Here is a 56,356-nt window from a genome sequence, read left to right on the forward strand (position 1 = left end):
AACGAGTCTAGCTTGTTTTTGGCCATATGGCCGTTAAAACTTGCACGTTCGTTGTTCAGTTTTCAAGGAACAATCTTGCTGTCTTCCGGTGAGAACCTTCCGAACAGCGACTTTATTAAGGTACCACATTTGCCTATTCCATTGCAACTACTTTTTTCAAAGTATCCTTTAAGTATCAGCAGTTGAGCGGACAAGCTTTTTTGTGGCGAAGACTAATTTATCATATCTATGCATAAGAAGTCAAGCATTACTAATAAATTCTTTTTTATCGACATTTAAACACACATTTATTGTGTTCTGGCATTACGGCCCCGCACGTATTTGGACAATTCCTTTGGGGATGCAAGCCTTGCATACATTCTGAAAATAACTTTGTATCTCTGCTCGATCGCGCTCTTCACTTCTTGATCAATACGTGTATCTTTCAGATCGAAGAGCATCTCATCCAACTCTTTACGAAGCACGTAATCCAGCTCTTTGCATTCTCTTTGATTAAATAAAAATCCTAACATCCGGCTAACAAGCCCCCTTGGCCGGCAGTGAATGACTTGCTCGAATCTGCCGCTTTACTGTTATGCACAGAAAATGGCAATTTTATGAATCCGACGTTCACTTTTTTTCAAAGTCCCATAACCCAAGGGGTAATCGTACTTTCAATAATGGCAGCGACCAACAGACTTACAACAAGCCCCAAACATAACGCAGGCGTTATGCGCATAAATTGCAACACTTCAGCTTTGCTTGCAGCACGCCCCCTCGGACTTAGAATGCTTAACAGTCCTTTGAATAAGATGGCCCCAAAGCGAATTCCGAATGCGGATGCGATGACAATGGCGGGAATTTCTATGATGCCGTGAGGCAATATACCCTTCAACATCAATCCAAGCTGCTCGCTTTGAACTTGATTCTCAGCCAAATACCCTAGAATCATCCCATTAATAACAAGAAAGAACACAGGTATAAAGGCGAAAAGCGCTCCTGCGAATACCATCAGAATGCTTTTGAAGGTATTGTTCAGAAAGATCACCCCAAACAAATAGAGCTTCGTATTAGGCTTGTCCTCAATCATACGCGCGAGCTCCCTTAATCCGTCAATCTGACTTTGAATAAAAGCATCGAAGCTCTCTGAATAACCGTAGCCAAGCACGATCCCAACTAGGAATATCAATGAAGAAGCAATCCAATACTTATTCATGACGATCGTCATATATCGATACAACAATTGAAATTTAAACATCTGCATAACCTCCTTCTGTCCAATTAAACAAGCATGAAGTTTGTGGTACGAGCATATAAATGCTTTAAATCAGCATAAACAAGCTGTGTGCTCAGATGCATTCTGAGGCTCAAGCGGTGAAGGAGGATATAAAAATCGTGAACTTCTTTTATGTTATTAACGGCAGAAAGATCAAGCAGGTATTCATTATGTGTATTGCCGTATTGTTCGCGGCCGGGGTGCTATACTCCGAGAAGGACAATATCACAGTGTTCTCGCAGGGCGAACCTTCCGCTATTTATAGCGTCGAGACAGACAAGAAGGTGCTCGCTCTGACGTTCGACATCAGTTGGGGAGACAAACGCACAGAACCGATTCTGAAAATTTTGCAAGAACAAGGCGTCAAAAATGCTACCTTTTTCTTATCCTCTCCATGGAGCCAGACCCACCAAGAGATTGTAAAGAAAATTATAGACGCTGGCTATGAAATTGGAAGCCACGGGCACAAACATGTGAATTACAGCGGGTTGAATGATGAGGAAATCCGGACACAGATCGAGACCGCTCATCAGATTCTAAGCGATATTACCGGTAAAGCACCAAACCTGATTCGTCTACCCAACGGAGATTTTGACAAACGTGTCCTTCAGATCGCAAATGAGATGAACTACAAAGTTATTCAATGGGATACGGATTCGCTGGATTGGATGAATAAGGGAACAGACAACATCATTAATCGAGTTGTGACCAAAGCTCACCCTGGTGATATCGTACTCTTGCACGCGAGCGATTCAGTCAAACAAACACATGAAGCATTACCCGCCATTATCAGCGACCTCCGCAGCAAAGGCTTTGAATTTGTTAATGTAAGTCAATTGATTCAACAGACTAGTGTTACTCAAAAAGAAGCCGAGAAATCGACGATGCAGCATTCCAAATAGATCCATCTGAACAAAAAGAGCTAATGCGTTAGCTCTTTTTTTGTTTCTAGAATTTTATGAAGCTGCATAATTTGCCATGCATTACACACCAAGAGCGGGACAATCATAAAGATAGCGTAAGAACTCCCTGTCTCATCCAAGCTGAATGCCGGAACAGCCTCAAGAATCGTAACTGCACTCATGAAGAATAATGTCGGGATAAAAGCAGAATTATTCGTTTGTTTCACTTTCCAGTAGGCTACCCCTACAGATACAATCAGAATGAAAAGCGGCATGATGCAAAAGGAAAGCAAGGTACGATCGGTGCCTTCATAATTGCTGTATCTGATATAAGCCAAATCGACAATTGCAATTAGTACAAATAAGCCCTGCAAAATAGTCCAGTAAATCATTTTACGTCGAAAAAATCCAAGTGCTATAAAACGAACGGTCAAATAAGCGAAAAAGCCCATCTGACTTAATACACTAATCATACTTGCTCCAAAAATCATAAAAATCCACTCGTAGGCGCCAACAGACACGCCAAGAAATACAAAATTCTCATCATAACCTTTTAACAAGGCTCCTGTTAACATTCCTGCTACCGTTCCAATTAATAATGTAGTCCAGAACAAATAGCCCCATTTCCTAAGCGTCAATTTGGTCCCCTCCGTACTTTCTGCAAATATCCAAGTGCCTAATCTCGATTGTACCAAGCCATCCAACAAAAAGCCAATACCCGGCGGGATATTTGATCACGCTAAACAAATACTAAAGGAAAATGATCTGTGAAGGGAGCAATCTGAATCATGAATGCAAAATGCATACGTTGGATTCCCGTCCTTCTTCTTCCTTTGTTAGCTTCTTGCGGAAGCGGATCGGGTCAAGCCAGCTCACAAAACAGCGCCGGGGGCTACAAGGAAACCAAATCCATGGTGCTTGATATCCTAAAAACTGAGGAAGGTAAGAAGGCTATTATGGAGGCTTCATTAAGTGAATCGAATTCGCAAATGAAGCTGCTCTCTACGGACACTGGGCAACAAGTCCAATTGGCAGTAAAGGATATATTGACCGCTCAAGATACGGACGTAGTCATTCGCAAAATAATGGCGGATCCGAAATTTGCGGGGGATTTCGCTAAAGCGATCCAAAAACAGAACAAACAGCTGCAAAAAGACCTGATGAAGGATCCGGAATATCAGAAGCAAATGATGGATTTGATGAAGAACCAGGAATTCGAAAAGCTCGTGATGGAGATCATGAAATCAACGCCTTATCGCGCTCAGACCATGACAGTCATGCAAGATGCGTTCCAGAGCCCGCTTGTCAAAGCACAGATGCTCGAATTGTTGCAGAAAGTTGTACAAGAACAAGCTAACCCGACTGAAAAAAAGGAAAAGGACGGTAAAGAGCAGGGCAAGAAAGATGAACAAGGTAAGGAAAAGGATAAAGAAGCAAGTAAGTGACAGGGAGAAGAAAAGGATTGGATCTGTGCCCTTACAGGCAGTATCCAATCCTTTTATTGTCCTCTTACACTCGATTGATTAGCTCTTCAGCTACACTGAGGTATATCTGACCAGCAGCCGAATCCGCTTTATATACAGAAGGAGAATAATCCGGTTCCGAAGGATGGTTATCTGGCGCACCCAGTGGAATTTGTGCCAGCAGCTTGGTGTGCAGCTCTTCAGCTAACTTCCCGCCGCCGCCGCGTCCGAACACGTAGTCCTTCTCGCCGCATTTGCTGCATTCATAATAGGCCATATTCTCCACTACACCAAGAATTTCATGATTGGTATGAACAGCCATAGCTCCTGCTCGCGCTGCAACAAATGCTGCTGTAGCATGTGGGGTAGTTACGATGATTTCTTTACTCTGCGGGATCATCTGATGCACATCAAGAGCAATATCTCCTGTACCAGGAGGAAGATCCAACAACAAATAGTCTAGATCCCCCCAATTGACTTCGTTGAAGAAATTTTTGAGCATTTTGCCTAACATAGGACCGCGCCATATAATCGGAGCATTATCTTCGACGAAGAATCCCATCGATATGACTTTTACCCCATGTCGTTCTACTGGTATGATCAGGTCATTCACTAGCTGCGGCCGATCCTCTATCCCCATCATATCCGGAATGCTGAAGCCATATATATCTGCATCCATGATTCCTACTCTTTTGCCCAGCCTTGCAAGAGCAACTGCCAAGTTCACAGTTACTGTGGACTTACCCACTCCACCCTTGCCGCTTGCGATTGCTATAAAGTTAACGTTGGACTCGGGCCCTAACAAACCTTTACTCGTTGAAGGTGCATGAGGATGCTGAACCTGTGGCGGAGCCGGGTTGTCGGATGAGGCAGCATTGCGCTTAGCTACTTCATTCCGCTCGAAATCACTTATCGCTCGAATTCTGACATGTACTTCATGGACACCCTTCGATTGAAGTGCCTGAACCGCTTGCTCCTTCAACGTTGCCGCATAGTCCTCGCCTTCCTTGGAGGCAATGAGGCTAACGGAGACATTGTTCTCTTTGATCATAATATCCCGCACGAACTGTAAGGAAACTAAAGACTGTTTGTATTCCACATCCTGCAAGAAGCTTAATGCCTCTAATACTTGCTCTCTCGAAATCATGGCGTCCCCCGGTATGATAAAGATAGTATATTTGTACTCATCTCTGTATTATATCATACGTTCTGCCTTCTCCAAATTACTTTCCTTCGGAGCCCTCTGCGGAGAATTTCAGCACACCCCTATAGATGGAATCCGCCACTTTTCGTTGATACTGATCATTACCCATTTGCTTGGCCTCTCCGGGGTTCGATAAGAATCCAACTTCTACAAGGGCGGCTGGAATCGTTAATGCTTTCAAAAGGTATACGGTATCTGCAGGCTTCGGCACACGATCCGTGTTGTTCAAATTTCGCTTGAGTTCTTCTTGAATGGATTTCGCCAGTTTAAGATTTTTCTCGTTTGTTGCGGAATAAAAGGTTTGTGCTCCTGACCATTTAGCGGACGGAAAGCTGTTCAAGTGAATGCTCACTAGTAAATCAGCTTTTTGCTTCTCAATGAGTTCGGCTCGTTTCAGAAGATCCTCTGTCTTGCGCTTACTGTAGCCTCTCGTTCCCTCCTCTGCCAAATCTTTGTCCTCTTCCCGCGTCATGATGACAATAGCGCCGGATTGCTGCAGATAGTCCCTTAAATACAGTGCAATGGACAGGGTTACTTCTTTCTCGATGAGCCCCTCTTTACTTACCGCTCCTCCATCCGGGCCGCCGTGTCCTGCATCAATGGCAATGACTTTACCGGATAAAGGCAACGTCCAATGAGACCAGGTTCTTGTGGCTGGCAGTTCATAAGTAAATAGGAAAATCATAAGCATCACCATTGCGGCCATCATTGCAAGCTTAAACCATCCATGACCATTCACCCAAAATACAATTCTTGCTCTCGGTCGTCTCATAACAAAAATCCACCCCAGTTCCCCTAGACTGATACTCCAATCTATATGGGACAGGGTGGACAAATATGCTATTGATTCGAGCTGCTTGGGACCAAGCTTTCGTTCATTCCGTCAATTAATACTTTCGCAACCTCTGGACGAGTGAACTCGGCGGGAGGGCAAATTCCATCACGGAGCAGTGCACGTACCTTTGTACCAGATAAATGCAAATGATGGCTCTTGTCGTGCGGGCAAGTCTTAGATGTGGCCATATTCCCGCATTTGGTGCAGAAGAAGCTGTGCTCGAAGAATAAAGGAGTTATTCCTAGCTCGTCAGGGGTAAAGTTCTTGAAAATTTCCTGCGCCTCATAAGTTCCGTAATAATCGCCAACACCAGCGTGATCCCGTCCCACGATAAAATGAGTGCAACCGTAGTTTTTGCGTACCATAGCGTGAAAAATAGCTTCTCTTGGTCCTGCATAACGCATCGCCGCTGGGAATACACCCAAGAAAACACGTTGTTTAGGATAGTAGTGCTCTAGAAGAACCAGATAGCTCTCCATTCTGACATCTGCTGATATATCATCAGACTTGGTTTCACCTACAAGCGGATTAAGGAATAAAGCATCTACGATTTCTAACGCAGTTTTCTGAATATATTCATGTGCGCGATGAACAGGGTTACGGGTCTGAAATCCAACGACCGTCTTCCAGCCATTCTGGGAAAATCGTTTACGTGTCTCTGCTGGATCAAAATAATATTCTTGAAATTTGCTCGGCTGTGGACGATTCAAAACTTGCACAGGTCCGCCCAACTGGTAAGGAGAGCGTTCAAATAGCTTCTGGACCCCAGGATGCTCGGGATCGTCGGTCTTGAATACTTTTACTGCTTCCTCCCGTTGATCTACCTTATAGATGCTTCTAACGTCCTGAATGGCATACACAACGCCGTCTTCCCCAACAAGGGCAACTTGCTCCCCTACTGTTAGCTGACCAGCAAGTTCTTCTTCAATAGGCAGTGTGATCGGAATACTCCATACTGTTCCATCCGCCAATCTCATACGACTCACAACGGAGCGGTAATCAGCCTCTTCCAGAAATCCGATTAACGGAGAAAATGCTCCAATTGCAATAAGGTCAAGATCGGAGATCGTCCATGTATTGATTTTGATTTGACGTAATGAGCTTGCTTGTTCTAATAACGCTTGACGCCGATCCTCACTGACTAGTCTATTTATCAAAGTTCCGCCGTGCGGTTTAATGGTTTCAGACATTTGAATTAACCCTCCTTATTTATGAAGTCCGCATTCTGTTTTGTCATTGCCTGCCCATCGTCCTGCTCTTGGATCTTCACCAGGAAGTACCTGACGCGTGCATTTCTCACAACCAATACTCGGGTAATAATTGTCATGTAAAGGATTATAAGTGACATTATGTTGGCGAATATAATTCCATACATCTTCAGAGGTCCAACTAGCCAACGGATTAAATTTCACTAGTCCGAACTTCGTATCGTACTCAACTTTTTTGGCATTTGCCCGGGTCGGGGCCTGGTCTCTGCGAATTCCTGTTATCCAAGCCTCGAATTGGCTAAGAATATCAGTGAGCGGTTCAACCTTTCTAATATTGCAGCAGCCGTTCGGATTCGACTTCCACATTTCCTCTCCATGCAAGCCCGACTGCTCCTCTAAGGTTAGTTTTGGTTTAACCTGAATAAAATCGATGTTGTATTCTTCGGCAAGTTTGTCACGGGTATCATAGGTTTCTTGGAAATGCAGATCGGTATCTAAGTAAAATATCTTTGTCCCGGGTCTCGTCTTGTGAATCATATCAATAATAACTACGTCTTCAGCTCCGAAGCTGCAGGCGAATGTAATATTAGGAAAGGTATCTACCGCCCATGCGATAAGAGCTTCTGGGGAGTCGTTTTCATACTGCTCGGCAGCTTGCTGGATCAATTGTTCTTTTTCAAATAAATTCATGGTAATTAATATCCTCCTTATAATCATTTCCGTTTAATCCCCAGTATACAGATGGGGTTTGTGAACTATATTCCTAGTATAAGTCATTTTGATATAAAGTCAATCCTTTCCTTATATGTTTTCCCATTTCTGAACTAGTTTACGGGCAGTTAATTATGAGTGTGTATGAGTCCATATAAATAATAAAAACCTCTTCCCGTCGAATTGACGAAAAGAGGTCTTCTTGTTTGTTGAAATTAACGTTTGGAGAATTGAGGCGCACGACGAGCTGCTTTCAAGCCGTACTTCTTACGTTCCTTCATACGTGGATCACGAGTCAGGAAGCCTGCTTTTTTGAGCGATGGACGGTATTCTGGATCTACCTTAAGTAAAGCACGAGAAATACCGTGACGGATTGCTCCTGCTTGTCCAGTTGTTCCACCACCGTTAGCTAATACGAGGATATCGTATTTGCCAAGTGTTTCAGTCAGGTTCAACGGTTGTTTAACGATTAACTTCAAAGTTTCCAAACCGAAGTATTCATCCAGGTTACGATTATTGATAATAATCCGGCCTTCACCAGGTATTAGGCGAACGCGCGCAACAGAATGCTTACGACGGCCGGTTCCATAGTATTGAACTTGTGCCATGAATCGGTCCTCCCTCTAATTATCCGCGAAGTTCCCAGACTTGCGGTTGTTGTGCTGCATGTGGATGCTCAGAACCGGCATACACGTTAAGTTTACCTTTCAACTTATCGCCAAGGCGATTCTTCGGAAGCATGCCATACACCGCAAGCTCGATCATACGATCAGGACGTTTGTTAAGCATCTCTTGTGCAGAGGTAACTTTCAAACCACCCGGATGTTGGGAGTGACGATAGTACATTTTCTTCTGAAGCTTCTTACCAGTCAAAACAACTTGCTCTGCATTGATTACAATTACGAAATCTCCGGTGTCTACATGTGGTGTAAATTCCGGCTTGTTCTTACCGCGCAGAATCGAAGCAACTTCACTTGCCATACGGCCAAGTGTTTGGCCAGCTGCATCGACGATGTACCATTTGCGCTCAACTTGCTCAGGTTTCGCCATATATGTGGTACGCATTCGCATGATCCTCCTAAAATTATATCCATACTTACATGTCATTATCGTTGTGTTAATCTTGTTGGTGGCTATCATCGAAACTCGGGGCAGTGGGTTTGCCAATTTCGAAAAGCCAACTTATATATTACATGAAATCAAGAGCGGAATCAAGGATTATTTCTGGGTATCTGCATAAAAAACTTCCCATAACATTAACCCATGCGCCATAGCAGTAGGACCTGCATGACTCCGGTCGCGAGCTTGCAAAATCCCTTTCATCTCAGCGCTTGTGCGTTTTCCTTCTCCGATCTCGATCAATGTTCCAACCAAGATACGCACCATGTGCTGCAGGAAGCCGCTGCCGCTGAAAAAGATATGAAGCAGGCCTTCCTGCTCTTTATAATCCACATACGCCTCAAACAGTGTACGAACGTGAGAACGCTTGGTCGATCGAGTAGAGCAAAAGGATGTAAAATCATGCTCTCCAATCAAACATTCCAAAGCCTTGACCATTTCGTTCACGTCAAGAGGTGTAGGATGGTGAAACTGCAATTGACGTTGGAAAACATCCGGCGTTCGGTTGCAGTTAATGGTGTAGCGATATGTTTTGCGTTTAGCGGAATGACGAGCATGAAAGCTGAGTGGTACCTCATGAGCTTCTGTGACCAGAATATCATCAGGAAGCCATGTATTGAGCGCTAATGCCCAACGACGAACTGGAATTTGCGATTCGGTCACAAAGTTGACGATCTGCTGACGAGCATGTACACCTGCGTCCGTTCGACCCGAGGAGATCACTTCAATGGTTTCCCCGGTTAACCGCTTCAAAGCCTTTTCGAATTCATCCTGGACGGTATTCCCTCCAGGCTGCTTTTGAAATCCGTAATAACGCGTACCTTCATAGCTAACAACCATGCATACGTTTCTCATGATAAGCCTCGACTCCAACACAACGAAAGAACATATTCCCCACAAGAATCTTAAATAAACGGCTCTGCCGTCTTCAGGAAGACGGCTCATCGTTTCGATATGACTCTACAAAAAAAGGGCTTCATCAGAACCAATTGATTCTGTCCACCCTTATCCGTTCCGTTCGTTATTAAGCGCGATCTACCAGTTCCAAGTATACCATAGGAGCTGAATCTCCACGGCGGGGTCCTAGTTTAAGAATGCGCGTGTAACCACCCGGACGCTCGGAGTAACGAGTTGCTAGTTCCGAGAAAAGCTTTTGGATTGCATCCTGTTCAGAGTTAGCAGTAGTTTCACGACGAACAAATGCAGCTGCTTGACGGCGAGCGTGCAAATCTCCACGTTTAGCTAGCGTAATCAATCTCTCGGCAACGCCGCGGATTTCTTTTGCTTTAGCCTCTGTAGTTTGGATGCGCTCATATAAGAAAAGATCAGTTACTAGATCACGATATAATGCTTTACGCGAACTAGCATCACGATTTAACTTGCGGTATAAAGCCATTTCATTTACCTCCTTCTGTAATTAATCCTCGGTGCGCAAGCCTAATCCCAGTTCTTCCAGCTTCTCTTGTACTTCTTCCAAGGATTTGCGGCCTAGATTACGAACCTTCATCATATCCTCTTCCGTTTTGGTGATCAGCTCTTGTACCGTATTAATTCCTGCACGCTTCAAACAGTTGTAGGAACGAACGGAAAGGTCCAGTTCTTCAATCGTCATTTCAAGAACTTTCTCTTTCTTATCTTCTTCCTTCTCCACCATGATTTCAGCATCTTTAGCTTCATCCGTCAATCCTACAAACAGCATCAGATGCTCTGTAAGGATCTTGGCACCAAGACTAACCGCTTCCTCAGGTCGAATACTTCCATCGGTCCACACTTCGAGGGTTAGTTTGTCATAGTTCGTCACTTGACCGACACGGGTATTCTCTACGCTGTAGTTCACGCGAGTGATCGGAGTATAGATCGAATCCACCGGAATTACACCGATCGGTTGATCATCTCTCTTATTCTTATCCGCTTGTACATAGCCTCTACCGCGGTTTGCATGAATGCGCATATGCAATCTTGCATCAGCCGCTAATGTTGCAATGTGCAGGTCGGGGTTAAGGATCTCAACATCACTATCCGCGCGAATATCTCCGGCGACGATATTACCTCCGCCTTCGGCATCGATTTCAAGCACCTTTTCCTCGTCGGAATGAATCTTTAATGAGAGTCCCTTGAGATTGATGATGACTTCTGTAACGTCCTCCATCACTCCTGGGATCGTCGAGAACTCGTGAAGCACTCCGTCGATTTGAACGGAATTGACCGCTGCACCCGGCAATGATGAGAGCAGGATGCGGCGCAAGGAGTTGCCCAACGTTGTACCGTAGCCACGCTCCAACGGCTCAATGATAAATTTACCATACGTGCCATCTTCGTTCAGCTGAACGGTTTCAATTTTTGGCTTTTCGATTTCGATCATGAACTTAACCCTCCTTGAAAACGTCGTTTCCCTCTGGATAACTGAAAACGCAAAAAGTTATAGTATGCCTATCGTTCACATTCATTATTCACATGTTTTGGATAATTATACTATACTTGCTCCTGAAATCCTATTAGACACGACGACGTTTTGGCGGTCTGCAACCGTTATGAGGAATTGGAGTTACGTCCTTGATCAGATTAACTTCCAAGCCAGCAGCTTGCAACGAACGAATCGCAGCTTCGCGGCCTGCGCCAGGACCTTTAACCATAACCTCAACACTCTTCATTCCATGTTCCATTGCAGCTTTTGCAGCAGATTCAGCAGCCATTTGCGCAGCAAATGGAGTGCTCTTCCGTGAACCCTTGAAGCCCAGGTTACCGGAGCTTGCCCAGGAAATTGCATTACCATGTGGATCCGTAATCGTTACGATCGTGTTGTTAAATGTGGAGCGAATATGAGCAACTCCGGTATCGATATTTTTGCGGTCACGACGTTTTGTACGAACCGCTGCTTTTTTCGGTTTAGCCATGAGAGTCATCCCTCCTTATTATTTCTTCTTATTCGCAACAGTACGGCGTGGTCCCTTACGAGTACGCGCGTTAGTCTTAGTACGTTGTCCACGAACGGGTAGTCCGCGACGGTGACGAATTCCGCGGTAGCAACCGATATCAACCAGACGCTTGATATTGATCGCAATTTCACGACGAAGGTCGCCTTCTACTTTAACTGTTTTGTCGATTGCTTCACGCAATTTGCTTACTTCGTCTTCAGTGAGGTCACGAACGCGAGTAGCGGAGCTGATTCCTGTTGTAGCAAGAATGTTCTGAGCTGTCTTTTGTCCGATACCAAAAATGTACGTCAATGCGATTTCCACACGTTTGTCACGGGGTAAGTCTACACCTGCTATACGAGCCATTGAATCGATGCACCTCCTTTAACCTTGTTTTTGTTTATGCTTCGGATTTTCACAAATGACCATTACAGCGCCTTTGCGACGAATGACTTTACATTTTTCACAAATCGGTTTGACCGACGGTCTTACCTTCATGGTTTATTACCTCCTAATACTTCCTAAGAGACATCGTAAGCAATGCTTAGAAACGATTATTTGAAACGGTAAGTGATTCGCCCTCTTGTTAAATCGTAAGGCGACAGCTCTACCGTAACTTTATCACCTGGCAGGATTCGGATAAAGTGCATCCGGATTTTACCTGATACATGTGCTAATACTTTATGCCCGTTCTCAAGCTCTACTTTGAACATTGCGTTCGGTAGCGGCTCAATCACAGTGCCTTCGACTTCAATAACATCTTCTTTAGCCACCGTCATTCTCCTTTCTGCTGTGCATCGTATTGTTGGGACTCAACAAACTTGTTCAATGCATAACGAAGCTTTGCGTTGGTAACACGACCGGTTTCATTTAAGCTGTCAGCAACCTCGCTGCTAATGTGCGGCAGCAGGTGAAGGTGGAGGATATTCTTCTTCTTGGGCTGGTCGAATTTGCGTTTGTCTCCGTCTGCAATCCATACAAATCGGTTATCTTCCAGGCGAACCACAACTGCATATTGATCCTGCTCCCTACCTCGCAATACTCGAGCGAGTTGTCCGAGTGCCGGTTGCTTGTCAGCATCCGTATTCATAGGGCATAATCCTCGCACAGGGTTAGGATCTCATAACCGTCGGCTGTAATAGCGATCGTATGCTCGAAGTGCGCACACAGGGATCCATCTACGGTCACGACCGTCCAATTGTCCTGCAGCGTCTTCACATATCGTTCTCCTATATTCACCATTGGCTCTATAGCGAGTACCATTCCTGGCTTCAACCGCGGTCCTCGATCTGGAAGCCCATAATTCGGAATTTGCGGTTCTTCATGCAAGTTTTGACCGATTCCATGTCCGACATACTCTCGAACAATAGAAAACCCTTGATCTTCCACAGCTTTCTGAATGGCATGAGATATCGTATACAACCGGATATCAGCCTTTGCCTTCGATAGACCCTCATACAACGATAACTCCGTTACTTCCAGCAGCTTGCTGGCAGCAGCGGACACTTTACCTACTGGATACGACCAAGCAGAATCGCCATGGTATCCTCGGTATTGAGCGCCGATATCGATGCTGATTATGTCTCCCTCAAGCAACTTCCTGTTCCCGGGAATACCGTGTACCAGTTCTTCGTTGACCGAAGCACAAATGCTTCCAGGAAAACCGTTATAGCCTTTGAATGATGGTATAGCGTTTTGACTGCGAATATAATCCTCGGCGATCGTATCCAATTCCTTGGTTGTGACGCCCGGCCGCACAGCTTGAGCCATGAGTCGATGCGTCATTGCAACGATTCTACCGGCTTCGCGCATGAGGCTGAGTTCAGCCTCGGACTTACAAATGATCATTCCGCTTGACCTCGCAATAGAGTAGCAATATCGGATGTTACCAAATCGATATCTTGTTCTCCGTTCACTTCACGCAACAACCCTTTATTCGAATAGTAGGCGAGCAAAGGAGCTGTCTTGTTATTATATTCATCCAAGCGAGTGCCAACCTTCTCCTCGTTATCGTCAGAACGTTGATACAATTCGCCGGAGCATTTGTCGCAAACGTTCTGCACTTGCGGAGGGTTGAACATTACATGGTAAGTTGCTCCACATGATTTGCAAATTCGACGGCCAGTCAAACGCCCCAGCAACAAATCACGATCAACAGTTAAGTTAATAACATGATCGATCTGCTTGCCAAGTGAAGCAAGAATCTCGTCCAACGCCTCCGCTTGGGAGATCGTTCTCGGAAACCCATCGAGCAGGAAACCATTGCTGCAATCAGGACCTTGCAATCTTTCCTTAACAATTCCGTTCGTAATCTCATCTGGTACCAACAAGCCTTGATCAACAAAACTTTTCGCCTGTACGCCGAGCGGTGTACCTTGACTCATCGCTAGACGAAAAGCATCCCCTGTTGATATATGCGGAATGCTAAATTGTTCAACAATCCGCTCAGCCTGCGTGCCTTTACCGGCCCCTGGAGGACCCATGAAAAGTATATTCACTGTACGCCCCTCCCCCGATAAGCATTCATAAAGAACACTTTATGCGTATGCGCAGTATGCAACTCCCATTGACCGAAGAACGAACAGCACAATAGGTACCGACGGCGATGACAATCATGCCATCAGAACCTAGTATCCATGCTATCCGATTATTTATTGATGAATCCTTTGTAGTGACGTTTGATCAGCTGGCTCTCGATTTGCTTCATGGTCTCCAGCGCTACCCCGATTACGATCAACAGGGAAGTTCCCCCGATCGTTACCGATTGCGGTAACCCCGCAGCAGCACTAAAAAATACAGGAAGGATCGAAATTAAGGCGAGGAATACCGCACCAGATAGCGTAATCCGTGTCATCACTCTTGTTAGATAAGAGGATGTCATTTTTCCTGGGCGAATACCTGGAATATAACCACCGTTTTTCTTCATCTGATCAGCCATCTGCACCGGATTAATTTGAACAAAGGTGTAGAAGTATGTGAAACCGATAATCAACAGTACATAAACGACCATTCCAAAAGCTGCTGTATAGGTTAGGTTGTTGATAATCCATTCAGCCACTACGTTCCCGCGCCAGAACTGAGCGATTGTTGGTGGAAACACCAACAGGGATAGTGCAAAGATAACTGGAATAACACCTGCCGCATTCACTTTAAGAGGAATATGCGTTGATTGTCCACCGTACATTTTACGCCCAACTACGCGTTTTGCATATTGTACCGGAATTTTGCGAACACCTTGCTGCACGAATATGATTCCTGCAATGATCGCGAGAATTACGATAACAATAATGATCACCTTAACGATGTTGAGGAACAGAGCTGCGTCAGATCCTTCTTCGAACAAGTTCAGATAGATCTGATTGATACCATTAGGTAATGCAGCAACGATACCCGCAAAGATAATGATCGAAATCCCATTACCGATACCATGTTCCGTAATTTGCTCACCCAACCACATCAGAAAAGCCGTACCTGCCGTCAATACGATCGAGATCATAACGTAAGTCGTAAAGGTAGGATCAATAACAAGACTGAGACTATAGAGACGATTGAACCCGAAAGCCAATCCGAATCCTTGAATAAGCCCTAAGATGATCGTTCCATACCGAGTAATTTGTGCCAGCTTCTTCCGTCCAACTTCGCCTTCCTTCGCCCACTGTGTAAACTTAGGAATAACATCCATCGATAACAGCTGAACTATAATCGAGGAAGTGATGTAAGGCATAATCCCCATCGCGAAGATTGAGAAATTGAACAACGCTCCACCGGAGAATGTATTCAACAGGTTGAATACGCCGCCGCTGCTGCTTTGATCGATACTAGTCAAAATATCGGAATCGATGTTAGGCACGGGGATAAAAGCGCCGATCCGGTAGACGATCAGGATACCGAGAGTGAAAAGTATTCTTCTCCTGAGATCGGCTACCTTCATGATGTTGGACAATGTATTAAACATTAAATCACCTCGGATTTACCGCCGGCAGCCTGAATCTTATCTACCGCAGATTGAGAGAACTTGTTCGCCTTGACTGTCAGTTGTACAGTAAGATCGCCGGTTCCTAAAACCTTGATGCCGTCTTTAGGATTCTTTACAAGTCCGGACTCAAGTAGGAATTCCGGAGTGATTTCTGTTCCTGCAGGGAATTGGTTAAGTACTTCCAGGTTAACCAAAGCGTACTCAGTACGGTTCCGATTCGTAAAGCCACGTTTCGGCAAACGACGATACAATGGGTTTTGTCCGCCCTCAAAACCTGGACGAACACCGCCACCAGAACGTGCATTTTGACCTTTGTGACCGCGACCTGACGTCTTACCATTACCGCTGCCGATTCCTCGACCCACACGCATGCGAGTCTTCTTGGAACCTTGAGCTGGTGTCAGTTCATGTAACTTCATCGTTGCACCTCCTTAAAAGATTTATACTTCTTATACTGTTCTATTCCATTTACCTCGTTCGAGTTGATCCTTACACTTCTTTAACTTCAACGAGATGGATCACTTGATTGACCATACCGCGGATCGCGGGGCTATCGTTGTGAACGACGGTTTGATGCAGCTTGCGCAAACCAAGTGTTCTTACCGTTACCCGTTGCGTTTCTGGACGTCCGATCAAACTGCGCTTGAGGGTAATTTGCAATTGCGTAGACATAGTCATTCCCCTCCTAACCTAGAAGTTCTTGAACGGTTTTGCCACGAAGCTTCGCAACTTCTTCCGCTTTTTTCAAACGCTGCAAACCTTCCAGTGTTGCATTAACCATATTCATGGAGTTGGAAGATCCAAGCGACTTAGTCAAAATGTCACCTACACCTGCTAATTCAAGAACCGCACGAACAGGGCCGCCGGCAATAACTCCAGTACCTTTTGAAGCTGGCTTCAAAAGTACGCGTCCTGCTCCGAATTTACCTGTAACTAAATGCGGAATCGTAGTTCCTACGATTGGCACATGGATCAGATTCTTCTTAGCATCTTCGATGCCTTTGCGGATGGCGTCCGGAACTTCCGCAGCTTTGCCGATTCCTGCTCCAACCCAGCCATTGCCGTCACCGACAACAACCAAAGCGCTGAAGCTAAAACGACGACCACCTTTTACTACCTTCGCAACGCGGTTAATGTTGACTACTTTCTCAGTCAGCTCTAACGTATTGGGATCTACACGCAAGTTGTTTACCTCCTTATTGAGAAATTTTCCTTAGAATTCAAGTCCGCCTTCACGAGCTGCATCAGCCAAAGCTTGGATACGCCCATGATACAAATAACCGCCCCGGTCAAATACCACTTTATTGATCCCTGCATCTTTAGCACGTTGAGCGATCAAAGCTCCTACTTGAGTAGCTGCATCCACGTTACCGCCGTTTGCCACTTCGCTTAGACCTTTGTCTTGTGTTGATGCTGCAGCAATCGTTACACCATTAACATCGTCAATGATTTGAGCATACATGTGTTTGGAGGAACGGAAAACATTCAACCGTGGACGTTCACTAGTCCCTGTGATTGTTTTACGGACACGCAAGTGTCTTTTTACACGGGCTTTATTCTTATCACCTTTAGTAATCATCGGTTGTTCACTCCTTCCTTAAGCCAAGAAACGCTGTTGGTTTCTTAGTAAATGTACTTTACTTCTTCTTACCAGCTTTACCTTCTTTACGAAGAATGCGTTCGCCCTCATACTTAATCCCTTTACCTTTATACGGTTCAGGTTCACGTACGGCACGAATCTTCGCAGCAGTTGCGCCGACTAATTCTTTATCGATACCTTTTACGATGATCTTCGTGTTTGTTGGAACTTCGAATTCAATACCGCTCTCAGGAAGGATCTCAACTGGATGGGAGTAACCTACGTTAAGTACCAGCTTATCGCCAGCCTTGTTCGCACGGTATCCTACGCCTACAAGATCAAGATTCTTAACAAAACCGGTTGTTACTCCGCTCACCATGTTATTGATGACACTGCGAGTTGTTCCATGAAGGGAACGGTGAAGCTTGTTATCGGAAGGACGTTGTACGTTCAGTTCCGTACCTTCCACAACGATAATCATGTCTTTATGCAATTCACGGGACAAAGTACCTTTAGGTCCTTTTACCGTAATGTTTGTGTTGTCGAGCTTTACATCTACGCCGCTCGGGATTGTGATGGTTTTACGACCAATACGAGACATTGTTGCACCTCCATTCTTCCACGCTTTAGATTACCAAACGTAACAGACGACTTCTCCACCGGATTTAGCTTGACGCGCGTCTTTGTCGGACATTACGCCATGCGATGTTGAGATAATCGCGATTCCTAAGCCGCCAAGGACTTTAGGAACTTCCAGGCTCTTTGTGTAAACACGAAGACCAGGCTTGCTGATTCTTTTCAAACCAGTAATTACACGTTCATTGTTGGGACCGTATTTTAAGAAAATGCGGATTATCCCTTGCTTGCTATCTTCGATATATTCAGCGTCACGAATGAAGCCCTCTTTTTTCAAGATTTCTGCTATTTCTTTCTTAATCTTGGAAGCAGGTACTTCCACCGTTTCATGACGAACGATATTTGCATTGCGGATGCGTGTAAGCATATCTGCAATAGGATCTGACATTACCATTTAGCGAACCTCCTTCCCGAAGTAGGGTTATTACCAGCTTGCTTTCTTTACGCCGGGAATCTGACCTTTATAAGCCAGTTCACGGAAACAGATTCTGCAAATCTTAAATTTGCGAAGCACGGAATGCGGACGACCGCAGCGCTCACAACGAGTATAGGCTTGAACCTTGAACTTCGGTTGGCGCTGTTGTTTGACGATCATCGAAGTTTTTGCCACTGAACGATACACCTCCGGTTTCTTAACGTTTCGGAACTTATTTTACAAACGGCATACCTAGTTGTGTCAGAAGCTCACGGGACTCTTCATCCGATTGAGCTGTTGTCACAATAACGATATCCATACCGCGTACTTTATCAATCTTGTCATACTCGATTTCAGGGAAAATCAATTGCTCTTTCAGGCCCAGTGTATAGTTACCGCGACCATCAAAAGCTTTGTTGGAAATCCCGCGGAAGTCACGCACACGAGGCAATGCCACGTTGAACAACTTATCGAGGAAGTAGTACATACGCTCGCCGCGAAGTGTTACCTTCACACCGATTGGCATGTTCTCACGCAATTTGAAACCTGCAATGGATTTCTTTGCACGAGTGACAACTGGCTTTTGACCTGCAATGATCTGCATGTCCTGAACAGCTGCATCGATGGTCTTGGAGTTACCAACCGCATCGCCCACACCCATGTTGATAACAATCTTCTCGACCTTCGGCACTTGCATAACCGATGTATAGTTAAACTTCTGCATTAACGCAGGAGTAACTTCATTCAAGAAACGATCTTTCATTCTTGCTGCCATCTTAGGAAAACCTCCTTTCCATTTGGATCAATTAATCGATCGCTTCACCGGATTTTTTGGCGATACGAACTTTACTGCCGTTTTCAAGCACTTTGTACCCAACCCGTGTTGGTTTGCCGCTCTTAGGATCCAGCAACATCACGTTAGATACGTGAATCGCAGCCTCTTGAGACAGAATTCCACCTTGCGGATTTTGTTGTGTTGGCTTTTGGTGCTTGCTTACCATGTTCACACCTTCAACCAATACACGGTTTTGACGAGGGTAAGCTGCAATAACGCGGCCTTTTTTCCCTTTGTCCTTACCCGTAATCACGATAACTGTATCTTCTTTCTTCACATGAAGCTTGTTGTTATGCGATTCAAGTCTTTTCTTTGTTCTAGGCATTTTCCGTTACACCTCCTATTCAACCCCAAAAAGTGATATTTTGAAGTCCATACGAACTAGATTACTTCTGGAGCGAGAGAAACGATTTTCATGAAATCCTTATCGCGAAGTTCACGTGCGACTGGACCAAAAATACGAGTTCCGCGCGGGCTCTTATCTTCTTTTACAATTACAGCTGCGTTCTCGTCGAAACGAATGTAGGATCCGTCTTTACGGCGAGTGGAGCGTTTTGTCCGAACGATAACGGCTTTAACTACGTCACCCTTCTTGACAACGCCACCAGGTGTTGCTTCTTTCACAGAACATACGATCAAATCACCGATGTGACCGACGCGACGTCCAGTACCGCCAAGTACTCGAATGCACATCAATTGCTTGGCACCGGAATTATCGGCGGAAGCCAATCGTGTAAATGGTTGAATCATCTGAAAAGCCCTCCTTTCGAGTTATGTGCCTTTTAGCAATTAGATGATGACAGCTTTTTCGACGACTTCTACAAGTCTCCAACGCTTGTCTTTGGAAATCGGGCGGGTTTCCATAATTTTTACTACATCGCCGATTTGTGCTTCACCAGACTCATCATGAGCCTTGAATTTCTTTGTATATTTGATACGCTTGTGATACAGGTCATGTTTCTTGTAAGTTTCTACGGCTACAACAATGGTTTTTTCCATTTTGTCGCTTACGACTTTACCGACCTGAACTTTGCGATCATTGCGCTGTTCCATATCGTGCCCTCCTCTCTAGGTTCTTTAGCTGATCCCGAGTTCTCTTTCCCGAATAATCGTCTTCGCACGAGCGATTTCTTTACGAAGTTCACGAAGTCGAACCGGATTGTCCAGTTGACCAGTAGCCAGTTGAAAACGGAGGTTGAAAAGTTCTTCCTTATATCCGGTAATTTTATGCTCTAACTCAGCAGTGGTTAAGTTACGAAATTCAATTGCTTTCATTTGCTTCACCGCCTACTTCTTCTCGTTTCACGAACTTCGTTTTGATAGGGAGCTTGTGGGAAGCAAGGCGCATAGCTTCACGTGCTATTTCTTCGCTCACCCCGGCCAGTTCAAACATAATTTTACCTGGCTTTACTACGGATACCCATTTCTCAACGTTACCTTTACCGCTACCCATCCGCACCTCAAGAGGTTTTGCAGTTACCGGTTTGGAAGGAAAAATTTTGATCCAAACTTTACCGCCACGTTTGATGTAACGAGTCATTGCAATACGAGCTGCTTCAATCTGACGATTGGACACCCATGCTGGTTCTACTGCTTGCAAACCGTATTCGCCGAACGCGATTTCTGCGCCGCCTTTAGTTTGACCTGCCATTTTACCACGATGTTCTTTACGGTGTTTGACGCGCTTAGGTACTAACATGATTAGTTTCCTCCTTCCTGAACAGCCTTTTTCTTCGCTGCTGGAAGAACTTCTCCACGATAAATCCAGACTTTCACGCCGATACGACCATAAGTAGTATGCGCTTCTGCCGTTCCATAGTCGATGTCCGCACGCAATGTATGAAGTGGCACTGTACCTTCGCTGTAGCCTTCGCTACGAGCGATTTCCGCGCCGCCCAGACGACCGCTAACGCCAGTTTTAATTCCTTTGGCGCCTGCTCTCATTGAACGTTGGATGGATTGTTTCATAGCACGACGGAAAGATACGCGGCGCTCAAGCTGTTGAGCAATGCTCTCTGCTACAAGTGTTGCGTTCAATTCCGGGTTCTTGATCTCAGCGATGTTGATGTGTACTTTCTTATTCGACAATTGAGCAATGTAGTTACGGATTACTTCAACTTCCGCGCCGCCTTTACCAATAACCATACCTGGCTTAGCAGTGTGGATAGTTACGTTAACACGGTTTGCTGCACGTTCGATATCGAAATGGGAAACTGCCGAGTCTTTCAGCTTTTTCTTCAGATATTCACGAATTTTCACGTCTTCCATCAGTAAAGTACCGAAATCTTTCTCCGCGTACCATTTGGATTCCCAATCCCTGATGATTCCAATTCTCATTCCAATGGGATTTACCTTTTGACCCACACGTTATCCCTCCTTATTTCTCAGATACCACTAATGTAATGTGGCTGGTACGTTTAAATATGCTAAACGCACGTCCTTGCGAACGAGGCTGAAATCTTTTCATTGTCGGACCTTGGTTAGCATAAATTTCAGAAATAACTAACTTGTTAGGATCTAACGAGAAGTTATGCTCAGCATTTGCGATCGCCGAATTAAGCAACTTCTCCACAACTGGTGAAGCAGCACGCGGCGTATGGCGTAGGATCGCAATAGCATCGCCCACTTTTTTTCCGCGAATCAAATCGATAACCAGTTTCACTTTACGCGCTGATATACGAATGTGATTCACCTGAGCCTTAGCTTGTTGCATGGTAGTACCCTCCTCTCAAACATATCATAAGCTGTCTCTCGACGTTTATTCTATCGTTTACCTGTCTTCTTATCATCGTCAGTATGTCCTTTGTACGTACGGCTTGGTGCGAATTCACCGAGCTTATGACCAACCATATCTTCCGTAACGTATACTGGAACATGCTTTCTGCCATCATAAACAGCAAATGTGTGACCAACGAATTGAGGGAAAATTGTGGAGCGGCGGGACCAGGTCTTAATAACAACTTTCTTCCCTTGTCCAATGGCATCCACTTTTTTCATCAAGTGATCGTCTACAAAAGGTCCTTTTTTCAAACTGCGGCCCATCGTTCGTCCTCCTTTCATGCAACCTTGCTGAGAATGTTATTACTTCGTGCGACCACGAATAATATATTTATCAGAAGCTTTGCTCTTCTTACGGGTTTTGTAACCAAGAGTTGGTTTACCCCATGGAGACATTGGTGATTTGCGTCCGATCGGAGCGCGGCCTTCACCACCACCGTGTGGGTGATCTACTGGGTTCATTACTACTCCGCGGACGGTAGGACGCTTGCCCAACCAGCGGTTACGACCAGCTTTACCGATGTTGATCAGTTCGTGATCTCCATTACCAACAGATCCGATCGTAGCGCGACAAACCTTAAGAATGCGACGAACTTCTCCTGAAGACAAACGAATCGAAACATACTCTTCTTCTTTACCTAGCAATTGAGCTTCTGTACCAGCAGCACGAACCATTTGTCCGCCTTTACCCGGCTTCATCTCAATGTTGTGGATAACTGTTCCAACCGGGATGTTCTCCAGTGGCAATGCATTGCCCACTTTAATATCTGAACCAACGCCGGAGCTAACTTGATCGCCAACCTTAAGTCCCTTAGGAGCTAGGATATAGCGCTTTTCTCCGTCTGCGTATACGATCAAAGCGATGTTAGCAGTCCGGTTAGGATCGTACTCGATTGTAGCAACGCGCCCCGGTATGCCATCTTTGTTACGCTTAAAGTCGATCATACGGTATTTACGTTTGTGTCCGCCGCCTTGATGACGAATCGTGATTTTACCTTGGTTGTTGCGGCCAGCTTTATTCATAAGAGGCGCTAACAACGATTTCTCCGGTGTTGAAGTAGTGATCTCTTCGAACGTGGAAACCGTCATTTGACGTCTCGAAGCAGTAGTTGGCCTAAATGATTTGATTGGCACTTGGATTCCCTCCTTACTTCACGAAATTAAACCGATTCAAAAAACTCTAATGGCTTGCTGTCAGCAGTCAAACGAACGATTGCTTTTTTCCATTCGGACGTATATCCGCTATATTTACCATAACGCTTTGGTTTAGCCGCAACGTTCATAATATTTACATAGGATACTTTGACTTTGAAAATATCTTGAATTGCTAATTTGATTTCTGTCTTATTCGAGCGCTTGTCAACTTCAAACACATAAGTGTTATTCGACATCAGATCGCTAGTGCGTTCTGTGATAATTGGGCGCTTGATAATATCGCGAGGATTTTTCATTACGCAAGCACCTCCTCTACCTTCTCGATTGCTTCCTTCGTAATGATGAGCTTGTCGTAAACAAGAACATCCAGAACATTGATGCCGTCTGCAGTTACGAATTTCACACCCGGAATATTACGAGTGGACAACGCTACATTATCATCAAAACTTGCTGCTACAACCAAAGCTTTACGATCAACCTTCAGGTTGTTAAGGATCGCTGCAAATTCCTTTGTTTTTGGTGCGTTGAAAGACAATTGATCCAATACTATAATTCCGTTGTCAATCACTTTGGATGACAATGCGGATTTGATAGCTAAACGACGAACTTTACGAGGCATTTTATAGCCATAACTTCTTGGAGTCGGTCCGAATACGATACCGCCGCCTTTCCATTGTGGCGAACGAATGCTACCCTGACGGGCACGTCCAGTTCCTTTTTGCTTCCACGGCTTGCGACCGCCACCGCGCACTTCTGAGCGGCCTTTAGTTTTGTGCGTACCTTGACGTTGCGTAGCTTGTTGGTTCACAACAGCTTCGTGAAGTACATGTGTGTTTGGCTCGATTCCGAAAATCGCATCCGCCAAATCCACTTCTCCCACTTGAGCTCCGCTAACATTGTACATTGCTACTTTTGGCATGTTTGTTCCTCCTTCCTCTTAACTCTTACTTCTTAACAGTTGATTTAACGCTAACGTAGCTGTTTACTGGTCCTGGAACGGATCCTTTTACCAAGATAACATTGCGTTCAGCATCAACTTTAACTACTTGTAATTTCTGAACTGTAATGGTTTCATGACCCATATGGCCCGGCATGTTCTTGCCTTTCGGGATACGGTTACCTGTACGGATTACTGCCATCGAACCTGAGCCACGGTGGTATTTCGAACCGTGAGACATAGGACCGCGGGATTGACCCCAACGCTTGATTGCGCCGGCAAATCCTTTACCTTTAGAAGTACCTGTGACGTCAACATATTCGCCCTCTGCGAAAATATCAGCTTTCAGCTCTTGGCCTACCTCGAACTCGCCAACATTAACACCGCGAATTTCTTTAATGTAGCGCTTAGGTGCTGTGCTTGCTTTTTTAGCATGGCCCAGCTCAGGTTTTATTGCATTCTTTTCTTTCTTATCGTCGAAACCGATCTGGATCGATTCATAACCATCATTATCTTGATCTTTCTTCTGCAAAACCACACAAGGGCCTGCTTCGATCACGGTAACTGGCAATGCTGTTCCATCAGCGGCAAAGACTTGGGTCATACCCAGTTTCTTCCCTAAGATACCTTTCATGTTGACACCTCTTTTCCTTTGTGATTCAAAATAATAGTTGTTACTTTGGTTCTTACATCAAACTTACACAGCTTGTTTCGTTGCATAATTTTGATTTACATCATTTTTTTGCATTTAACTTTAAGGCAAAAATTTGATTTACAGCTTGATTTCGATATCTACGCCAGATGGCAGATCCAAGCGCATCAATGCATCGACCGTTTGCGGTGTAGGATCCACGATGTCGATCAGACGCTTATGCGTACGCATTTCGAACTGCTCTCTGGAATCCTTGTACTTGTGAACCGCACGCAAGATCGTAATGATCTGCTTTTCAGTAGGTAACGGAATCGGACCGGAAACACTTGCACCGGAACGTTTAGCCGTCTCCACGATTTTCTCCGCGGATTGATCAAGAACTCTGTGATCGTATGCTTTCAAGCGTATACGAATCTTTTGCTTTGCCATATAAGTCCCTCCTTCTATCGCCCAATTTAGTATCGGACATACTCCGTGAAAATCCCCTGGCAGCAACCGTATCCTCATGGCAAAGGGGCCGGGTGTGTCAGCAACCTCTCACATCATCGCACAGTCACAGACCAACGTTTAATATTATATAAAAAAACAACATGAAAAGCAAGAAGATTTATAGGGAATTTGCGGAATTATTTAAAGAGCCCTCAACTTATAAAAAGTCGAGGGCTCTTACTAGTTTCTTCTACTATATATAGAAGAAATTATTTTTGGATCGATGCAACAGCACCTGCGCCTACTGTACGTCCGCCTTCACGAATCGCGAAGCGTGTTCCTTCTTCGATTGCGATTGGGTTGATCAGTTCAACAGTTACAGTGATGTTATCGCCAGGCATAACCATTTCGGTTCCTTCTGGAAGAGAGATAACGCCAGTTACGTCTGTAGTCCGGAAGTAGAACTGTGGACGGTAACCTGTGAAGAAAGGCTTGTGACGGCCACCCTCTTCTTTAGTAAGAACGTAGATTTGAGCTGTAAAGTTTGTGTGTGGTTTAACCGAACCCGGTTTAGCCAAAACTTGTCCACGCTCGATATCTTTACGCTCTACACCACGAAGCAATGCGCCGATGTTGTCCCCAGCTTGTGCGGAATCCAACAATTTGCGGAACATCTCAACGCCTGTAACTACGCATTTGCGAGTTTCTTCAGCGATACCAACGATTTCAACCTCGTCGCCAACTTTAACTACTCCACGCTCTACACGGCCTGTAGCAACTGTACCACGACCTGTGATTGTGAAAACATCCTCAACCGGCATCAAGAAAGGTTTTGCTACATCACGCTCAGGAGTTGGGATGAAAGTGTCCACTTGCTCGAACAATTCAACGATCTTTTGAGCCCATTCTCCTTCAGGGTTTTGCAAAGCTTCACGAGCGGAACCACGAATGATTGGAGTGTCGTCGCCTGGGAATTCATACTCGCTAAGCAAGTCACGAACTTCCATTTCAACCAATTCCAACAACTCTTCGTCGTCAACCATATCGCATTTGTTCAAGAATACTACGATGTAAGGAACGCCTACTTGACGGGAAAGCAGGATATGTTCACGAGTTTGTGGCATAGGGCCATCAGCTGCAGAAACAACCAGGATTGCTCCATCCATTTGTGCTGCACCAGTGATCATGTTTTTAACATAGTCGGCGTGACCTGGGCAGTCAACGTGTGCGTAGTGACGGTTGTTTGTTTCGTACTCAACGTGAGCTGTGGAAATTGTAATCCCGCGCTCGCGCTCTTCTGGTGCTTTGTCGATTTGGTCAAATGCTACTGCAGATCCACCACCGTATTTTTTGGATAGTACAGTTGTGATAGCAGCTGTTAACGTTGTTTTACCATGGTCAACGTGACCAATTGTACCAATGTTAACGTGTGGTTTGTTACGTTCAAATTTCGCTTTTCCCATGACTCGCTATTCCTCCTTATAGTAAGAAAGTTATATATGATTATGCGCCTTTGTTCTTGGAAGCAATTTCTTCCGCGATGCTTCTAGGCACCTCTTCATAGTGTGAAATCTCCATTGAATATACGCCGCGACCTTGAGTACGCGATCTGAGTGTTGTGGAGTATCCGAACATCTCGGACAATGGCACCTTGGAGCGGATTACTTGCGCACCAGCGCGAGCGTCCATTCCTTCGATACGGCCACGTCTGGAGTTCAAATCGCCCATTACGTCACCCATGTATTCTTCTGGTACTGTAACTTCAACCTTCATGATTGGCTCAAGCAGACATGGGTTACATTTGTCTTTCGCGGCTTTGAGGGCCATCGAACCGGCAATTTTAAACGCCATTTCACTGGAGTCAACATCATGATAGGAACCATCAAAAATGGTTGCTTTGATATCCACGAGAGGGAATCCTGCAAGAACCCCGTTCTTCATAGATTCTTCAATACCTGCTTGTACCGGAGCGATGAACTCTCTTGGTACTACGCCACCCACGACCTTGTTCTCGAACACGAAGCCAGTACCTGCCTCCAATGGTGTGAACTCGATCCAGCAATGTCCGTATTGACCACGGCCACCGGATTGACGTACGAACTTACCTTCAACCTTAGCTGCCGTCTTGAATGTTTCGCGATAAGCAACTTGCGGTTTACCAACGTTTGTCTCCACTTTAAACTCGCGAAGCATACGGTCCACGATGATCTCAAGATGAAGCTCGCCCATCCCTTGAATAATCGTTTGTGCCGTTTCTTCATCTGTATAGTAGCGGAATGTTGGATCTTCCTCAGCTAACTTAGACAACGCAACGCCCAATTTATCTTGGTCAGCTTTTGTCTTAGGCTCAACAGCGATCGAGATAACTGGATCCGGGAAGTTCATGGATTCCAGAATAACTGGATGCTTCTCATCACAAATTGTGTCGCCTGTGATCGTTTCCTTCAAGCCTACAGCTGCAGCTATATCCCCTGAATACACTTCGCTGATTTCTTGACGGCTGTTCGCATGCATTTGCAAAATACGACCCACACGCTCACGTTTTCCCTTTGTAGCATTCAATACGTATGAGCCGGAGCTTAGTACTCCAGAGTAAACGCGGAAGAACGTCAATTTACCTACATAAGGATCCGTTGCAATCTTGAAAGCAAGGGCTGCAAACGGTTCAGCATCTGAAGATTTACGAACAATCTCAGTTCCATCTTCAAGATGACCCGTAATATCAGGCACGTCAATTGGAGCAGGTAGATAATCTACTACAGCATCAATCATCAATTGAACACCTTTGTTGCGGTAAGACGATCCACAGATAACCGGGAATATCTTAACCTCAGTCACACCTTTACGAAGCGCTGTCTTGATTTCCGGGATGGAGATTTCTTCTCCCTCCAGGTATTTCATAGTCAAGTCTTCGTCAAGCTCGGCAACCTTCTCTACAAGCAAGCTGCGAAGCTCTTCAACTTTTGCTGAAAATTCCTCAGGAACTCCAGCTTGTTCATCGAAAGCACCTTTATCATCAGTGAAGATGTAGGTCTTACGCTCAACAAGGTCAATAATTCCTTTGAAATCTGATTCTGCACCGATAGGCAGTTGAATGGCTACCGCATTAGCGCCCAAACGAAGCTTCATTTGTTCGATAACTGCCAAAAAGTCTGCACCGATGATATCCATTTTGTTCACGTATGCGATCCGAGGAACGTGGTAACGATCCGCTTGTCTCCATACGGTTTCGGATTGGGGCTCAACACCTTCTTTGGCACTGAACACACCAACCGCTCCATCGAGTACGCGCAGGGAACGTTCAACTTCAACAGTGAAGTCAACGTGTCCCGGGGTGTCGATAATATTGATACGGTGCCCTTTCCACTGACAAGTGGTTGCGGCTGACGTGATGGTGATTCCGCGCTCTTGCTCCTGCTCCATCCAGTCCATCGTAGCGGCTCCTTCATGAACCTCTCCGATCTTGTGGGTACGGCCGGTGAAGAACAAAATGCGTTCCGTCGTCGTCGTTTTACCGGCGTCAATATGCGCCATGATCCCAATATTACGCGTGTCTTTCAAGGAGAACTCTCTTGGCATAGTAACGTCTCCTTCCTGTTATAGACTTTATCCTACCAGCGGTAGTGCGCAAACGCTTTGTTCGCTTCCGCCATCTTGTGAGTATCTTCGCGCTTCTTAACGGAAGCACCCGTGTTGTTGCTAGCGTCGATGATCTCGGCAGCCAAACGCTCTTCCATGGTCTTCTCTCCGCGTAAGCGTGAGTAGTTAACCAACCAACGAAGACCAAGCGCCGTACGGCGTTCTGGCTTAACTTCGATTGGCACTTGATAGTTAGCGCCACCTACACGGCGAGCTTTAACTTCAAGTACTGGCATGATGTTCTTAATCGCTTGTTCAAACACTTCCATTGGCTCTTTGCTAGTACGTGTTTGAATCAGGTTAAACGCATCATATAGAATTGTTTGTGCAACTCCGCGTTTTCCATCGAGCATAATACGGTTAATCAGTCGGGTAACCAATTTGCTACTGTAAATCGGATCCGGCAAAACGTCTCTTTTAGTAACTGGACCTTTACGAGGCATAGTTATCCCCCTTTCTTGTAGAAATCATTCGATATTAGTTGAAGACTATTATTACTTCTTAACTTTAGGACGTTTTGTACCATACTTGGAACGAGCTTGTTTACGGTTGTTAACACCGGATGTATCAAGCGCTCCCCGTACGATATGGTAACGTACCCCTGGTAAGTCTTTAATCCGTCCGCCACGGATCAATACTACACTGTGCTCTTGCAGGTTGTGTCCGATTCCCGGAATGTAAGCCGTAACCTCGACACGGTTTGTTAAGCGTACACGAGCGTATTTACGAAGTGCTGAGTTCGGTTTCTTCGGAGTCATAGTACCTACACGAGTGCAGACACCACGCTTCTGAGGAGCACTCATGTCAGTCGATTCTCTTTTCAAGGCATTGAAACCTCTTTGAAGAGCTGGAGACTTGGACTTCGTAATCTTAGCTTGACGGCCTTTACGTACTAACTGGTTAATTGTTGGCATGTCGCCACCTCCTTCCCCTTAAGTTGTTCTTTCTTACTGTGCAGGCTTAAGTTTCAAGCCCACAGATCCAGGTGGTTCACAAATGAGCAAACGAAATGTCTTTGCCGCGGGTAATCCGGAATATTCCGAGATGACCCGCAACAAAAACAGTTAACTTCATTCGTTCACAGCAGCAGCTACAGCAGCACCAACTTCAATACCGCATGCTTTTCCAAGCAGCTTCATAGAATCTACGTACGAAACTGTAACGCCCATCTTTTTACAAAGATTCACGATTTTACTCGTTATTCTGGGATCTGCATCATTAGCCACAAACACTTCGCTGGCTTTGCCTAGCTCCACCATCTTCAATGTTTGTTTCGTGCCTATCGATATTTTCTCTGCCTGTTTCACTTTATCATAAGACATCGAACTCATCCTCCAAAGCGCAGGAGTGGAAACTAGGTTATGGCACACTTTGATATATTAGCACTTCGAAAATTCGGTGTCAAGGAAGATAGGGCAGGTAACATTTGTTTTTTTGGTAAAAAACAAATCTTTTATTCTACCGCTACCGTTTCTTTCACTTCATCTTCGCTCACAACCGTCTCTTCATTCGGATCGACCAATCGGATATTGCGGTAACGCGGCATCCCGGTACCAGCAGGAATCAGCTTCCCGATGATGACGTTCTCCTTCAAGCCGAGTAATTGGTCAACTTTACCCTTGATAGCTGCATCCGTCAATACACGAGTCGTCTCTTGGAATGAGGCAGCAGACAGGAACGAATCTGTCTCAAGAGAAGCTTTTGTAATCCCTAAGAGGACCGGCTTAGCAACAGCAGGCTCCTTACCAGAGAACAGGGCCGTCTTGTTAGCTTCCTCGTATTCGTGGATGTCTACGAATGCTCCTGGAAGTAACGTTGTGTTGCCGCTGTCTACGATACGAATCTTGCGAAGCATCTGACGAATCATGACTTCTACGTGCTTGTCATTGATCTCAACGCCCTGGTTCCGGTAAACGCGTTGAACTTCTTGAAGGATATAGTTCTGAACCCCGCGGATCCCCTTGATGCGAAGCATTTCCTTCGGATCGATGGAACCATCAGTCAGTTCATCCCCAGCTTCTACTTGATGCCCGACTGCTACACGGATACGTGATCCGTACGGCACGGCGTACACCTTCGATTCAGCTTCACCTTCAACTTCGATTTCACGGCGATCCTTGGCTTCGCGTATTTCTTTTACCTTACCGTCTAGCTCAGTAATAATCGCTTGGCCTTTTGGATTCCGTGCTTCGAATAGCTCCTGAATACGCGGCAAACCTTGTGTAATATCGTCTCCGGCGACGCCCCCGGTATGGAACGTACGCATCGTGAGCTGTGTTCCTGGCTCTCCGATAGACTGGGCCGCGATAATACCAACTGCTTCCCCAATCTCAACATGAGTACCCGTTGCCAAGTTGCGGCCATAGCATTTTTTACATACGCCATGGCGTGTTCGGCAGCTAAGAACAGATCGGATCTGAAGCTTCTCGATACCCGCAGCGATTATCGCGTCAGCCTTACCCGACTCGATTAATTCGTTACGCGCAACGATCACGTCGCCTGTCTTTGGATGACGAACTGTTTCGAACGCATAGCGTCCTTCAATACGGTCATACAAATCCTCGATTACTTCTTTACCGTCTTGGATCTTCGTTACGGTGAATCCTTTATCTGTTCCGCAATCATCATCCCGAACGATTACGTCTTGTGCAACGTCTACGAGACGACGAGTCAAGTAACCTGAATCGGCTGTACGAAGGGCTGTATCGGCAAGACCTTTACGAGCACCATGCGTGGAGATAAAGTACTCTAATACCGTCAAGCCTTCACGGAAGTTCGATTTGATCGGCAATTCAATAATTCGACCGGATGGGTTGGCCATAAGACCGCGCATTCCGCCGAGTTGCGTAATTTGGGATTTGTTACCCCGTGCTTTGGATTCAACCATCATGTTGATGGAGTTGAATTTGTCCAAAGACTTCATAAGAATATCGGTAATTTCGTCTTTGGCTTTACCCCAGACCTGAATAACCCTGTCATAGCGCTCTTCGTCTGTAATTAATCCGCGACGGAATTGGTTCGTAACGGTTCTTACCTTATCTTCAGATTCCTTCAGAATAAGGTCCTTCTCTTTAGGCACGATAACGTCTGATACGGCAACTGTAATCCCCGCTTTGGTGGAGTACGTGAAACCATTCTGCTTGATGTTATCGAGAATAATAGAAGTTTTGGTTGTATGGTAGCGACGGAAGCATTCTCCGATCAACGAACCCAAATACTCTTTACCGACTGCTCCTCGAGATGGTGCAGAGCGAATAAACGCTTGAATATCTCCGCCTTTTTCCAGCATGAAATATTCATCCGAGATTCCTTGGAAAAGATTATTCTTCGTAGCTTCATTAATGTACGGGAAATCTTCCGGGAAGATATCGTTGAAGATAATCTTACCAATGGTCGTAACAAGCAAAGAGTTTTGTTGTTCCGGTGTAAAGCTGGTTTTCTTCAATGCGCGAGCTGGAATAGCAACCTTTGCATGCAGGGAAGCAATCCCTCGTTGGTAGGCTGAGACAGCCTCATGGACGTTGCGCAGCAGCATCCCTGTTCCAACTGCTTCGATGTTCTCCATTGTTAAGTAGAAGCTACCAAGCACCATATCCTGTGAAGGTGTAACAACTGGTTTGCCATCCTTAGGGTTCAGGATATTCCCAGACGCCAACATCAAGATCCGTGCTTCTGCTTGCGCTTCTGCTGACAATGGTACGTGCACAGCCATCTGGTCACCGTCAAAGTCGGCATTATATGCCGTACAGACGAGTGGATGCAGCTTGATTGCGCGGCCTTCGACCAGAATCGGTTCAAATGCTTGGATCCCTAGACGGTGAAGGGTAGGGGCACGGTTCAAGAGAACCGGGTGCTCCTTAATAACTTCCTCAAGGACATCCCATACTTCAGGACTAACGCGTTCTACTTTGCGTTTCGCGCTCTTAATGTTATGAGCCAGTCCTTTATTAACAAGCTCTTTCATTACAAAAGGCTTGAACAATTCTAATGCCATTTCCTTAGGAAGTCCGCATTGGTACATCTTCAGGCTAGGTCCTACAACGATAACCGAACGACCCGAATAGTCAACACGTTTACCCAGCAAGTTCTGACGGAAACGTCCTTGCTTACCCTTCAACATATGGCTGAGGGACTTAAGCGGACGATTACCAGGACCTGTAACCGGTCGGCCTCTGCGGCCATTATCGATCAAGGCATCAACCGCTTCCTGGAGCATCCGCTTCTCGTTCTGAACGATAATGTCCGGCGCTCCCAGATCTAACAACCGCTTAAGGCGGTTATTCCGGTTAATAACACGGCGATACAAGTCATTCAAATCTGAAGTCGCGAACCGGCCGCCGTCCAATTGAACCATAGGACGGAGTTCTGGCGGGATAACAGGAAGGACATCCAACACCATCCACTCCGGCTCATTGCCAGAATGACGGAATGCTTCCATAACCTCTAACCGCTTGATCGCACGATTCCGGCGTTGACCTTGAGCTGTACGAAGCTCTTCCTTCAGCATATCGACTTCTTTATCGATATCGATATCCTGCAAAAGCTTCTTAACTGCCTCGGCACCCATCCCAGCGTGGAACGCATAGCCGTATTTCTCACGGTAGCTGCGGTATTCTTTCTCCGATAGCAATTGTTTCTTCTCAAGAGGCGTATCCCCTGGATCTGTAACTACGTAAGATGCGAAGTATATAATCTCCTCAAGCGATCTTGGAGACATATCCAAGGCTAGTCCCATACGGCTTGGAATACCTTTGAAATACCAAATATGCGATACCGGAGCAGCCAATTCAATATGGCCCATACGTTCACGGCGAACTTTTGCGCGAGTTACTTCTACTCCGCATCGGTCACAGACAACACCTTTATAACGAACGCGTTTATACTTCCCGCAATGGCATTCCCAATCCTTGGTTGGCCCGAAAATCTTCTCACAGAAAAGACCTTCTTTTTCCGGTTTAAGTGTACGGTAGTTAATCGTTTCTGGTTTCTTTACTTCCCCTCGAGACCAAGAACGAATTTTATCAGGTGAAGCAAGACCAATCTTCATGTACTCGAAATTGTTTACGTCCAACAAGGAGCAACCCTCCTCTAGATTGTACTCTTGTACTGTGGTGGAATCGATCGTGCTTGGAGCAGGAGGGTCGGGTCGATTACTCGACGCCGACCTCAGATCCCTCTAGATTGAGATTCAGCTTGTCTCCGGCGACATCATCGTCGTCATCAAGCTCTTTCATCTCGATCTCTTGCTCGTCCTCTGCTAATATCTTAACGTCCATGCCTAAGCTCTGGAGCTCTTTAATCAATACTTTAAACGATTCCGGCACACCAGGCTCCGGTACATTCTCGCCTTTGACAATGGATTCATAGGTTTTCACCCGTCCGACCACGTCATCAGACTTGACGGTAAGAATTTCTTGAAGGGTATAAGCTGCACCATATGCCTCAAGCGCCCAAACTTCCATCTCCCCGAAACGTTGGCCACCGAACTGCGCTTTACCACCGAGCGGCTGCTGCGTTACAAGTGAGTAAGGACCAGTCGAACGAGCATGTATCTTATCGTCGACCATGTGAGCAAGCTTGATCATATACATGACCCCGACCGTAACTTCACGCTCGAACGGCTCTCCACTGCGGCCATCATACAATATCGTTTTACCATTTCTCTGCATACCTGCTTCTTCCATGGCATCGAACACGTCGTGTTCACGCGCACCGTCGAATACAGGTGTTGCAGTGTGAATGCCAAGAAGCTTCGCAGCCATACCCAAGTGAACTTCTAGCACTTGACCGATGTTCATCCGTGAAGGAACCCCTAGTGGGTTCAAAACAACTTCAACTGGCGTTCCATCTGGCATAAACGGCATATCTTCTTCTGGCAGGATGCGGGCAATAACCCCTTTGTTACCGTGACGGCCAGCCATCTTATCGCCCTCGGAAATCTTACGTTTCTGAGCAATATAGACACGAACCAATTGATTCACACCTGGCGGCAATTCATCGCCATTCTCACGAGTGAACACCTTAACGTCAACAACAATACCATCCGTACCATGTGGCACTCGAAGCGATGTATCTCGAACTTCTCTTGCTTTCTCCCCAAAGATCGCGTGTAGCAAGCGCTCTTCTGCGGTCAACTCGGTTACACCCTTAGGTGTAACTTTACCGACCAGGATATCGCCAGCGCCGATCTCAGCACCGACACGGATAATTCCGCGTTCATCTAGATTGCGAAGCGCATCCTCCCCTACGTTCGGAATGTCGCGTGTAATCTCTTCAGGCCCTAGCTTTGTATCACGAGCTTCCGATTCGTACTCTTCAATGTGAATCGACGTATACACGTCTTCTTTTACCAGCTTCTCACTTAGAAGAATCGCATCCTCGTAGTTGTACCCTTCCCAAGTCATGAACGCCACAACTACGTTGCGTCCCAGCGCTAATTCGCCTTGCTCAGTAGAAGGGCCGTCAGCCATAATATCACCTGGCTTGATAACATCTCCGTAATGTACTAGCGGACGTTGGTTGATGCATGTGCCTTGGTTGGAACGAAGGAACTTGTGGAGCTTGTGTTTAATCAAATCACCTTTAACTTGCTTACCGTCCACCATCTCGTGGCGACGCAGCCAGATCTCGTTCGCGGAGACGCGTTCGATCACACCATGGTGTTTACTTACTATACACACACCGGAATCCTTGGCTGACTTGTGCTCCATTCCAGTTCCGACAAGCGGTGATCTTGGAATAAGAAGCGGTACAGCTTGACGTTGCATGTTCGAGCCCATAAGCGCACGGTTGGAGTCATCGTTCTCTAGGAACGGAATCAACGCGGTTGCTACAGATACGACTTGTTTAGGAGATACGTCCATATAATCGACACGCTCACGAGGCATGACCAAGTTGTCATCCTTGAAACGCACAATAGCTGATTCGTCTGCCAAAGTACCAGTATCGGTCAAATTAGCATTAGCCTGAGCGATAACGTAGTTATCTTCCTCATCAGCTGTTAAGTATGCGATCTGAGACGTTACGATACCTGTCTTAGGATCCACCCAGCGATACGGGGCTTCAATAAAGCCATATTCATTAATTCTCGCAAAGGAGGACAAGGAGTTGATCAACCCGATGTTCGGACCTTCCGGAGTTTCAATCGGACACATCCGTCCATAGTGGGAGTGATGCACGTCGCGCACTTCAAAGCCTGCTCGTTCACGTGTCAAACCACCGGGACCTAGTGCTGAAAGACGGCGCTTATGAGTCAACTCTGCCAATGGATTCGTCTGATCCATAAATTGCGAGAGTTGCGAGCTTCCAAAAAATTCTTTGATGGAGGCAATAACGGGACGAATGTTAATCAAAGCTTGCGGTGTTATTACATTCGCATCTTGGATCGACATCCGCTCACGAACGACACGCTCCATACGGGACAGACCAATACGGAATTGGTTCTGAAGCAATTCACCTACAGAACGTAATCTCCGGTTACCCAAGTGATCGATATCGTCTGTGTTCCCAATTCCATGCAGCAAGTTAATGAAGTAGTTAATGGACGATATAATATCGGCCGGTGTAATATTCTTAACGGATTTATCAATAATCCCGTTCGCTATGATCTTGACAACCTTGCCATCTTCAAGCGGGGATGTAACACGAATGGCCTGTAAAGGGATGCGGCCAGCATCCAACACTCCATTGCTTACTCCATACTCAGCGAAGCCTACTGACGACTCGAGGTAAGGCAGAATCTCATCCAGAATACGGCGGTCTATCATTTGCCCTGCTTCTGCGAGAATTTCACCCGTGCTCAGGTTGACGAGGTTCTCCGCCAATCTCTGATTGAAGAGACGGTTCTTAATATGAAGCTTCTTATTAATCTTGTAACGACCGACATTCGCCAGATCATAACGCTTAGGATCGAAGAAACGAGCGATCAATAAGCTCTTGGCATTATCTAGCGTTGGTGGCTCACCTGGTCGTAGACGCTCATAGATTTCTATCAACGCCTTCTCCGTGGAGTCGGTGTTATCCTTATCAAGGGTATTACGTATATATTCATCATCGCCAAGCAAGTCTATAATCTCGGCATCCGTACCAAAACCTAGCGCACGCAAGAGAACCGTAACCGGAATTTTACGAGTCCGATCAATACGAACATAAATAATGTCCTTTGCATCGGTCTCAAGCTCCAGCCATGCACCCCGGTTAGGGATCACTGTAGCCGTGTAACTTTTCTTGCCGTTTTTGTCTACTTTTGTGCTAAAATAAACGCTAGGGGAACGAACTAACTGACTGACGATAACACGTTCCGCACCATTAATAATAAAGGTACCGGTCTCGGTCATGAGAGGGAAATCTCCCATAAACACTTCCTGCTCTTTTACTTCACCCGTCTCTTTATTAATTAAACGAACCTTGACTCTTAACGGGGCTGCATAAGTAACATCGCGTTCCTTGGACTCGTCAACCGAATACTTCGGCTCACCCAAGCTATAATCGATGAACTCCAAGATCAAATTCCCCGTGAAATCCTGGATAGGAGAGATATCCTGGAACATCTCGCGCAATCCTTCATCCAAAAACCACTGGTATGACTTTTGTTGGATCTCAATCAGGTTAGGAACTTCCAGCACCTCATTAATTCGTGCATATGTCCGGCGATTGCGCCGACCGTATTGAACGTTATGACCCGCCAACTTTCATTCACCCCTCACATCGACATCGAAAATCCTTGAAACAAAAAGAAGAAAAGCCTCGGTTGATCGCCGTAAGGGCGTTGCAGTGAGACCTTTTTCATTGAAAAGCATGGTAGCAATTGCCAAAAGTTTCATACCATGTAGATTTTCCCAAAACGTAAACATTATACGTTATTGGTTAAAATTTTATGCATGATACTCAAGAAAAAATGTCTTGACATTTTAGCGAAGTAAAGACATATCGCCCATCCTAATACTGACATTTTATAATGATACCACACGGGAAAAGCGTAGTCAAACCATTTTCAGAATATTTTCATAGAAAAATCAATATTTTCTCATTCTCGCTTAGTCGCTGCAAGAATCCAATATCCCTTATCACGATCCTCTTCTCGAACACTTCCAAATAACTCTTGCATTTTCGTTACCGCCGATGGAGCACCTTGCTTCTTTTGAATAACCACCCACAGCTCCCCACCGACTTCCAAATGCTCATAAGCCTGCTCAAATATATGATGCACAACTTGTTTCCCTGCGCGAATGGGCGGATTCGTTACTATCTTCGTAAATTTGCGACCAATCACAGCTTCGAACAGATCGCTCTGCACAATCTCCGCATTCCCGATACCATTACTGCGCATATTGATTCCTGCTAATTCGACTGCTCTCTCATTGATGTCGATCAATGTCGATTTGCCTTTCTTAGCGAGCCATGCCGCCGTAAGACCGATCGGGCCATAACCGCAGCCAACATCCAGAACGCGGTCCTCTTCTTGAATGTTCATGGCCTTAATGAGCAGACGGCTTCCAAAATCGAGCCCGCCCTTGGAGAACACACCTGCATCCGTAACAAAAGTAAACTGCTTGCCGCGCAGCTCTTCTTCAATTTGTCCCCGCTTGCTCTCCACCGAAGGCTTAGCCGAATAATAATGATCCGCCATGTGCGATCACTCCATTCATCACACTTTAGTCCCGTAAAGTCTTGATATGAACAAAACCCCCTTGAGGCCCAAGCCTCAAAAGGGGATTCGTCGAACTTAAACTCGATTGACTCGAGATTACTTCACTTCTACGTTAGCGCCTGCTTCTTCAAGCTTAGCTTTCAAAGCGTCTGCTTCTTCTTTAGCGATTTTCTCTTTGATTGCCTTAGGAGCGCCATCAACTAGGTCTTTTGCTTCTTTCAAGCCAAGGCCTGTGATTTCACGAACTACTTTGATTACGTTGATCTTGGACGCGCCTGCGCTTGTCAAGATTACGTCGAATTCGCTTTGCTCTTCAACTTCTGCTACTGCTGCTGCGCCTGCAGCTACTGGTGCTGCTGCTGTTACGCCGAACTCTTCCTCGATTGCTTTAACAAGGTCGTTCAGTTCCAAGATTGTCATGCCTTTGATCGCTTCAAGAATTTGTGCGTTACTCATGTGATAACCCTCCATATTAGGAATATTTGATTTCGGCTATGCCGATTGCTTGATCGTCTTACTTAGATCTAACTTAAGCTTGCTTCTCAGCCACTGCTTTAACAGCAAGGGCGAAGTTTCTGACTGGAGCTTGTAGTACGCTAAGCAACATGGAGAGCATTCCTTCGCGGGAAGGCAACTCAGCTAGTGCTTTGATTTGTGCTGCATCAACAACCTTACCTTCAACAACGCCTGCTTTCACTTGAAGCTTGTCGTTCTTCTTGGAGAAATCCACCAAGATTTTCGCGCCAGCTACTAGATCTGTTTTGCTGAATGCAATTGCAGTTGGGCCAGTCAATGAAGAGTCCAAATCTGTTAGTTCAGAAGCCGCCGTTGCACGACGCACCACTGTATTCTTAAGAACTTGGAACTCAACACCCGCTTCACGAAGCTTTTTCCGAAGATCGGTTACCTGCTGTACGTTAAGACCGCGGTAGTCCGCTACGATTGTGCAACTGCTCTCACGCAGTTTCGCGGATACTTCCTCCACCGCTAACTGTTTCTCTTGCAGTACTTTCGCGTTTGCCATGTTCACACCTCCTAGTATCCAAAACTATAATTCTGTACCCATCCGATGCAGGATGTTGCTCTGCTTGACGTTAAAAAAGCCTCCGCAGACAGACGGAGGCATGATCACGTTACATGTATCACAACACCTCGGTAGGAAATTAAGCCGCAAGGCACCTACTGTCTACGGTTCGCATATTCGTTTGTTAACCTTCAACATCTTATCACGGTTTCATCGAAATTGCAAAATGCAATGTTAGGTAATTCCCCTATCATGCTCATGCATCTCGGTTGTAACCGGATTAACGGAAGGATTGCAAGTTCACACGTACGCTTGGACCCATGGTCGAAGATACAGCGATGTTACGCAAGTAAACGCCCTTTGCAGCAGCCGGTTTTGCTCTGTTCAGAGCGTCTACCAATGCCTTAAAGTTCTCGCCTAACTTGTCAGCGTCGAAGGAAACTTTGCCGATAGGAGCATGAATTTGTCCAGCTTTATCCAGACGGAATTCAATTTTACCTGCTTTGATTTCCTGAACAGCTTTCGTTACATCAAATGTGACTGTGCCGGCTTTCGGGTTCGGCATCAAACCTTTACCCCCGAGAAGACGTCCCAATTTACCTACTTCGCTCATCATATCCGGAGTAGCTACGCAGACATCAAAATCGAACCAACCTTGTTGGATCTTATTGATCATATCTGCATCACCAACGAAATCAGCGCCTGCTGCCTCTGCTTCTTTGGCTTTGTCGCCTTTCGCGAATACTAGAACGCGCTTGCTCTTACCTGTTCCGTTCGGAAGTACAACCACACCGCGTACGGCTTGGTCTTGCTTTCTTGGGTCAACACCCAAGCGAACAGCTACTTCCACGGTTTCGTCAAACTTAGCCGGAGCTGTCTTCTTAACAAGCTCAATGGCTTCGTTCGGCTCGTAGCTGGATTCCGGGTTAACCAGTTTCGCAGCTTCTAGCCACTTCTTTCCGTGCTTTGCCATGTTCCATCCTCCTTTGTGGTATTAGCGGAATATCCTCCCACTGTGCGGCGCTCGAAGTCCGCGGGTGTTGAATTAATCTTCAATCACGATACCCATACTGCGGGCAGTACCTTCAACCATACGCATTGCAGCTTCTACAGATGCAGCGTTAAGGTCAGGCATTTTTTGCTCGGCAATCTCGCGAACTTTAGAACGTTTCAATGTTGCAACTTTCTTCTTGTTCGGTTCACCGGAGCCTTTCGGCACGTTAGCCGCTACACGAAGCAATACAGCAGCCGGAGGAGTTTTCGTTTCAAAAGTGAAAGAACGATCCTCGAATACGGTAATCACGACTGGAATGATTAGACCAGCTTGATCCGCTGTACGCGCGTTAAATTCCTTACAGAAAGCCATAATGTTAACCCCTGCTTGACCCAATGCTGGACCAATTGGAGGAGCTGGATTCGCTTTACCTGCAGGGACTTGCAGCTTTACCATTTTAATAACTTTTTTAGCCATGTGACACACCTCCTTGCACGTAATGTGGTAAGAACGGGATAGTTTCCCTCCCACTCGCGCGTGCCCTATTCTGCACTGAATAAGGCCGCTTAGAAACCTACAGATTGACCCGAGTTACTTCGATCAAAATGCATAGAAGTCAGCACGAAACGACTCCATCATAGCTTCCTTGACGAAAGCAAGCAGCTACGGGTAATGGAGAAATTCGGCGACTTCCCGAGAAAACATCAATTAGAGTTTCTCTTATATCTTCTCCACTTGAGTATATTCCAACTCTAGCGGGGTTTCTCTTCCGAACATGTTCACATGCACCTTAAGCTTCGCTTTATCCATCAGGATATCTTCAACCGTTCCGACAAAGTTAGCAAAAGGTCCAACCTTAACACGTACTGTTTCTTTCAGGCTAAAGTCAATCTTCGGCTTCGGTTCTTCCATACCCATGTGCTTGAGTATATTCTCCACTTCCTCGGGCAATAGTGCCGTAGGCTTGGAGCCTGAACCAGTGGATCCGACAAAGCCAGTAACACCTGGCGTGTTGCGAACCACATACCAAGAATCATCGGTCTGAATCATCTCAACCAACACATAACCTGGATACACTTTACGCATTACAGTCTTGCGCTTGCCATCCTTGTTCACGATCTCTTCTTCCATCGGAACCAGCACTCGGAATATCTTGTCGGCCATATTCATGGATTCGACACGCTTCTCGAGATTGGCTTTCACTTTATTCTCATACCCTGAATAGGTATGTACAACGTACCACCGTTTTTCCATCTTGTCACCTGGATTTCCTTATCATTTGAAAAAGCGCAGCAATTCGGTCAGTCCAAGGTCAATCAACCAAAAGTAGATGGTCACGAACGTGACTGTCGCAATTACGACGATTGTGTAACTGATTACTTCTTTACGGCTTGGCCATTTAACTTTCTTCAACTCCGACCAGCTGTCGGTAAAAAAAGCAAATGTGGAACCGAAACCTTGCTTCACTCTCTGCAAATAAGTCACGATCACACCTCCAAAAACTGGAGCCCGAAAGCCAAATTCGGGAACACGAAAAACCCCCGAATGCGTAGGGCTACCTGAACTACTTTATCATAGTCTACTTGACGTGTCAATAAACGAGAGATTTGCAAGCCCGCCGTCCACTGCTTCTATAACCGATGCTTGTTCTTTATTGTAGCCAGTAATACGGATAGCTAAACCTGAGAAAAGCAAAAAGCATTCTTCTCATATCATTTCAATGAAAAGAATGCTCCTACACATCTCTTATCTCCAAATACCGTTCGAGCTTACGTTTCACCCTCTGGAGGGCATTATCAATCGATTTCACATGACGGTCCAAATCTACCGCAATCTCTTGATAGGATCGGCCGTCCAGATAGAGCATTAACACCTTCCGCTCCAGATCACTCAGGATTTCACCCATCTTATCTTCCAAGCCGCTGAATTCTTCTTGATTAATGATCAATTCTTCGGGATCTGTCATCCGTGATCCGCAAATAACATCAAGTAAGGTTCGATCGGAATCTTCATCATAGATAGGCTTGTCCAAGGAAACATAGGAATTAAGCGGAATGTGCTTCTGGCGGGTAGCGGTCTTAATCGCAGTAATAATTTGGCGGGTAATACACAGCTCAGCGAATGCTTTAAACGTGGAAAGCTTGTCCTCCTTGAAATCGCGGATGGACTTGTATAGGCCAATCATGCCTTCCTGTACAATATCTTCGCGGTCAGCTCCAATGAGGAAATACGATCGAGCCTTAGCCCGGACGAAATTCTTGTATTTATGAATTAAGTATTCCAATGCCTCGCTGCTGCCATCGCGGACCGCTTCGACATTTTCTTCATCTGTCTTGTGGTCAAAGTCACGCATTCTCAATTCTTTGAGGTCGATGCTCACCGACAATCCCTCCGGCCTGCTTGCAAGGCTAACCTAGTTCGTTTAGCTTGACAAAGATTAGCCTTAGTATACATGAAGGCATTGAACATCGTCAACGGGGACCGTCCCCGCGCCGCCATCTTTCGAACAAGTTTCGCTGATCTCGGCTTAGCTTGCTGTCGAATGTATTGCGTATTTTGGAAGAAGCCTGCTCCTCCATTCGACTTTTCATCTCTTTCGAGCTTTGTCTCACACTATGCAATAACTCGCGGGCAGGCAAGCGAAGAGCTCCTTGGCCAAAAGTAACGCTCTGTTCTATGAAATCCGATGTGGCCACATAGACTTGAGTTCTGCGCGAGCTGAGTTCCCTCACAAGCCTCTCGATCATGGAGTCGGCGGTTTCTTTCTCCTTCGTGTACTGGACCTCCAGCGCACTCTGCCAATACTTACCTCCAACTCCAGGCACCTGATAAGCATCGAACACCACAATGACCCGTTTTCCCGAGTAAGATTGATAGTTCGCCAACAGATCTATCAGTTTGTCACGCGCTTCCTCCAGGCTGATGTCTTTGAGCTTCGAAAGCTCCGGCCATGCCCCGATAATATTATAGCCATCCACGATCAATATTTGCTTCATACGCGCATAAGCACCCGCTTCAAGAGACGGGACTCGTACGCTGCCGCACAACCTCATACATCAATACAGATGCAGCAACGGAAGCATTGAGAGAATTAATATGTCCATGCATCGGGAGTGTGACTAAAAAATCGCATTTTTCTTTGATCAGACGGCCAATGCCCTTACCTTCATTCCCAATTACAATCGCGAGCGGCATCTTAAAGTCTGCCTGATACACACTCTGCTCACCAGAGACATCCGCACCCGCAATCCATATCCCCGCTTCTTTCAGCCGCTCAATCGTCTGAGCCAGATTGGTAACACGCGCTACCGGAACGTATTCTATGGCACCTGCAGAGGTCTTGGACACAGTAGCAGTCAGTCCAACCGAACGCCTCTTCGGAATGATAACTCCATGGACGCCTGCGCAATCGGCTGTACGTAGTATGGAACCCAGATTATGCGGATCTTCGATCTCATCGAGAATTAGAAGAAACGGAGCACTGCCGCTCTCTTGAGCTTGAACAATCAAATCCTCCAGCTCAATGTAATCATAAGCCGTCACTTGAGCGACCACACCTTGATGAGGCACTTCTTGCACAAGCTGATCCAGCTTACGCTTATCAACGACTTGCACAACCACACCTTGCTTTTTAGCTTCTGTTAGCAAAGGTGTCAGCTGCTGCTGCTTCGCCTGGTCCGCAATATATAATTTATGAATCGTTCGACCTGAACGCAGCGCCTCATGCACCGAGTTCCTTCCGCCAATGTATTCTTCCATATTGAATTTCTCCTTCTACTTACATCTATTCATTCTAAAAATCAATCGTTCGCTGCACCTGAGCGCGGATTAATTCTTTGACCCTGCTAGCGACTCGATAGCGACATCCATCAACGCTTGGAGCCGCTCATACGAGCCTTGATAATATAGATAACCAACTAAGCATTCAAAAGCTGTGCTATGTCTATACTCCAATACATCAGCATTCTTCGGAACGGATCCGGACTTAGCGTTACGCCCGCGTTTCACTATATCCTTCTCCTCTTCAGTAAGCTGCGGCATCCATGCCTCAAGCGCCTTGGATTGAGCTCGATTGGAGACAAACCGTACGGACTCACGATGCAAATGATTCGGTCTATGATTAGGCTGAGAAATGACGTACTGGCGAACATATGTTTCATACACCGCGTCTCCCAAATAGGCCAACACCAGCGGACTTAACTGCTTATAAGGCTTCGATGGCAGAAAAGTGAACAGAGTCGAGTTCATCGGATCCCGTTCCTTCTTCTTTGATTGAATGGTTGTATTCGTATCCGTATTCGTATTCATATCGGTATCCGTCTCGAGCTTCCCCCTTGTCATTTTCGGCGCCAGCGGATTCCCTGCGGTGTATCCTCCAGGAATATTCCTTGCTCCGTCAATAGATCCCGGATCTCATCCGCTCGTGACCAATTTTTACTCTTCCGCGCTTCCGTCCGCTCTATGATCAATCGTTCGATATCCTCATCCAGCAGCTCGTTGTTCTCTTCCTTCAGTATACCCAAGATCCCGTTAAGCTCAGCGAAAGCTTGCATTAATTGTTCCAACGCAGCCTTCTTCGCATTCGGCTTATTCATGTATGGATTGGCAATACTTACTAACTCGAACATAGCGGTGATCGCATCTGCTGTGTTAAAGTCATCGTTCATTTTATCTTGGAAAAAGGTTCGATTCGCTGCGATGGCGGCTTTTATTTCTTGTTCTTCCTCATCTCTATCCGGAGCAGACAATGTCTCCAGACGATGCTTAAGATTAATAACACAATTATTCAGTCGTTCCAGACCATTGTCGGCCTGCTCGATAGCTTCATCCGTGAAATTGATCGGATTCCGATAATGTGTGGAGAGCATGAAAAAACGAAGCGTCTCAGGTTTGATCTGCTTTAACAACTCTTTGACAATAATCCCGTTGCCAAGCGATTTGGACATTTTCTGATCATGGATATGAATGTATCCATTATGCATCCAATACCTTGCCAACGGCTTGCCCGATAAGCATTCGGACTGGGCCACTTCACACTCATGATGCGGGAACTGCAGGTCTTGACCGCCTCCGTGAATATCAAGCGTATCGCCCAGGTATTTGCGCACCATAGCCGAGCACTCTATATGCCACCCTGGGCGCCCATCCCCCCAAGGACTTGGCCAGAATATTTCTCCTGGCTTGGCTGCCTTCCATAATACAAAATCTTGCGGATTCTCCTTGCGTTCGTCGACTTCTACCCGAATACCGAACTGCAATTCCTCCAAATTCTGGTGAGACAGCTTTCCGTATTCAGGAAAATTCGACGTTCGGAAGTAAACATCACCGCCGCTCTCGTATGCGAATTCCCCGTTCACCAACTCTTCAATAAAAGCGATGATCTCAGGGATATTCTCTGTGACTCGAGGGTTAACCGTAGCACGCTCGATCCGCAGCGATTCCAGATCTTCGTAGTAAGCGGCAATGAATCGTTCGGCAATGTCGGGTACGGTCATGTTCGATTGCTCGGATTTGCGAATCAGCTTGTCATCCACATCGGTGAAGTTCACTACGTACTTGACTTCATACCCAATCCAGCTCAAGTATCTCCGAACGACATCAAAGAAAATAGCAGGACGCGCATTTCCAATGTGGATATAATCGTACACGGTAGGTCCGCACACATACATATTCACCTTGCCAGGGGTAAGCGGTTCGAACGTTTCCTTACTTCGTGTTAAAGTGTTATACAGTTTCAGATTGCCCATTGCCATTCTCTTGCCCTCCATTATGTTTCTTGCCTTCCATAGCCTTCTGTTTCTGAAGCTCTTCAATCTGACTCCTCAGCTCTTCAATTTGTTTCTCCATTTGCTGAAAAATATCAATAAGCGGGTCCGGAAGCTTGTCGTGATCGAGTCGATTCAGACTGATCCCATCCCGTTTCACGACTCTCGCTTTGAATCCGACAACGGTGCTGTTAGGGGGGACCTCTTGCATGACGATCGCATTCGCGCCTATCTTCGAATTATCTCCCACGGTGAACGATCCCAAAACCTTCGCTCCTGAAGAAATCACCACATTATTGCCGATGGTAGGATGACGCTTCCCTTTCTCCTTGCCGGTACCGCCTAAAGTTACGCCCTGATAAAGCACTACATCATCGCCGATTTCGCAGGTTTCTCCAATAACAACGCCCATTCCGTGGTCTATGAAGAGTCGATTTCCCAACTTCGCTCCAGGATGAATCTCGATACCGGTGAAGAAACGGCAGATTTGGGACACAATGCGTGCGAAGGTATACCATCTATGCTTGTAAAAGAATCGGGATATTCTATGTCCCCAAATGGCATGAAGTCCTGAGTAGGTGAATAACACCTCGAACAAGCTCCTTGCCGCAGGGTCATTATCAAAAACGGCCCCAATGTCTGACTTCATCCGACTAAACATACGCTCTCCCCCGTTACCATTCTCTCTTGGCACAGAAAGTTCTCTTGTTTTCAGCACAATGATTCCAGCCTTTCCTGGTGGTTAACCAAATAAAAAACGCCCCTGCAGCGTTAGCTGCAGAGACGTCTGATCGCGGTCCCACTCTGCTTGAAATATCCTTGAACACACATACTGTGAAGCATGCTGCTCTAACTATTCCACTCGAAATCCTTAACGCGGACCATTCGGCACTGCCTAGACGACTAGCGCAAACGAGTATACGTTCGCACATTAGTCGTATCAACCGTGCAGCTCACAGGCGCATTTCCGAATGAGCGGGATTGGATAACTCACAGCCGCTTGTTCAATAAGAACAACCGATTATCCTCTCTGTGAATCCCTGCCGAAACGTACTCTCCTGATCGAGGCTTTTATCTAAGCTCAATTAGCATAAAGTGTAAATGTAAATTACTGATTAGTATACACCAATCTAATGCGTTATGACAATATTCCGCTCAAACGTTCAACAATTTTGGCTTTTCCTAGCAGGTACAATGTCTGATTCAGATCACGACCGTGCATCTGACCTGTCAGAGCAACACGGATCGGCATGAACAATGCTTTTCCCTTGAAGCCCGTGTCCTTCTGCACTTGTTTCAATGATTGTTGTATAGTGTCCACAGTAAGCTCCGACTCCGGCAACCGCTCAATGAGTTCAAGAAAGGCTCTAAGTACAGCAGGCACTTGTTCTTCGCTCAACACAGCTTCAGACTCTTCATCCCTTGTAACCGTATCGGTGAAGAACATCTCTGACAATTCAACAATTTCGGAAGCCGCATGCAATTGCTCTTGATACAGACCGACAAGCGATGTAACCCATTGCTTAGTTGCTTCGTCCAACTCAGTCGGAATACGTCCAGCTTTCTGCAGGTGGGGGATGGCTAGTTCGGTAATTCGCCCTGTGTCTGCTTTTTTAATGTAGTAATTGTTCATCCATTTCAGCTTCTCTGTATCGAACACGGCTGGACTTTTGGAGACACGCGAAAGATCGAACTGCTCAATGAGCTCCTCTCTCGTAAATATTTCTTCCTCCCCTTTTGGAGACCAACCTAGTAGAGCAATAAAATTCAAAACGGCTTCCGGTAAGTAACCGAGCTCGTCATATTGCTCTATAAACTGAATAATGGATTCGTCCCGCTTACTCATTTTCTTCCGATCTTGATTTAGAATAATGGATAAATGAGCAAACTCAGGAGCAGGAATTTCTAAAGCTTCGTAAAGTAAAACTTGCCGCGGAGTGTTAGACACATGCTCTTCACCCCGGATCACAAGCGTAATGTTCATTAAATGATCGTCCAATATGACCGCAAAGTTATAAGTCGGAATCCCATCTGGCCGTGCAATGATAAAATCCCCAATACCGTTTGAGTCGAATTCAACCGTCTCACGCACTCTATCAGTAAACTGAATGGTTTGATTCTCAGGTACACGAAAGCGAGTTGCAGGCTTCCGTCCCTCAGATTCGTAATTCGCTTTATCCTCCGCAGATAAATGACGACATCTTCCTGAATATCGAGGCATTTCACCTAATTCTTCCTGTTCCGCCCTCTCCCGCTCTAAATCTTCCTCGGAACAGTAACAAGGATATGCGGTCCCGTTCTCTAACAGCTTATCGATGAACGGCTTGTATAATGACAGCCTCTCCATCTGGCGGTATGGAGCATACGGCCCACCGATGTCCACACTTTCATCCCAATCCATTTGAAGCCATTTCAAACCCTCGAGTTGGCTGTCGATGGCAGCCTCCACATGACGAGTCTGATCTGTATCTTCGAACCGGACAATGAACTGGCCACCGCTTTTACGTGCCATAAGATAATTGAAAAGTGCCGTTCTTGCTCCGCCGATATGCAGATGTCCCGTCGGACTTGGAGCATAACGGACGCGTACTTCATTAGACATAATTTTTACTCCTCCCATTCGATCCATCCAAAAATATTAGAAGCTATCATAGCACAACTTTCATTAAACACACAACCGATTGAGCGGCAATTCCTTCGCCACGCCCGGTAAACCCTAGTTGCTCTGTCGTCGTAGCCTTTACATTCACTTGAGCTGTATCCGCTCCTAGAGCCTGTGCAATGATAGCCGTCATCTGCGGAATGTACGGGGCCATCTTAGGCTTCTGAGCAATAATTGTGGAGTCTATGTTGCCAAGCTTATACCCCTTCTCTTGAGCAAGCTCCCATACCCGTTCAAGCAGCTTCAGGCTATCTGCGTCCTTGAAAGCATTGTCATGATCCGGAAAATGCTTGCCAATATCACCAAGGCCCAACGCACCCAGTATTGCATCACTAATCGCGTGCAGCAGCACATCCGCATCGGAATGCCCGAGCAATCCTTTTTCATAAGGAATGTCGACACCGCCAATAATGCACTTACGACCCTCCACTAGTTGATGTACATCAAAGCCATTTCCTACTCGTATCATTTGATTCCCTCTCCCCCATAACGCGCTGCAATCGTCTCTGCCCATAGCAAATCTTCCGGCGTTGTGATTTTGATATTCGTATAAGTTCCTTCTGCAATCCGCACATGAATCCCTAATCGTTCCACTAGAACAGAGTCATCCGTTCCGGTGTATGCATCACGAATTGCTTGCTCATGGGCTTCTCGCAGCAAATCAAGACGAAAAGCTTGCGGGGTTTGAATGGCCCACAAGCTTCTTCGGTCCGGCGTCGATTGGATGACTCCGCTCTTATCCGCGACTTTAATTGTATCCTTCACCGGCACAGCCAGTACGGCCGCTCCGGTTATTCGGGCTTCCGCTATGCACGAGCGAACTCGCGCCTCTCCTATGAAAGGCCTGACACCATCATGCACCGCAACCCACTCGATGCGCTGGGGCATCGCCTGTATTCCGTTGTATACGGATGCTTGCCGTTCTGCACCCCCAGCAAGGACAGCTGACACTTTGCTCAAGCCATTGTGAACTATGTAATCTTGGCATCTAGCAATATCACCTGCCCCCACAACAAGCACGATCGTATCGACGATGTCCATTGCTTGGAATCTTTCAAGGGTATGAACCAGAATCGGCTTACCGCTGAGCATCAAGTATTGTTTGCTCTCAGGCGTACCCATTCGTGTTCCGGTTCCTGCGGCAACAACGATTACGCCTACATTACTCATCTATAGGACTCACTCCTGCCGTAAAACAATTAGATGTATCCTATCATAATCGTTTTACTGCGCTTTTTCCAATAATTTCGGTTTGGCAAAAATCATACGCCCTGCCGAAGTCTGCAGAACACTCGTAACCAACACCTCAATCGTCGCGCCGATGAAATCTCGGCCGCCTTCTACTACAATCATCGTCCCATCATCAAGATAAGCAACCCCTTGGCCGTGCTCCTTGCCATCTTTGATCACTTGAACGAGAATTTCTTCCCCTGGCAGGACGACTGGCTTAACGGCATTGGCTAAGTCATTAATGTTCAGAACCGATACGCCCTGCAATTCGCATACTTTATTGAGATTGAAGTCGTTTGTAATGACTTTCCCCTGTAATACCTTTGCTAGCCGCACCAGCTTGCTGTCCACCTCGGAAATTTCCTCGAAATCTCCTTCATAAATTAACACCTTCACATCTAGCTCTTTTTGAATCTTGTTCAGAATATCAAGTCCCCGTCGACCGCGGTTGCGCTTAAGCAGATCAGAGGAATCCGCAATATGTTGAAGCTCTTCCAGGACAAACTCTGGTATGACCAGAATCCCTTCTATGAAGCCAGTCTTACAAATATCCGCAATACGGCCATCAATGATGACGCTTGTATCCAATATTTTGTGAATATCCGCAGAAGCTCCTCCGCGTTTGTTCTTCTCGCTTTTGGAAGCGAATAAATCCATCACATCATCCTTACGAGCATATCCGACACGGAATCCAATGTAACCAAGCAAGGCGGTAAGGCTTACAGCAAGCACACTTCCTAGCCATCCAATCTTGGTCAGAATCGGGAATAACAAAGCAGATATAGCAAGACCAACCACAATACCAGCTATTCCTGAGAACAACTCTGGAGAAGGGATGCGGGCCATTTGCTCCTCCCACTTATACAAGCGCTCCTGCCCAAATTGAATTAAACCTGTCGTAAAACCGTAGAACAGAGCTGCCATAATCCCAGCACACACGAATGCTTGTCCGGCAATCGCATCCACCTCAAACAAAAGGTTCACCATGAATAAGAACAATTGCCCGATTAGCTCTTGCCACTGGTATCCAATCAAAGCCCCGATCAAAGCCATCAGCAGCCTTCCATAACGAATAACCATTTTAACCTTCACCTCCATAAACGGGACATATCCGGTCCTGGTTTGAACATGTGCACAATGCCAAATGAGGATGCAACAAGCCGGAAATATCTCTCTTTTTACAATTATGGTCCAATTTCAGTTCCACTAATCTCTCACCTGTAACTTTTTTTGTAAAATGTTTATGAAGGAAACGCTCTCATGTTGGATTGAATAATACTTCCATTTCTTTTATAATGAAAAAAATGAGTTCTTACACGAGGTGAATGGAATGAGCGACTTAACCTTGAAACAATTTCAAGAGCAAGTGTCCGATCTGCTGCTCCGTCATCGAAGCTTGCTGGATGTCCTATCCAAGACTCAGCAATCAAGCGCTTCTATGAACCGAAGTGTGATAAAAGCGATTACCGAATGCGGGTGTATTAGCTTGCAGGCTAACAAACAACCTTATCCCGCGGAGCTATCCCTTGAAGATGCTCGATCTTTCGCCCAGACCCATGTTAATGGTCAGTTATGTGAGAATTGCGTAGATGCCATCACTGTGCAGTTGGGCAAGAACTTGTTCTACATGTCTTCGATGTGTAACCTGCTAGACCTGAATATGGATGCAATATTGGAAAAGGAATCTCAAAAGTGCACGACGTTAGGCATATTCAACTTGTCGTGAGGAATGGCATACAACAAACAGAAAAAGCATTTATTTTCCCTTATGGAAAATAAATGCTTTTTATTTTCGAAACCGTATGTTTAGTTATCCGTGTTTCTTCGATTTAGTGGATTCGTCTACACCAGGCTTATTGCGTTTCCTTCTTCTGGAGAGTGTTCTAACGTTTTTTTTTAGGCCATTCAATCCATATAGGGCATATAGCACTAACGGAACGAACAATAGCTTCGTCAATATGCCTTTATATACGATAGCGAGAATAACGACTACTACCACAATTATGGGTGTAATCCACACCGCTGCCTTAGGAATACCCACTTTCTTAAAGTTCGGGTACCTTACAGTACTGACCATTAAAAAGGATAACACGAGTGTTGAAATTAGTAATAGGGTCGATGAGATCTCATCATGGAATAAAGCTAATGTACTGAGTACGCAACCCGCCGCAGGAATGGGAAGACCGATAAAGTAACCAGGTGTACCCGCGACTACATTGAACCTAGCCAGTCTTAGCGCTCCACAAATCGGGAAGATAGCTGTTACAATCCAAGCAAGCGCAGCTGTGTTCAGATCCTGAAAAGCTACTACATACATAATGAATGCTGGTGCGACACCAAATGAGATGACATCTGATAAGGAATCCAGCTCTTTACCGAATTCGCTCTGTGCGTTCAATGCTCGAGCAACTCGTCCATCGAGCCCGTCGAGAAGCATGGCTACGATGACGAATATAGCGGCTAATTCTGCGTTTGAGTTGTCCGGGCTGGAATTGAAAGCCAAAATAATCGCAATAATCCCCAAGAACAGATTACCTACGGTAAACATGCTGGGAATAGAATTTCTAATCATGCAAGCTCCACCTCTAAATGTACTATGCCCCAATTCAATTCATTCCATGTTATCATGGTCTTGTTGAGTTGGAACAGGAAACAATTGTTCGTCCAATCTATCTTATGATTGTATGCGTTTTAAATATGTCTGTCAATGAACAATTGCTCTTGGATACGCTTCAAACCTTCCTTAATGGCTCGTGCACGAACCTCTCCAATGCCGTCCACCTCGTCTAGTTCCTCTATGGTGGCCATTACCATATGAGGAAGATGTACGAATCGCTCTACAAGATTATGGATGATAATAGCAGGCAATCGCGTAAGCTTACTCAGCATCCGATAACCGCGCGGAGAGACAGGTTCCTCAAGCATGGAATTGGAGTAGGAGAAGCCTAAAAGCCTTATAAGATGCTGGTGATCCAATAACTCTTCCGCACTGAGCTTCTTCAAACCTGCGATCACTTCTCTAACTTTCTCGTCCGAATTATCCTTGCAATAGTCCTTTATCAGGAGCATCTCTTCTTGTTCGGTGTTGGCCACAAGCTCTTCCAGCTGCATGCGAATGAGGCGACCCTCAGTGCCCAATTCGGTAATGTATCGTTTGATCTCCGTCTTCACGCGGAGCACCATTTCAATACGTTGAATAGCGCCTGATACTTCTTGTAACGTGACCAATTCCTCGAACTCGGCCGCCCCAAGATTGGTCAATGCCTGATCCAGAACAGTCTTATACTTCTCTACAGTCTGAATGGCTTGATTGGCCTTCGTCAGAATAACTCCGATATCTTTAAGCGAGTAACGTAGATTTCCCTGATACACGGTAATCACATTACGGCGTTGGGAGATCGAGACAACAAGCTTGCCTGTCTGCTTGGCCACTCGCTCAGCCGTTCTATGACGGATCCCTGTCTCGATGGAACTGATGGAAGAATCCGGGATCAACTGAGTATTGGCATACAGAATCCGTTTGATATCCTCGCTAAGGATGATAGCGCCATCCATCTTGGCAAGCTCATATAAATAGTTGGGAGAGAAATCGCAATTTATGGAAAAGCCCCCGTCTACGAGTTCCATTACTTCAGGGCTATAGCCTACTACGAGTAAAGCTCCTGTCTTAGCGCGAAGCACATTTTCTAGCCCTTCGCGAAAAGAGGTGCCAGGAGCGACCAACTGCAGAATTTGACTCATTTTATCGCGTGGAGCTTCTTCTTTCACTTGCTGACCTCCTAAAACTTTCCGTAGGAAAGTTACTTCTCACTCTAAAGTCGCCTTCAACGCTTCGGCTACTGTGTTTACAGCTATTATCTCAATCCCATCAGGTGGATTCCACCCTTTGGTACTCTTGGCAGGTAATACAACTCTTCTAAACCCTAATTTGTGCGCCTCCCGAACTCTTGCATCAACCCTGGACACACCGCGCACTTCTCCGGTTAATCCAACCTCTCCGATGACAACGTCATAAGGATTCACCGGTTTGTCCTTGAAGCTGGAAGCAATCGCTACAGCAACAGCCAGATCAACGGCGGGTTCATCCAACTTCAGGCCTCCTGCAACGTTCAGATAAGCATCTTGATTCTGCAGAAACAAACCAATTCTTTTCTCCAATACCGCAATGATCAACGTGAGTCTGTTATAATCGACCCCCGTCGCCATCCTTCGAGGGCTAGGAAAATTCGTTGAAGAGACAAGCGCCTGAAGCTCGACCAGGACGGGTCTCGTACCCTCCATACTTGCTACTACTGTTGATCCTGACACATGAAGAGGTCGTTCGGCAATGAATAGCTCAGAAGGATTAGTAACCTCTCTGAGGCCAAGCTCATTCATTTCGAATATTCCGATTTCATTGGTAGATCCGAATCTGTTCTTAACCGCTCGCAGTAACCGATAAGTATGATGCCGCTCTCCTTCAAAATACAGAACACAATCCACCATGTGCTCCAAGAGCCGAGGACCCGCAATTGCTCCCTCCTTGGTAACGTGCCCTACCAGCACGGTTGCGATACCTTTTCCTTTGGCAATTCTCATAAAATGGCCTGTGCATTCTCTTACTTGCGATACACTGCCCGGCGCAGAGGTAACAGCAGGATGGTACACGGTCTGGATCGAGTCGATCACCAAAAGATCGGGTTGCGTACTCTCAATCGCCTCATCAATCAATTCCATATTCGTCTCACACAGGACAAACAAATTCTCGGATAGCGCGTTCAGCCGATCTGCTCTAAGCTTCAGCTGTGCGGCAGATTCCTCTCCAGATATGTACAGCACTTTCAAGTTCTTTACGGTCAAGCTAAAAGAAGTTTGCAGCAACAAAGTGGATTTCCCGATCCCTGGATCCCCGCCTACTAAGATTAGAGACCCGGGTACAATGCCGCCTCCCAATACTCGATTGAGCTCGGTCATGTCGGTGAGTATGCGATTCTCCTGACTACTTTCTATATTTATGATCGATACGGGCAATTCTTTCGTAAGAGTTGTTGAACTCGACAATCCCCGTGCGCGCACAGGCGTCTCGATCTCTTCAACAAAGCTGTTCCAAGCTTGACAACCAGGGCATTTCCCCAACCATTTCGGCGATTCATACCCGCACTCTTGACAGCTAAATTTAGTTTTGAGCTTAGCCATTACATATCCTCGCTTTGCATAGTAATCAAAGTTTACCATGTGATGCAAATACTGAAAACCCCACAATGGAATATTTTTCATGTATCACAATCAAAACCCCACGCCCTGATCACTCAGAGAACGTGGGGTTGCTTACCCTTGTGCTATATATCAATTAGCTGAAACTTGGTTCTTCAGTACAACTAACTCACCGTTCTGTTCATCAATGGTCAACGAATCCCCTTTGGCTATACTGCCTTGAAGCAGCTCTTCGGATAAACGATCCTCAATATGCTTCTGGATCGCTCTGCGAAGCGGTCTTGCGCCATAGGTCGGATCGAAGCCTTCCTTAGCAAGAAATTTCTTGGCTGAGTCTGTCAAAGTAAATGCCACTTCATGCTCACGCAGACGCTTGCTAAGCTCATCAGACATAAGGGTAACAATCTTGGCAATGTGCTCCTCATCCAAGGAGTGGAAGACGATATTCTCGTCAATCCGGTTAAGGAACTCTGGTCGGAAGTTTTTCTTCAGCTCCGCCATGACTTTATCCTTCATCACATTGTAATCTTTACCTGAGTCATTGACGGCCGTGAAGCCTAAGGAAGTATTTTTCTTGATTGTATCCGCGCCAACATTGGATGTCATAATGATCAGTGTGTTACGGAAATCTACTGTGCGTCCTTTGGAATCCGTCAGACGGCCGTCCTCTAGAACTTGCAACAGGATATTGAACACTTCGGGATGAGCCTTCTCAATCTCGTCTAAGAGCACAACAGAGTAAGGCTTACGGCGAACTTTCTCGGTCAGTTGTCCGCCTTCTTCGTATCCTACATATCCCGGAGGCGCTCCGACTAGACGAGAAGTCGAATGTTTCTCCATGTACTCGGACATGTCAATCCGGATAACCGCATTCTCATCTCCGAACATCGATTCAGCCAGAGCACGAGCCAACTCTGTTTTACCTACACCCGTAGGACCCAGGAAGATGAACGATCCCATTGGGCGTTTCGGATCCTTAAGCCCCGCTCTAGCGCGGCGAATGGCTCGGCTTACCGCTTTGACGGCTTCATCCTGACCAATAATTCTCTCATGAAGAATCGATTCCATCTTAAGCAGGCGCTCGGTCTCTTCTTCAGCCAGCTTCGTAACAGGCACTCCCGTCCAGCTTGCCACAACCTGAGCGATATCGTCCGGAGTAACCTCTGAGTCGGTTCTGCCTTGTTTTTCTTTCCATT

73 protein-coding genes and 1 other annotated feature (1 of these 74 cut by a window edge) are annotated in these 56,356 nt (G+C 45.9%); of the genes, 4 read left to right on the forward strand and 69 right to left on the reverse strand.

Going from position 1 to position 56,356, the window contains the following annotated elements:
- Positions 1-186, forward strand: a 186-nt coding sequence (locus AC58QD_RS31085) for a hypothetical protein (protein ID WP_497338935.1), incomplete at its 5' end; no start/stop codon positions are given.
- Positions 187-287: 101 nt separating this feature from the next.
- Here AC58QD_RS31085 and AC58QD_RS31090 read toward each other — a convergent pair.
- Both AC58QD_RS31090 and AC58QD_RS31095 read right to left on the reverse strand, forming a co-directional pair.
- Complete coding sequence (locus AC58QD_RS31090; protein ID WP_497338936.1) at positions 288-512, reverse strand: hypothetical protein; 225 nt, start codon at positions 510-512, stop codon at positions 288-290.
- Positions 513-619: 107 nt separating this feature from the next.
- Positions 620-1,237, reverse strand: coding sequence for a stage II sporulation protein M (locus AC58QD_RS31095; protein WP_497338937.1), 618 nt, complete (start codon positions 1,235-1,237; stop codon positions 620-622).
- A 137-nt stretch (positions 1,238-1,374) separates the two neighbouring features.
- Here AC58QD_RS31095 and pdaB point away from each other — a divergent pair, with 137 nt between their 5' ends.
- Positions 1,375-2,157, forward strand: coding sequence for a polysaccharide deacetylase family sporulation protein PdaB (gene pdaB / locus AC58QD_RS31100; RefSeq protein ID WP_497338938.1), 783 nt, complete (start codon positions 1,375-1,377; stop codon positions 2,155-2,157).
- Between the two features lie 20 nt (positions 2,158-2,177).
- Here the strand turns inward: pdaB and AC58QD_RS31105 are convergent, their stop codons facing one another.
- Complete coding sequence (locus tag AC58QD_RS31105) at positions 2,178-2,795, reverse strand: KinB-signaling pathway activation protein (RefSeq protein WP_497338939.1); 618 nt, start codon at positions 2,793-2,795, stop codon at positions 2,178-2,180.
- 150 nt (positions 2,796-2,945) lie between these two features.
- Between AC58QD_RS31105 and gerD the strand changes: the two genes are divergently transcribed.
- Complete coding sequence (gene gerD / locus AC58QD_RS31110) at positions 2,946-3,602, forward strand: spore germination lipoprotein GerD (RefSeq protein WP_497338940.1); 657 nt, start codon at positions 2,946-2,948, stop codon at positions 3,600-3,602.
- A gap of 64 nt (positions 3,603-3,666) precedes the next feature.
- On the opposite strand, the gene salA is transcribed toward gerD, so the two are convergent.
- The 62 genes from salA to AC58QD_RS31420 form a co-directional block, all read right to left on the reverse strand.
- On the reverse strand, positions 3,667-4,767 hold the full coding sequence (salA, locus tag AC58QD_RS31115) for an iron-sulfur carrier protein/transcriptional regulator SalA (protein WP_497338941.1): 1,101 nt from the start codon (positions 4,765-4,767) through the stop codon (positions 3,667-3,669).
- A 76-nt stretch (positions 4,768-4,843) separates the two neighbouring features.
- A complete protein-coding gene (gene cwlD, locus AC58QD_RS31120; RefSeq protein WP_497338942.1) occupies positions 4,844-5,596 on the reverse strand; it encodes an N-acetylmuramoyl-L-alanine amidase CwlD in 753 nt (250 codons plus the stop codon).
- A 68-nt stretch (positions 5,597-5,664) separates the two neighbouring features.
- A complete protein-coding gene (gene sat, locus AC58QD_RS31125; RefSeq protein WP_497338943.1) occupies positions 5,665-6,849 on the reverse strand; it encodes a sulfate adenylyltransferase in 1,185 nt (394 codons plus the stop codon).
- A 15-nt stretch (positions 6,850-6,864) separates the two neighbouring features.
- The gene (locus AC58QD_RS31130; protein WP_497338944.1) at positions 6,865-7,557 is read right to left on the reverse strand and encodes a phosphoadenylyl-sulfate reductase; all 693 of its coding nucleotides are present in this window, start codon (positions 7,555-7,557) and stop codon (positions 6,865-6,867) included.
- 236 nt (positions 7,558-7,793) lie between these two features.
- A complete protein-coding gene (gene rpsI, locus AC58QD_RS31135) occupies positions 7,794-8,186 on the reverse strand; it encodes a 30S ribosomal protein S9 (RefSeq protein ID WP_497338945.1) in 393 nt (130 codons plus the stop codon).
- 19 nt (positions 8,187-8,205) lie between these two features.
- On the reverse strand, positions 8,206-8,643 hold the full coding sequence (gene rplM, locus AC58QD_RS31140; RefSeq protein WP_497338946.1) for a 50S ribosomal protein L13: 438 nt from the start codon (positions 8,641-8,643) through the stop codon (positions 8,206-8,208).
- A 153-nt stretch (positions 8,644-8,796) separates the two neighbouring features.
- A complete protein-coding gene (gene truA, locus AC58QD_RS31145; protein WP_497338947.1) occupies positions 8,797-9,552 on the reverse strand; it encodes a tRNA pseudouridine(38-40) synthase TruA in 756 nt (251 codons plus the stop codon).
- A 169-nt stretch (positions 9,553-9,721) separates the two neighbouring features.
- Complete coding sequence (rplQ, locus tag AC58QD_RS31150; RefSeq protein WP_497338948.1) at positions 9,722-10,093, reverse strand: 50S ribosomal protein L17; 372 nt, start codon at positions 10,091-10,093, stop codon at positions 9,722-9,724.
- 21 nt (positions 10,094-10,114) lie between these two features.
- Positions 10,115-11,059: a DNA-directed RNA polymerase subunit alpha gene (locus AC58QD_RS31155; RefSeq protein WP_497338949.1), complete on the reverse strand. Its 945-nt coding sequence runs from the start codon at positions 11,057-11,059 to the stop codon at positions 10,115-10,117.
- Positions 11,060-11,192: 133 nt separating this feature from the next.
- Positions 11,193-11,591 carry a 30S ribosomal protein S11 gene (rpsK, locus tag AC58QD_RS31160; protein ID WP_497338950.1) on the reverse strand — a complete coding sequence of 133 codons (399 nt, stop codon included), beginning with the start codon at positions 11,589-11,591 and terminating at the stop codon, positions 11,193-11,195.
- An 18-nt stretch (positions 11,592-11,609) separates the two neighbouring features.
- Complete coding sequence (gene rpsM / locus AC58QD_RS31165) at positions 11,610-11,978, reverse strand: 30S ribosomal protein S13 (protein WP_497338951.1); 369 nt, start codon at positions 11,976-11,978, stop codon at positions 11,610-11,612.
- Between the two features lie 18 nt (positions 11,979-11,996).
- A complete protein-coding gene (rpmJ, locus tag AC58QD_RS31170; RefSeq protein WP_022738894.1) occupies positions 11,997-12,110 on the reverse strand; it encodes a 50S ribosomal protein L36 in 114 nt (37 codons plus the stop codon).
- A gap of 56 nt (positions 12,111-12,166) precedes the next feature.
- On the reverse strand, positions 12,167-12,385 hold the full coding sequence (infA, locus tag AC58QD_RS31175; protein WP_127583972.1) for a translation initiation factor IF-1: 219 nt from the start codon (positions 12,383-12,385) through the stop codon (positions 12,167-12,169).
- 2 nt (positions 12,386-12,387) lie between these two features.
- On the reverse strand, positions 12,388-12,702 hold the full coding sequence (locus AC58QD_RS31180; protein ID WP_497338952.1) for a hypothetical protein: 315 nt from the start codon (positions 12,700-12,702) through the stop codon (positions 12,388-12,390).
- Complete coding sequence (map, locus tag AC58QD_RS31185; protein ID WP_497338953.1) at positions 12,699-13,460, reverse strand: type I methionyl aminopeptidase; 762 nt, start codon at positions 13,458-13,460, stop codon at positions 12,699-12,701. Before map ends, AC58QD_RS31180 begins: the two co-directional genes overlap by 4 nt.
- Positions 13,457-14,110, reverse strand: a complete 654-nt coding sequence (locus AC58QD_RS31190) for an adenylate kinase (RefSeq protein WP_497338954.1) — start codon at positions 14,108-14,110, stop codon at positions 13,457-13,459. Before AC58QD_RS31190 ends, map begins: the two co-directional genes overlap by 4 nt.
- Before the next feature lie 149 nt (positions 14,111-14,259).
- Entirely contained in the window at positions 14,260-15,567 is a 1,308-nt protein-coding gene (gene secY, locus AC58QD_RS31195) for a preprotein translocase subunit SecY (protein WP_497338955.1), read from the reverse strand.
- Positions 15,567-16,007, reverse strand: coding sequence for a 50S ribosomal protein L15 (gene rplO, locus AC58QD_RS31200; RefSeq protein ID WP_497338956.1), 441 nt, complete (start codon positions 16,005-16,007; stop codon positions 15,567-15,569). Before rplO ends, secY begins: the two co-directional genes overlap by 1 nt.
- 70 nt (positions 16,008-16,077) lie before the next feature.
- Positions 16,078-16,260, reverse strand: coding sequence for a 50S ribosomal protein L30 (gene rpmD, locus AC58QD_RS31205; RefSeq protein ID WP_497338957.1), 183 nt, complete (start codon positions 16,258-16,260; stop codon positions 16,078-16,080).
- A gap of 13 nt (positions 16,261-16,273) precedes the next feature.
- Positions 16,274-16,771 (reverse strand): 30S ribosomal protein S5, encoded by a 498-nt coding sequence (rpsE, locus tag AC58QD_RS31210; protein ID WP_497338958.1) that lies wholly within the window; start codon positions 16,769-16,771, stop codon positions 16,274-16,276.
- Positions 16,772-16,801: 30 nt separating this feature from the next.
- Positions 16,802-17,167, reverse strand: coding sequence for a 50S ribosomal protein L18 (gene rplR, locus AC58QD_RS31215; RefSeq protein WP_497338959.1), 366 nt, complete (start codon positions 17,165-17,167; stop codon positions 16,802-16,804).
- Positions 17,168-17,225: 58 nt separating this feature from the next.
- Positions 17,226-17,768, reverse strand: a complete 543-nt coding sequence (gene rplF, locus AC58QD_RS31220) for a 50S ribosomal protein L6 (RefSeq protein ID WP_497338960.1) — start codon at positions 17,766-17,768, stop codon at positions 17,226-17,228.
- A 30-nt stretch (positions 17,769-17,798) separates the two neighbouring features.
- Entirely contained in the window at positions 17,799-18,197 is a 399-nt protein-coding gene (rpsH, locus tag AC58QD_RS31225) for a 30S ribosomal protein S8 (RefSeq protein ID WP_497338961.1), read from the reverse strand.
- 30 nt (positions 18,198-18,227) lie between these two features.
- Entirely contained in the window at positions 18,228-18,413 is a 186-nt protein-coding gene (locus AC58QD_RS31230) for a type Z 30S ribosomal protein S14 (protein WP_405461854.1), read from the reverse strand.
- Between the two features lie 37 nt (positions 18,414-18,450).
- Positions 18,451-18,993: a 50S ribosomal protein L5 gene (gene rplE, locus AC58QD_RS31235; RefSeq protein WP_497338962.1), complete on the reverse strand. Its 543-nt coding sequence runs from the start codon at positions 18,991-18,993 to the stop codon at positions 18,451-18,453.
- A 31-nt stretch (positions 18,994-19,024) separates the two neighbouring features.
- Positions 19,025-19,378: a 50S ribosomal protein L24 gene (gene rplX / locus AC58QD_RS31240; RefSeq protein ID WP_497338963.1), complete on the reverse strand. Its 354-nt coding sequence runs from the start codon at positions 19,376-19,378 to the stop codon at positions 19,025-19,027.
- Positions 19,379-19,434: 56 nt separating this feature from the next.
- Positions 19,435-19,803 carry a 50S ribosomal protein L14 gene (gene rplN / locus AC58QD_RS31245; RefSeq protein WP_497338964.1) on the reverse strand — a complete coding sequence of 123 codons (369 nt, stop codon included), beginning with the start codon at positions 19,801-19,803 and terminating at the stop codon, positions 19,435-19,437.
- A gap of 39 nt (positions 19,804-19,842) precedes the next feature.
- Positions 19,843-20,106, reverse strand: a complete 264-nt coding sequence (rpsQ, locus tag AC58QD_RS31250; RefSeq protein ID WP_497338965.1) for a 30S ribosomal protein S17 — start codon at positions 20,104-20,106, stop codon at positions 19,843-19,845.
- 24 nt (positions 20,107-20,130) lie between these two features.
- Positions 20,131-20,328, reverse strand: coding sequence for a 50S ribosomal protein L29 (gene rpmC, locus AC58QD_RS31255; protein WP_497338966.1), 198 nt, complete (start codon positions 20,326-20,328; stop codon positions 20,131-20,133).
- Entirely contained in the window at positions 20,315-20,752 is a 438-nt protein-coding gene (gene rplP / locus AC58QD_RS31260) for a 50S ribosomal protein L16 (RefSeq protein WP_497338967.1), read from the reverse strand. The genes rpmC and rplP overlap by 14 nt, the downstream gene beginning before the upstream one ends.
- A gap of 2 nt (positions 20,753-20,754) precedes the next feature.
- Positions 20,755-21,417 carry a 30S ribosomal protein S3 gene (rpsC, locus tag AC58QD_RS31265; protein ID WP_497338968.1) on the reverse strand — a complete coding sequence of 221 codons (663 nt, stop codon included), beginning with the start codon at positions 21,415-21,417 and terminating at the stop codon, positions 20,755-20,757.
- A 13-nt stretch (positions 21,418-21,430) separates the two neighbouring features.
- Positions 21,431-21,766, reverse strand: a complete 336-nt coding sequence (gene rplV / locus AC58QD_RS31270) for a 50S ribosomal protein L22 (protein WP_497338969.1) — start codon at positions 21,764-21,766, stop codon at positions 21,431-21,433.
- 50 nt (positions 21,767-21,816) lie between these two features.
- Positions 21,817-22,095 (reverse strand): 30S ribosomal protein S19, encoded by a 279-nt coding sequence (gene rpsS / locus AC58QD_RS31275; RefSeq protein ID WP_497338970.1) that lies wholly within the window; start codon positions 22,093-22,095, stop codon positions 21,817-21,819.
- 39 nt (positions 22,096-22,134) lie between these two features.
- A complete protein-coding gene (gene rplB / locus AC58QD_RS31280) occupies positions 22,135-22,965 on the reverse strand; it encodes a 50S ribosomal protein L2 (RefSeq protein ID WP_497338971.1) in 831 nt (276 codons plus the stop codon).
- A gap of 26 nt (positions 22,966-22,991) precedes the next feature.
- Positions 22,992-23,282 (reverse strand): 50S ribosomal protein L23, encoded by a 291-nt coding sequence (gene rplW, locus AC58QD_RS31285; protein WP_497338972.1) that lies wholly within the window; start codon positions 23,280-23,282, stop codon positions 22,992-22,994.
- Positions 23,282-23,905, reverse strand: a complete 624-nt coding sequence (gene rplD / locus AC58QD_RS31290) for a 50S ribosomal protein L4 (RefSeq protein ID WP_497338973.1) — start codon at positions 23,903-23,905, stop codon at positions 23,282-23,284. The genes rplW and rplD overlap by 1 nt, the downstream gene beginning before the upstream one ends.
- A 25-nt stretch (positions 23,906-23,930) precedes the next feature.
- A complete protein-coding gene (gene rplC / locus AC58QD_RS31295; RefSeq protein ID WP_497338974.1) occupies positions 23,931-24,557 on the reverse strand; it encodes a 50S ribosomal protein L3 in 627 nt (208 codons plus the stop codon).
- Positions 24,558-24,695: 138 nt separating this feature from the next.
- Positions 24,696-25,004, reverse strand: a complete 309-nt coding sequence (rpsJ, locus tag AC58QD_RS31300; RefSeq protein WP_497338975.1) for a 30S ribosomal protein S10 — start codon at positions 25,002-25,004, stop codon at positions 24,696-24,698.
- Positions 25,005-25,273: 269 nt separating this feature from the next.
- Positions 25,274-26,467 (reverse strand): elongation factor Tu, encoded by a 1,194-nt coding sequence (gene tuf / locus AC58QD_RS31305; protein WP_497338976.1) that lies wholly within the window; start codon positions 26,465-26,467, stop codon positions 25,274-25,276.
- Between the two features lie 40 nt (positions 26,468-26,507).
- Positions 26,508-28,583 (reverse strand): elongation factor G, encoded by a 2,076-nt coding sequence (gene fusA / locus AC58QD_RS31310; protein WP_497338977.1) that lies wholly within the window; start codon positions 28,581-28,583, stop codon positions 26,508-26,510.
- Positions 28,584-28,615: 32 nt separating this feature from the next.
- A complete protein-coding gene (gene rpsG, locus AC58QD_RS31315; protein WP_497338978.1) occupies positions 28,616-29,086 on the reverse strand; it encodes a 30S ribosomal protein S7 in 471 nt (156 codons plus the stop codon).
- 51 nt (positions 29,087-29,137) lie between these two features.
- A complete protein-coding gene (gene rpsL, locus AC58QD_RS31320) occupies positions 29,138-29,557 on the reverse strand; it encodes a 30S ribosomal protein S12 (RefSeq protein ID WP_497338979.1) in 420 nt (139 codons plus the stop codon).
- Positions 29,558-29,713: 156 nt separating this feature from the next.
- Complete coding sequence (locus AC58QD_RS31325) at positions 29,714-29,965, reverse strand: 50S ribosomal protein L7ae-like protein (protein WP_497338980.1); 252 nt, start codon at positions 29,963-29,965, stop codon at positions 29,714-29,716.
- Positions 29,966-30,096: 131 nt separating this feature from the next.
- A complete protein-coding gene (gene rpoC / locus AC58QD_RS31330; RefSeq protein WP_497338981.1) occupies positions 30,097-33,717 on the reverse strand; it encodes a DNA-directed RNA polymerase subunit beta' in 3,621 nt (1,206 codons plus the stop codon).
- A 76-nt stretch (positions 33,718-33,793) separates the two neighbouring features.
- Complete coding sequence (rpoB, locus tag AC58QD_RS31335; protein ID WP_497338982.1) at positions 33,794-37,330, reverse strand: DNA-directed RNA polymerase subunit beta; 3,537 nt, start codon at positions 37,328-37,330, stop codon at positions 33,794-33,796.
- Between the two features lie 338 nt (positions 37,331-37,668).
- The gene (locus AC58QD_RS31340; RefSeq protein ID WP_497338983.1) at positions 37,669-38,271 is read right to left on the reverse strand and encodes a class I SAM-dependent methyltransferase; all 603 of its coding nucleotides are present in this window, start codon (positions 38,269-38,271) and stop codon (positions 37,669-37,671) included.
- Positions 38,272-38,388: 117 nt separating this feature from the next.
- Complete coding sequence (gene rplL / locus AC58QD_RS31345; RefSeq protein ID WP_497338984.1) at positions 38,389-38,748, reverse strand: 50S ribosomal protein L7/L12; 360 nt, start codon at positions 38,746-38,748, stop codon at positions 38,389-38,391.
- Between the two features lie 73 nt (positions 38,749-38,821).
- Positions 38,822-39,316, reverse strand: a complete 495-nt coding sequence (gene rplJ / locus AC58QD_RS31350; RefSeq protein WP_497338985.1) for a 50S ribosomal protein L10 — start codon at positions 39,314-39,316, stop codon at positions 38,822-38,824.
- A 63-nt stretch (positions 39,317-39,379) separates the two neighbouring features.
- Positions 39,380-39,502: a sequence feature (ribosomal protein L10 leader region), on the reverse strand.
- 94 nt (positions 39,503-39,596) lie between these two features.
- The gene (gene rplA, locus AC58QD_RS31355) at positions 39,597-40,289 is read right to left on the reverse strand and encodes a 50S ribosomal protein L1 (RefSeq protein WP_497338986.1); all 693 of its coding nucleotides are present in this window, start codon (positions 40,287-40,289) and stop codon (positions 39,597-39,599) included.
- Between the two features lie 72 nt (positions 40,290-40,361).
- On the reverse strand, positions 40,362-40,787 hold the full coding sequence (gene rplK, locus AC58QD_RS31360) for a 50S ribosomal protein L11 (RefSeq protein ID WP_497338987.1): 426 nt from the start codon (positions 40,785-40,787) through the stop codon (positions 40,362-40,364).
- A gap of 243 nt (positions 40,788-41,030) precedes the next feature.
- Positions 41,031-41,564, reverse strand: coding sequence for a transcription termination/antitermination protein NusG (gene nusG, locus AC58QD_RS31365; RefSeq protein WP_497338988.1), 534 nt, complete (start codon positions 41,562-41,564; stop codon positions 41,031-41,033).
- Positions 41,565-41,585: 21 nt separating this feature from the next.
- Positions 41,586-41,795, reverse strand: coding sequence for a preprotein translocase subunit SecE (secE, locus tag AC58QD_RS31370; RefSeq protein ID WP_497338989.1), 210 nt, complete (start codon positions 41,793-41,795; stop codon positions 41,586-41,588).
- A 250-nt stretch (positions 41,796-42,045) separates the two neighbouring features.
- Entirely contained in the window at positions 42,046-42,690 is a 645-nt protein-coding gene (gene sigH / locus AC58QD_RS31375) for an RNA polymerase sporulation sigma factor SigH (RefSeq protein ID WP_497338990.1), read from the reverse strand.
- A gap of 91 nt (positions 42,691-42,781) precedes the next feature.
- The gene (locus AC58QD_RS31380) at positions 42,782-43,306 is read right to left on the reverse strand and encodes an NYN domain-containing protein (protein WP_497338991.1); all 525 of its coding nucleotides are present in this window, start codon (positions 43,304-43,306) and stop codon (positions 42,782-42,784) included.
- A 19-nt stretch (positions 43,307-43,325) separates the two neighbouring features.
- Positions 43,326-44,069, reverse strand: coding sequence for a 23S rRNA (guanosine(2251)-2'-O)-methyltransferase RlmB (gene rlmB / locus AC58QD_RS31385; RefSeq protein ID WP_497338992.1), 744 nt, complete (start codon positions 44,067-44,069; stop codon positions 43,326-43,328).
- A 69-nt stretch (positions 44,070-44,138) separates the two neighbouring features.
- On the reverse strand, positions 44,139-44,558 hold the full coding sequence (locus AC58QD_RS31390; protein WP_497339006.1) for a Mini-ribonuclease 3: 420 nt from the start codon (positions 44,556-44,558) through the stop codon (positions 44,139-44,141).
- A gap of 89 nt (positions 44,559-44,647) precedes the next feature.
- Positions 44,648-46,063, reverse strand: a complete 1,416-nt coding sequence (gene cysS, locus AC58QD_RS31395) for a cysteine--tRNA ligase (RefSeq protein WP_497338993.1) — start codon at positions 46,061-46,063, stop codon at positions 44,648-44,650.
- Complete coding sequence (gene epsC / locus AC58QD_RS31400; RefSeq protein ID WP_497338994.1) at positions 46,035-46,736, reverse strand: serine O-acetyltransferase EpsC; 702 nt, start codon at positions 46,734-46,736, stop codon at positions 46,035-46,037. Before epsC ends, cysS begins: the two co-directional genes overlap by 29 nt.
- A gap of 477 nt (positions 46,737-47,213) precedes the next feature.
- Positions 47,214-48,677 carry a glutamate--tRNA ligase gene (gltX, locus tag AC58QD_RS31405; RefSeq protein WP_497338995.1) on the reverse strand — a complete coding sequence of 488 codons (1,464 nt, stop codon included), beginning with the start codon at positions 48,675-48,677 and terminating at the stop codon, positions 47,214-47,216.
- 46 nt (positions 48,678-48,723) lie between these two features.
- Positions 48,724-49,206 carry a 2-C-methyl-D-erythritol 2,4-cyclodiphosphate synthase gene (ispF, locus tag AC58QD_RS31410; RefSeq protein ID WP_497338996.1) on the reverse strand — a complete coding sequence of 161 codons (483 nt, stop codon included), beginning with the start codon at positions 49,204-49,206 and terminating at the stop codon, positions 48,724-48,726.
- Complete coding sequence (ispD, locus tag AC58QD_RS31415) at positions 49,203-49,907, reverse strand: 2-C-methyl-D-erythritol 4-phosphate cytidylyltransferase (protein ID WP_497338997.1); 705 nt, start codon at positions 49,905-49,907, stop codon at positions 49,203-49,205. The genes ispF and ispD overlap by 4 nt, the downstream gene beginning before the upstream one ends.
- A 54-nt stretch (positions 49,908-49,961) precedes the next feature.
- A complete protein-coding gene (locus AC58QD_RS31420; protein WP_497339007.1) occupies positions 49,962-51,041 on the reverse strand; it encodes a PIN/TRAM domain-containing protein in 1,080 nt (359 codons plus the stop codon).
- Positions 51,042-51,297: 256 nt separating this feature from the next.
- Here AC58QD_RS31420 and AC58QD_RS31425 point away from each other — a divergent pair, with 256 nt between their 5' ends.
- Entirely contained in the window at positions 51,298-51,693 is a 396-nt protein-coding gene (locus tag AC58QD_RS31425; RefSeq protein ID WP_497338998.1) for a DUF1573 domain-containing protein, read from the forward strand.
- 84 nt (positions 51,694-51,777) lie between these two features.
- Here the strand turns inward: AC58QD_RS31425 and pssA are convergent, their stop codons facing one another.
- The 4 genes from pssA to clpC all read right to left on the reverse strand — a co-directional run.
- Complete coding sequence (gene pssA / locus AC58QD_RS31430) at positions 51,778-52,539, reverse strand: CDP-diacylglycerol--serine O-phosphatidyltransferase (RefSeq protein WP_497338999.1); 762 nt, start codon at positions 52,537-52,539, stop codon at positions 51,778-51,780.
- A 119-nt stretch (positions 52,540-52,658) separates the two neighbouring features.
- Positions 52,659-53,735, reverse strand: a complete 1,077-nt coding sequence (gene disA, locus AC58QD_RS31435; protein WP_497339000.1) for a DNA integrity scanning diadenylate cyclase DisA — start codon at positions 53,733-53,735, stop codon at positions 52,659-52,661.
- 39 nt (positions 53,736-53,774) lie between these two features.
- On the reverse strand, positions 53,775-55,142 hold the full coding sequence (gene radA / locus AC58QD_RS31440; protein ID WP_497339001.1) for a DNA repair protein RadA: 1,368 nt from the start codon (positions 55,140-55,142) through the stop codon (positions 53,775-53,777).
- Positions 55,143-55,292: 150 nt separating this feature from the next.
- A protein-coding gene (gene clpC / locus AC58QD_RS31445; protein WP_497339002.1) for an ATP-dependent protease ATP-binding subunit ClpC crosses the window boundary here: on the reverse strand, positions 55,293-56,356 show its end. 1,375 nt of this gene lie beyond the right edge of the window; the window shows 1,064 of its 2,439 coding nt (coding positions 1,376-2,439); its start codon lies off the right edge, out of view; its stop codon occupies positions 55,293-55,295.

It is taken from the genome of Paenibacillus sp. J2R1T-4 (genome assembly GCF_059692235.1).

Bases quoted from the DNA above. Each gene is read 5' to 3' on its own strand.
- gerD (WP_497338940.1), top strand. From the start codon at position 2,946: ATGAATGCAAAATGCATACGTTGGATTCCCGTCCTTCTTCTTCCTTTG.
- cwlD (WP_497338942.1), bottom strand. From the start codon at position 5,596: ATGAGACGACCGAGAGCAAGAATTGTATTTTGGGTGAATGGTCATGGA.
- AC58QD_RS31425 (WP_497338998.1), top strand. From the start codon at position 51,298: ATGAGCGACTTAACCTTGAAACAATTTCAAGAGCAAGTGTCCGATCTG.
- rplO (WP_497338956.1), bottom strand. From the start codon at position 16,007: ATGAAGTTACATGAACTGACACCAGCTCAAGGTTCCAAGAAGACTCGC.
- ispF (WP_497338996.1), bottom strand. From the start codon at position 49,206: ATGATACGAGTAGGAAATGGCTTTGATGTACATCAACTAGTGGAGGGT.
- rplF (WP_497338960.1), bottom strand. From the start codon at position 17,768: ATGTCTCGTATTGGTCGTAAAACCATCACAATCCCGAGCGGCGTAGAT.
- rplW (WP_497338972.1), bottom strand. From the start codon at position 23,282: ATGAAAAATCCTCGCGATATTATCAAGCGCCCAATTATCACAGAACGC.
- map (WP_497338953.1), bottom strand. From the start codon at position 13,460: ATGATCATTTGTAAGTCCGAGGCTGAACTCAGCCTCATGCGCGAAGCC.
- secY (WP_497338955.1), bottom strand. From the start codon at position 15,567: ATGTTTAATACATTGTCCAACATCATGAAGGTAGCCGATCTCAGGAGA.
- rplQ (WP_497338948.1), bottom strand. From the start codon at position 10,093: ATGGCTTTATACCGCAAGTTAAATCGTGATGCTAGTTCGCGTAAAGCA.
- rpsL (WP_497338979.1), bottom strand. From the start codon at position 29,557: ATGCCAACAATTAACCAGTTAGTACGTAAAGGCCGTCAAGCTAAGATT.
- AC58QD_RS31155 (WP_497338949.1), bottom strand. From the start codon at position 11,059: ATGATCGAAATCGAAAAGCCAAAAATTGAAACCGTTCAGCTGAACGAA.
- rplA (WP_497338986.1), bottom strand. From the start codon at position 40,289: ATGGCAAAGCACGGAAAGAAGTGGCTAGAAGCTGCGAAACTGGTTAAC.
- rpmJ (WP_022738894.1), bottom strand. From the start codon at position 12,110: ATGAAGGTAAGACCGTCGGTCAAACCGATTTGTGAAAAATGTAAAGTC.
- AC58QD_RS31390 (WP_497339006.1), bottom strand. From the start codon at position 44,558: ATGAACTCGACTCTGTTCACTTTTCTGCCATCGAAGCCTTATAAGCAG.
- rlmB (WP_497338992.1), bottom strand. From the start codon at position 44,069: ATGGAAGAATACATTGGCGGAAGGAACTCGGTGCATGAGGCGCTGCGT.
- rplJ (WP_497338985.1), bottom strand. From the start codon at position 39,316: ATGGCAAACGCGAAAGTACTGCAAGAGAAACAGTTAGCGGTGGAGGAA.
- rplK (WP_497338987.1), bottom strand. From the start codon at position 40,787: ATGGCTAAAAAAGTTATTAAAATGGTAAAGCTGCAAGTCCCTGCAGGT.
- rpsJ (WP_497338975.1), bottom strand. From the start codon at position 25,004: ATGGCAAAGCAAAAGATTCGTATACGCTTGAAAGCATACGATCACAGA.
- AC58QD_RS31090 (WP_497338936.1), bottom strand. From the start codon at position 512: ATGTTAGGATTTTTATTTAATCAAAGAGAATGCAAAGAGCTGGATTAC.
- AC58QD_RS31130 (WP_497338944.1), bottom strand. From the start codon at position 7,557: ATGAATTTATTTGAAAAAGAACAATTGATCCAGCAAGCTGCCGAGCAG.
- rpsS (WP_497338970.1), bottom strand. From the start codon at position 22,095: ATGGGCCGCAGTTTGAAAAAAGGACCTTTTGTAGACGATCACTTGATG.
- sat (WP_497338943.1), bottom strand. From the start codon at position 6,849: ATGTCTGAAACCATTAAACCGCACGGCGGAACTTTGATAAATAGACTA.
- nusG (WP_497338988.1), bottom strand. From the start codon at position 41,564: ATGGAAAAACGGTGGTACGTTGTACATACCTATTCAGGGTATGAGAAT.
- epsC (WP_497338994.1), bottom strand. From the start codon at position 46,736: ATGTTTAGTCGGATGAAGTCAGACATTGGGGCCGTTTTTGATAATGAC.
- rplV (WP_497338969.1), bottom strand. From the start codon at position 21,766: ATGCAACAAGCTAAGGCTCAGGTGAATCACATTCGTATATCAGCGCGT.
- truA (WP_497338947.1), bottom strand. From the start codon at position 9,552: ATGAGAAACGTATGCATGGTTGTTAGCTATGAAGGTACGCGTTATTAC.
- cysS (WP_497338993.1), bottom strand. From the start codon at position 46,063: ATGGCAATGGGCAATCTGAAACTGTATAACACTTTAACACGAAGTAAG.
- rpsH (WP_497338961.1), bottom strand. From the start codon at position 18,197: ATGGTAATGTCAGATCCTATTGCAGATATGCTTACACGCATCCGCAAT.
- AC58QD_RS31340 (WP_497338983.1), bottom strand. From the start codon at position 38,271: ATGGCGGATCATTATTATTCGGCTAAGCCTTCGGTGGAGAGCAAGCGG.
- rpsI (WP_497338945.1), bottom strand. From the start codon at position 8,186: ATGGCACAAGTTCAATACTATGGAACCGGCCGTCGTAAGCATTCTGTT.
- rplE (WP_497338962.1), bottom strand. From the start codon at position 18,993: ATGGCAGCAAGAATGAAAGATCGTTTCTTGAATGAAGTTACTCCTGCG.
- gltX (WP_497338995.1), bottom strand. From the start codon at position 48,677: ATGTCTAATGAAGTACGCGTCCGTTATGCTCCAAGTCCGACGGGACAT.
- AC58QD_RS31325 (WP_497338980.1), bottom strand. From the start codon at position 29,965: ATGTCTTATGATAAAGTGAAACAGGCAGAGAAAATATCGATAGGCACG.
- rpmC (WP_497338966.1), bottom strand. From the start codon at position 20,328: ATGAAAGCAATTGAATTTCGTAACTTAACCACTGCTGAGTTAGAGCAT.
- rpsG (WP_497338978.1), bottom strand. From the start codon at position 29,086: ATGCCTCGTAAAGGTCCAGTTACTAAAAGAGACGTTTTGCCGGATCCG.
- AC58QD_RS31095 (WP_497338937.1), bottom strand. From the start codon at position 1,237: ATGTTTAAATTTCAATTGTTGTATCGATATATGACGATCGTCATGAAT.
- rplM (WP_497338946.1), bottom strand. From the start codon at position 8,643: ATGCGTACCACATATATGGCGAAACCTGAGCAAGTTGAGCGCAAATGG.
- pssA (WP_497338999.1), bottom strand. From the start codon at position 52,539: ATGATTAGAAATTCTATTCCCAGCATGTTTACCGTAGGTAATCTGTTC.
- fusA (WP_497338977.1), bottom strand. From the start codon at position 28,583: ATGCCAAGAGAGTTCTCCTTGAAAGACACGCGTAATATTGGGATCATG.
- rplX (WP_497338963.1), bottom strand. From the start codon at position 19,378: ATGCCTAGAACAAAGAAAAGACTTGAATCGCATAACAACAAGCTTCAT.
- rpmD (WP_497338957.1), bottom strand. From the start codon at position 16,260: ATGTCTACGCAATTGCAAATTACCCTCAAGCGCAGTTTGATCGGACGT.
- AC58QD_RS31180 (WP_497338952.1), bottom strand. From the start codon at position 12,702: ATGAATACGGATGCTGACAAGCAACCGGCACTCGGACAACTCGCTCGA.
- tuf (WP_497338976.1), bottom strand. From the start codon at position 26,467: ATGGGAAAAGCGAAATTTGAACGTAACAAACCACACGTTAACATTGGT.
- rplL (WP_497338984.1), bottom strand. From the start codon at position 38,748: ATGAGTAACGCACAAATTCTTGAAGCGATCAAAGGCATGACAATCTTG.
- salA (WP_497338941.1), bottom strand. From the start codon at position 4,767: ATGATTTCGAGAGAGCAAGTATTAGAGGCATTAAGCTTCTTGCAGGAT.
- rplD (WP_497338973.1), bottom strand. From the start codon at position 23,905: ATGCCAAAAGTAGCAATGTACAATGTTAGCGGAGCTCAAGTGGGAGAA.
- ispD (WP_497338997.1), bottom strand. From the start codon at position 49,907: ATGAGTAATGTAGGCGTAATCGTTGTTGCCGCAGGAACCGGAACACGA.
- rpsK (WP_497338950.1), bottom strand. From the start codon at position 11,591: ATGGCTAAACCGAAAAAAGCAGCGGTTCGTACAAAACGTCGTGACCGC.
- rpsM (WP_497338951.1), bottom strand. From the start codon at position 11,978: ATGGCTCGTATAGCAGGTGTAGACTTACCCCGTGACAAACGTGTGGAA.
- rplC (WP_497338974.1), bottom strand. From the start codon at position 24,557: ATGAAAGGTATCTTAGGGAAGAAACTGGGTATGACCCAAGTCTTTGCC.
- rplP (WP_497338967.1), bottom strand. From the start codon at position 20,752: ATGTTAGTACCTAAGCGCGTCAAACACCGTAAAGAACATCGTGGTAAA.
- rplR (WP_497338959.1), bottom strand. From the start codon at position 17,167: ATGATTACTAAAGGTGATAAGAATAAAGCCCGTGTAAAAAGACACTTG.
- rplN (WP_497338964.1), bottom strand. From the start codon at position 19,803: ATGATTCAACCATTTACACGATTGGCTTCCGCCGATAATTCCGGTGCC.
- radA (WP_497339001.1), bottom strand. From the start codon at position 55,142: ATGGCTAAGCTCAAAACTAAATTTAGCTGTCAAGAGTGCGGGTATGAA.
- AC58QD_RS31380 (WP_497338991.1), bottom strand. From the start codon at position 43,306: ATGAAGCAAATATTGATCGTGGATGGCTATAATATTATCGGGGCATGG.
- rpsQ (WP_497338965.1), bottom strand. From the start codon at position 20,106: ATGGAACAGCGCAATGATCGCAAAGTTCAGGTCGGTAAAGTCGTAAGC.